Genomic DNA, 54,465 nt, shown 5'->3' on the forward strand with positions numbered 1-54,465 from the left:
GATCCTCGCCGCCTCGGACGAGGAAAAGCTGCGCGGGCTGGCCGACTACTTCACCCCCAGCTTGTCCGACAGCGGCGGACGGGGGGAGGGACTGCTGGACGGGATCGTTCTGGGCCCCGATGGCGTGATGAGCGGCACGGACGGTCCCAAATCCGACGTGCAATTGCCCAGTTTCGGCCAGGAGAACCCCTTGTCCGTGTTCGACAGCCGTTTGCGCGACGAGAAACCTCAGGTCGTCGTGGAATACGAGACCCGGCCGGAGGGCACGAAATCCGACACCACCGCCGGGGCGGGGGAGGCGGCTGAGCCCTCTGACGTGACCACGCCGGACCCGGAGGCGCGCGACCCGCTGCAAACCGCCCGCAACTCCGCCGAGGCCGCAGATGCGACCCGCCAGGCGGCCGAGCGGGAGGCGGAGATGACGCAGTTGGAAGCCTCCATCATCGACACGGTGGCGGGCCGTGACGACCTGGCGGATCTGGCGCAGAACCTGCGGTTCCAGCGCACGCCCGAGGGGCTGGATATCCAGATTGTCGACCGGGACGGCCGCTCCATGTTCGCCACCGGCAGCGCGCGGATCGAGGATCGGACCCGGCAATTGCTGCGGGTCATCGGGGAGGCGATCGTCGATTTGCCCAACACGCTGACCATCTCGGGCCATACCGATGCCGTGCCCTATACCCGCACCACCGGCTATTCCAATTGGGAGCTGTCGGCGGACCGCGCCAATGCCACCCGCCGCGTTCTGGTCGATACCGGCATCGCGCAAAGCCGCATCACCCGGATCTCCGGCGTGGCTGCCACCCGCCCGCTGACCCCGGACGACCCCACGGCGGCGGAGAATCGGCGGATCAGCGTCACCTTGAATTACCCCGCAGCCCTGCGCTGAAGGGGCAACGATTCGTCTTGAGCTGCCGCAAAATGTGGCGGGAACGGAACGTTTCTTCCGCTACATGTAGTCTTCTTACACCACCTGTGGCAGAGGTTTCCCTTACGGTAGATTGCTGTGGAAAACCGAGAAAAATCCTCTCTGACCATATGGTTAATCCTTGTCGGAAGCCGCAGCATTTAGACGCCGCCCGGAACTTACCCACAAGATTTGGCGATGGTGCCGGTGCGACTCTCTTTCCGGTGGGAAAAGGTTGCACTAAAGTAAACGTGACGCTGGCGGAGTGGGTGCTGCCGGTGCCACGTGAGGGACAGAATGATGAGTATCGCGGAACTTTTGCCGTTAATCTGGCAGGGCGGAGTCATGCCTTTGACCACCGAAACCCGGTTTTCCGCCGCGTTCGAAGCCCTGGTTCCGGCCAGCGCGACCTTTCTGTCCTGTCGTGGCGCGGATCTGCCGCGAGTGCTGACGGATGATACCGAACTGGCCCCGGCGCTGCCGCTGGGCGATGTTCTGGCCGAGGAACTTGCCCTCGACGTGCCCTATGATTGCCTGGTGGTGTTGGTGCCCGAGGGCGCCGATGACCGCTTCTCCCGCGCCCTGGGGCGTGCCGTTGGCGACTGCCTGCTGATCGCGCAGGATCGGGGCCATCTGCCGATGGAACGGGAAACCGACGCGCTGTTCATGCTGGCCCATTCGGCGGCCCGCCTGGCCTGCACCGCGCGGCTGCGGGATCTGGGCGTGGAGGCGCGGCCATTCTGTCTGGGCCTTGCCGACAGCCTGGACCGGTTCTGGTGCCGGGGCGCGGCCAAAGGTGGCTCAGGCGCATTGTTCGCCCGCTCCGATTTCCTGAGCCAACCGCAACTGACCGCCTATCTGCGCCGTCTCGACCCGTGCTTTACTGCCCCCGAGCCGCGTCGGATCCCGATCGACCTGCTGACCGTCTCGGGCAGCGGTCTGGGCGTCGGCGACTGGATCGCCTGCCTTCAGGCCGGGCTGCGGGAGGCGCTGGATCCTTCGGTCAGCCCCTATGCGCTGCCGGCCACGGTGCGGCGGCCGCAATGGCGTTTTAACCTTCATTAAATCAAACAAAACTTCCTGATTTCCGCGATTTGTGCTTACTTGTCCTTGCAGGCAAGGAAACGATTGGGCGTTTTTCATGATGTCCATGTCTTATCACGCTGCGATGCGCGAACCTCTTCTGGAAGTTGACCATGAAAAGGCCGCCATCCGCAGCTGGCAGGATCAGGGAGACCCGAAAGCATTGGAGGTTCTGGTACGCTCGCACGCGCGCCAGGCCTGGTCCCATGCGGCACGGTTCACCGACAACCCTGTACATCTCGAGGACCTGGCCGCCGAAGGGGTGATCGGCATCATCCGCGCCGCCAACAATTTCGACCGCGAACAGGAGGTCCGGTTTTCGACCTATGCCGCCTGGTGGATCATGAACGGCGTCTCCAACGCCCTGTCGCGGATCAAGGCGGTGATCGATATTCCGGCGCGCACCTACCTGGACGCCCAGTTGGGCCGACTGCCGGAAGAGGAGCGCCGCCTGGTGCGCATGGCGGCCCAGGGTCTCGTTGCCATCGACAGCGCGGCGCAGGACGACGATCCCACCGGGCGCAACATGTTGGTCAGTGGCGATATCGGTCCCGAGGAAGCGCTGGTTCTGGACAGTCACCAGCAGGCACTGGCGCGGCTGTTGCAGGATGCGCTGGCTGAAATGACGGCAGAGGAAGTTGCGGTGATCCATCGGCGGAAACTGCGATCGCCTCCCGATCCGCTGGCTGAAATCGCCACGGATCTTGGCACCAGCACAGACCGCCTGCGGCAGGTGGAAAAACGCGCCATCCTGCGTCTGCGGCGCAAGTTGATCGACAAGGGGTTTTCGCGGAACGTGCTGACATGATTGATCTTCAGGCCCTGCTGGCCCGGTTGTCCGGGGGGGCGGTGACGCCGGCTGACAGCGCTGGAACCACAGCTGCGCGCGGGCTGTTCCCCGCCGTGCTGTCGGCCTTGCGCGGCGGCGAGGTGGTGGCGCAGGGGGCCGGGCCCTCGGGCCACGTGGCGGCGGATCCGCTGGCGCGGGTCGATGCGATCCTGGCAGAGGCGGCGGCCTGGCTGGCCGATCCCGACCTTTCGGATATCGAGATCGCGGGACAGCTGGAAGCCGCGTTGACCCGACTGCGGCCGGTCCTGTCGCAGATCATGGCCGTGCAGACGGGGCCATCGGGGCAGGGCGCGACCGCGGTGCTGGCCGCCCTGTCGTCCGGCCCCGGCGGCGAAGCGGAGGCGGTGCCCCCCGCTCCGCGTGGCCTGGCCGCAGCATTGCCTGCCCTGGGGGAGGTGCTGCGCGGGATGGCAGAGGCCGGGCAGGTGGCCGACACCGGCGGGGCGGCCCCGCTCGATGCGACGGATCAAGGCGGTGGGGACACCGGCCTGGCTGTCGCCGCGCTTCCCCCTGCCGTGTTGCTGCTGTTGCGCGCCGCCATCCTGCCGGAGGCCCAGGCGCCCCGGTTTGCCGCTGCCGCGCAGTCGGGCGGTGGCATGGCCGATATTCCCGCCGGATGGGCGGGCAAGGCGGTGCCGCTCGGGATGCTGGGGCAGGGCGGGCGGATCACGGGCAGCACATCGGAAGCCGGGGCGCGCCCTGCGACGGTGGGCGGCCCGGTTGTGCCAATGACCACGCCGCCACGATCCCATGCGCAACCGCCCGGCGCGGGTCTGCCCGTGGTGGCGCCCGTCACGCCGGACGCCACGCCGCCCGCGCTGACGCAGATCGCCGCGACAGAAGTGACCGGGCGCTTGCCCGTTGCGGCGGGTCCGGCATCTGTGGCGCAGACTGGTGTGGACCCCGCGCCACCCCGCGCCACGGTACAAAACTGGTCGCCGGTACCGTCAGGACTTCGGCCTCTACCACAGGCGGACCGTCCCGTGCATGCGCCCGCCGCGCCGGAGATGACGGCGCCCTTGGCCACCCCGGTCCCCGAACCGGACGAACCAGCCCGGTCCTTGCCGGATATGTCCGTAACGGCGCCCTCTCTCCAGCCCGCTGCGACGGGCGCACGGACGACAACCGCGCCCGTGACGCCCGTCGCGGCGCAGGAGGTCACGCCCAGCGGCAGCCCGGAGCCGCCCCAGGCCGCGCCGCAGCCGGTGGCGCAGGCGCCGCAAACCCTGCCATCTGCCGCGCCGCAAACCCCGGCACAACAGGCGACCCCGCAGGCGGCAGAGCTGTTCGGTCAGATCCGCGCGCAGGTCACCACCGGATCGGAGATGCGCATCAGCCTGACGCCGGACAATCTGGGCGGGGTGGAGATTGACGTGCTCACCGACGAGACCGGGCAGTTGCGTATAGCTGTCCGGGCCGAGCATCCCGCCGTCCTGTCCCTGATGCGGGCGGATCGCGACGGGCTGCTGGCCCTGCTGCGCGAGGTGGGTCATGCGATTGACGACAAGGGGCTGTCCCTGTCGGATTTCGGCACGGGTGGCGAGCCGCGCGGCGACCGTCAGACCCCGCAGCGCCCCGCCGGTGCCCTGCTTTCCGTCGCCCCCCTGACGGAAGGAGAGACCCCCGCCGAGACATCCCCAAAGCAGCCCGCCACCGCCCCATCCGGCGGTGTCGATCTGCGGATCTGAGAGGAAAATACCATGGCCATCGACCCACTTGTCGGTACCGGCATCGCCAGCGGCAGCCAGATCAGTGCCGCGCAAGGTTCGTTGAGTGAACTGGGGGCGGATTACCAACGCTTCCTGACACTGCTGACAGCTCAGATATCGAACCAGGATCCGCTGGAGCCGATGGACAGCACCACCTTTGTCTCCCAGCTTGCCCAGCTGAGCCAGGTGGAGCAATCGGTGGTCACCAACAGCAACCTTGAAGGGTTGTCGGCGCAGCTGACCAGCGTTGCGGCGCTGGCCGGTGTCGGGATGATCGGGCGCACGGTCACCGCCCCCTCCGACCAGCTGGTGCTGAGCGATGGCGCGGCAGAGTTCCAGTACCGGCTGGGCGGCGCGGCAGAGCAGGTCAGCGCTCTGATCCGCACCTCCGACGGGGTGCTGCTGCGGGAGATTGCCAGCCTGCCGACAGAGGCCGAGAGCTTGCATTCCGTGGATTGGAACGGGCTGGATGTTGACGGGCTGCCCGTGCCTGACGGGACGTTTTTCGTGGAGATCCGGGCGCTTGATGCCCAGGGCGCAGCGGTGAACACGGCCAGCTACGCGCGGGCGCAGGTCACGGGAATGAATTTCGACGGCGGCACCACGAACCTGGCGCTGGCCAATGGTGAGCTGATCCAGCTGGGGCTGGTGGAAACCATCGAATAGGGCGGCCAGGGTTGCTGCGGGTCGGGGCGGGCTGTCACGATGGGCGGGTGTGGGGTCAGCTGCGCGGCACGTCGGCCTTGAACAGGGTCAGGAACAGAACGTCCTCGACGCTGCTGCCAAACCCGGCTTGAAGTTCGGCGGAGACATCGCGCGACAGCATGTCGGTGTCGATACTGGCCCCGCGCAGCGCCGGCGTTTCGGCCAGCCGGTACATGGAGGTCAGGATCGCGTCCCGCAGCCGCGAGGCGTTTTGCGCGACGTAGAAATATTCCGCCGCCTCCATGTCACGGACAGAGACCCCGACATCCGATACGACATAGGTGATGCTGTTGGCATTCTGCACCGGCACGGTCACGCGGCCGACCTTGATCACCTTGCTGTCGCGGACGATGGCGCGCAGGTTTTCGTCGGGGTCCTTCAGCGCCACGGGACGGGGCGGCGCGCGGTAGGTGCCGGGCGAGATATGCGCGCGGTCGGCCTCTTCCCTGGCGGTGGGCGCGGGTTTGCGCGGCAGGGTCAGGGCGGCGGGCGTGACCTGGGCCTCATGCTCCACCGGGGTGGACGCGGGAGCGTGGGCCGGGGCGTTGTCCTCGGCCAGCCCGTTCAGCAGGTCGCGGGGGCCGCTGTGTTCGGCGCGGTGCGGCGGTGCGGCGCCATCGTCCTTCGTCAGCAACACGCCGGCCCCGTACCCGGCAACGCCGAAGACGATTGGCAGAACGGCGAGGGCGATTCGAGAAGTCTTCATCCGGGCATCCGATTCACTGGGTCAGCGGTTCTTATGCCCGGTGAATCCGGCGATACTTCCGTGAAACCATGGCGAAAGGACGGATCAATATGGCAGGATTATGTCCATCAAGTCTTCGCCGTAGCCGCGTTGCTGCTGCCGGGAGATGCCGCCGCGTCCGCCATAGGTGATCCGTGCCTCGGCGATCTTGTCATAGGGAATGGTGTTGTTCATCTGGATATCCTGCGGCCGGATGATCCCCGCGACGCGCAGTTCGCGCAGCTCTTCGTTGACCTTCACTTCCTGGCGGCCCGCGACGACCATGTTGCCGTTGGGCAATTCCTGCACCACCAGCGCCGCGACTTTCAGGGAGATGGATTCGTTGCGCCGGATCTGCCCGGACCCGCCGCTGCCGGTGGTGGAGGAGATGTCGACGATATTGTCCGAAGGCAGATCCTCCGGCCCGACACCGGGCAGGATCTTGTCGATCTGTGAGCCGTAGCCGAACAGTTTCGGGAAGGCGACAGAGCTGCCGCCCGTGCGGCTGCGGTCGCTGGCGTTGGACAGCTGCGCCTCGTCGTCGATCTCGATCAGGATGGTCAGGATGTCACCGACATCCGTGGCCCGCTGGTCGCCAAAGAACCCGCTGGAGCCGCGTTCCCAGAGCGAGGCACGCTCTGCCCGATAGGGCACGCGGGCCGGTTCGGGCGGCGGCATCGGGACCTGCACCGTCTGCGCCTCCCGCAGGGTGGCATCGTCCAGCCCGACACGGCTGACCTGCGGATCGCGGTCGAAGGCGGGGGTTCCGCAGGCGCTCAGAAGGCCGGGAACAATCAACAGGCACAAGGCAGGGGCGCGGCGGGTCATCGGACGATCTCCACAAGGCCGGGCTCTGTCGCCATGCCGACGAGAGAGCGGTTGCTGACAAGGTTCACGATCCGCAGTTCCTGACCGCGATGGGCATCCTCCAGCGACCGGCCGGGGGCAGAGACGCGGACCTGGCCGTCGTCAAACACGATCTCGATCCGGTCGCCGCGCGTGATCACCAGCGGCTTGATCACCGATTGCTGCATCACCGGGCGGCCCTGCGGCAACATGCGCCGCACCTGCATCCCGACCAGGGCGGTGCGGTCGACCACCGTATAGGCGCCGACGCGGTTCAGCGGCAGGTCCAGATCGTCCAGATCGGCATCGCGCAGGATCTCTCCGGGCATCAGGCGGCGGGTGGTGACGGGCACTGCGATGCTGGCCCAGACCAACCCGCCGATGCGCTGCACCTGACCGTTTTCCAGCACCGCGTTGGCCAGGAACTGCCCGGTCTTCCGGTCCATCCAGTAATCCGAGAACATCACCGCATCCTCCGGGCGCCGACCGTTGACGCGCACCCGGATTTCCGCCCCCTCGGGCAGCTGCGCGCCCCATTCGGCACGGGCGCGTTCCTCCACCAGGGTTTCGGGGGTTGCGGCGGTGGCGGGTCCGGCAATGGCGAGGACCAGCATCAGGGCCGGGATCAGGAACCTGCGCATCGGATCACTTGATCTGGTTGGCGGCGGACATCATCTGATCCGCCGTCTCGATCGCCTTGGAGTTCATCTCGTAGGCGCGCTGCGCGACGATCAGGTCGGTGATCTGGCTGATGATGTTGACGTTCGAGCTTTCCAGATAGCCCTGGCGCAGGATGCCCACCCCCGGTTCTCCCGGTACGGCGGCGATGGGATCGCCCGAGGCCACGGTGGACTGGAGCAGGTTGTTGCCGATAGGCCGCATCCCGGCATCGTTGACAAAGGTCGACAGGGTCAGTTGCCCGACCTCCACCGGGATCGGCTCGTCCTCCACGTAGGCAGAGACGATGCCGGTCTCGCTGACTTCTACCCGTGTGGTATTGTCGGGCAGGACGATGCCGGGGTCGATCTCGTAGCCCTGTTCGTTGACGATCTGCCCCTCCGGCGACAGGCGCAGCGACCCGTCGCGGGTGTAGGCCTGGCCACCCTCCGGCAGGTTGACGGCAAAGTAGCCACGCCCGTCGACCGCCAGGTCCAGCTGGTTTTCCGTCTGCACCAGCCCGCCCTGGGTGTTCAGCCGCACGGTGCCCGCCGTGCGCACGCCCATGCCGACATCGATGCCGGTGGGGCGGGTGGTGCCCTCCTGCGCGGTCAGGGCGCCCTCCCGCGCCATATTCTCGTAGATCAGGTCGGTAAAGGATGCGCGGCTGGATTTGAACCCGGTGGTGTTGGCATTCGCGATGTTGTTGGAAATCACGTCCACATTCGTTTGCTGCGCCATCATGCCGGTGGCGGCGATGCCCAATGCCTTCATGTCCTGTCCCCTTGCCCCTGGCTGCTGTGTCAGAAGCTGGGCCGTCCGATACGGCTCAGCATGTCTTTTCTCAGGTCGTCTTCGGACGACATCAGGTTCACCGCCCGTTGATACGCCTGCTGCGTCGCGACAAGGCGCGTCACCTCGGTGATCGCCTCGACATTGCTGGATTCGATGCTGCCTTGGATGAACTGGGTCTCGGCGTCGGGCAGGGCCGCGGCGTCCTGATCCGCCGGCGGCACCAGCAGGCCGCCGCCGATCCGCTCAAAGCTCTGGATCTGCGGCAGGTCAAAGGCACCCAGCTGCGCCAGCACCCCCGCGCCCGGGCTGGAGATGGTGCCATCCGCCGAAATGGTCAGTGTGCCGCCAATATCGGGGGGCAGGGCGATGGGACCCCCGGCCGCGTCCAGCACCTGCGCGCCGCTTTGCGTGACCAGCCGCCCCTGCGCGTCCAGCACAAAGCCGCCGTCGCGGCCATAGGCGGTCTGCCCCTCGGCGGTGCGATAGCCGAACCAGCCGGTGCCGTTCAGCGCCACGTCCAACGGGTTGTCGGTGCGCACCAGCGCCCCCTGCCGGCGATCGACATAAGAGCCGCGATCCAGCACGTAATTGGTGCCGCCATCCTCGGCCGTGCCGGATTCGGGTTGCAGGTAGCTTTCGAACAGTACCCGCTCGGCCTTGAAACCGCTGGAATTGACATTGGCCAGGTTGTTGGCCGTGACATCCAGCTGCCGTTCCAGCGCCGTGAGCAATGACAGAGAGACGTAGGCGGAATTATCCATGCGACCCTACGGGAAACAACCCGTTTTTGTGGTGAGTTCTTGTGTATTATGAGAAATGGGGTAAGAATTAGCAAGTATAAACATGAATTCAGGTTTAGCATGGCGCGTTATCCTTCATGGCGGCTTCGGGCCGGGGCGGGAACCTTGCTGCTGCTGCTTGTGGTAGCCGGCCCGTCACAGGCAGAGCATCCGCCACACATGACCCCTGCCGTCGATCTGCGCCCTCAGGGGCCCGAGCGGATCCGACCCGGCGTCTTCAGCCCCGACCCGCCTGAACTGTATCTGTTCCAATCCGTCCGTCCGCCTTTTCTGGAAGAGCGGCGCAAGCTGATCGCCCGGCTGCGCGTGCCGGGGCAGGGGGTCGCGGCGCAGGCCCGCGCCGTCACCGATCTGGCGGAGCTGCACCTGGCCCATGCCATGGCGCCGGAGGGGCTGTCGTTGCTGGCCTCCTTGCAGGGGGCCGACCTGCCGCCGGCGCATCGCCTGCGCGCCGCCGCGCTGGAACTGGCTCTGGGGCTGGTGGATCGTCGAGACCGACCGCTGACCGACCGCGCCGCCGCGCTGCTGGGTCCGGCCCATGTGGGTTGGGCGGATCAGCCGCTGTTTCTGGCGCTGTGGCACCTGCGGCATGGGGAGATCGACCAGGCCGCGCCGATCCTGCCCGACGCGGTCCAGCGGTTGGCGCGGTTCCCGCGCGCGGTGCAGGCGCGGTTCCTGCCGGAGCTGCTGGAATGCGCTGTGACCAGCCGGCAATGGCGGCTGGCCCGCGACTTGGCCGCGGCCTTTGACAGCTATCCGGCCCTGCGTGACGGCACCGCCTATCACCTGCTGCTGGGTCGCGTGGCAGAGCAGAACGGCGATCTGCTGGGCGCTTTCGACAGCTATGCCCGCGCGATGGACGGGCGCGACCTGTGGGCGCATCGGGCGCGGCGCGCGATGGTGGACCTTGGCCTGCGCAGCGAAACCCTGCCGGTGGCAGAGGCGATCACACTCTATACGCAGGAATCGCGGATGTGGCGCGGCGACGGGCAGGAGCGGCAGGTGCTGGATGCCCTTGCCACGCTGCAAATGATCGACGGGCGTACGGTGGAGGCGCTGGAAACCTACGGTCGGCTGATCGCCACCCATCCCGGCACCGCGCAGAGCCGCGCCGCCACGCAAAAAGCGCATCGTTTGATGGAGGTTCTCTATGCCGACGGCGCGGCCGGGCGGATGCCGCTGGGGGCGTTCATGGCCGCGCATCGCCGGGCGGAACGGATCTTTCGCTTTGATCCTGTCTTTTCCCGCATGGGAGAGGTTTTTGCCGATACGTTTCTTGCCGCCGGGGCGACGGGGGTCGCGGCGCGGGAATATTCGGTGCTGACCGATTACCTGATCGTGACGCAGGACCTGGGGCTGGACCCCTCACCGCCCGAGCGGATGGCGGGGCTGAAGCTGAAGGAGGCGCAGGCCTTGCTGAACGGCGGGCGCTTTGCCGAATTGGGGCAGCTGCTGGCCAGCGGGATCACCACCGACAGTCCCGGCCTGCATCGCCAACACCAGACCCTGGCCGCGCGCTATTTCGAGGAAACGGGCCAGCGCCCCGATATCCTGACCGACGTCGCCGACGCGCCCCTGCCGGTGCAGCGGGTCCGCGCGCGGTCGCTGTTCGAACAGGCGGATTGGGCGGCGGCGCGCGACGCCTATGTCGTGCTGTGGGATCAGCAGGGCGTCGCGATGGCCCCGCAGGACGCGATCAAGCTGTTGCTGGCCGCCTATCGCAGCGGCGACCTGGCGCTGACCGCGCGCACCGCCACGGCCTTTCCCGACGTGACGGACCTGCCCGGCTGGGCGGAGATCGCGCAGGGGCTGACCACGCAGGCGCCCGACCTCTGGCCGCTAAGCGAGGACCTCGCCCGGGCCCGGATGGACAACGCCCGCCAGGCCCTGGATCGCCTGCCTGATGCCGCCGCTCGGCCCTGAATCGGGCCGGGGCGCGCTGACCGGCGCGGATCGCAAGTGCCGGGGGGTCGAAAATCTTGCATGTTCTTGGCCGGTTCATGGCTGCCACAAAATTGCCAATTTTAAACATGGTTTAATCTACACGCACTACTTGCAGCCTGAGCACGACTCGAACAACAACGTGACAGCGAGGCAGAGATGAGCATTTCCAACGCGATGGCATCGGGCGTCAGCGGCCTGCTGGCGAATTCCACGGCGGTTGAACGGATTTCCTACAATATCGCCAACGCGGATACCGCGGGCTATCGCCGCAGCTTTGCGCAGATGGTGACGTCGGGCGCGGTGGCGGCGGGGGCGTCCTCTACCGGGGTGACGACGAACATCGCCCATGCCAACAGCGACGACGGCAGTTTCCAGTCCACGTCGACGGTCTCGAACCTGTCCATCGGCGGCAACGGGTTCTTTGTCGTGAACCGCAACATCAGCGAGAATTCGACCTCTCCCAACCTGATGACGCGGGTCGGCAGCTTCGAGCCTGACGACAACGGCTTCCTGCGCAACGCGGCCGGATATTACCTGCTGGGCTTTGAATACGACAGCAACGGATCGCTGGGCGCGGTGGACCGGTCCAGCTTCGAGGATCTGGTGCCGATCAACGTGTCCAACCGCACGATCAGCGGCAGCGCCACATCCGAGGTGACGATGACGGGCAATCTGCCCTCGCAGGAGACGGGGTTGGCGACGCCGGGCGATCCGTTCGTCTCCTCGCTGGAATATTATTCGCCTCTGGGAGAGGCGAACCGCCTGTCCTTCTCCTGGCAACCGACCGCCAATGCCAATGAATGGGAGGTCACGGTCTCTGACGCGACCACCGATTACGGCACCATGACCATGTCCTTCCACGACAGCGGCGCGCTGGCCGGTGCGCCGGCGACCTATGGCGCGGGCACCAGCCTGGCCACCGCCCCCGCGGCCTTTGTCTTTGATCCGGCGACGGGCATGATGGAACTGACGATCGACAACGGCACCACGCCGCAGGTCGTGCAGATCGCCCTGGGGGAGCCGGACAGCTTTGACGGGCTGACCCAGTTCGCCGGCGATTTCACCCCGTTGAACGCCGATGTGGACGGCGCCCAGAGCGGCGCGCTGACCCGCGTGGAATTCGACGAGTTCGGCGATGTCTGGGGGATCTTCGACAACGGCACCCGTCAGACGCTGTATTCCATCCCGCTGGGCACGGTGTCGAACCCCAACGGCCTGGCCACCAGCGACAATTCCGTCTTTGGCCTGTCCGCCGATTCCGGCGATCTTTACCTTGCGCGGCCCGGCACGGGCGATGCGGGGGTGATCAATTCCGGCGGCGTCGAAAGCTCCAACGTCGATATTGCCGAGGAGCTGACCAGCCTGATCCAGCGGCAGCGGGCCTATTCTTCCAACGCCAAGATCATCACCACCGCCGACGAGATGCTGGACGAGACGCTGCGCCTGAAGCGCTGATCCATGACCTGACCGGGAAGCCCGAGGATGAGCCTGACCTCTGCCATGAACGCCGCCCGCAGCGGGCTGGATTACACCAGCCGCTGGGCGCAGACCAGCGCGTCCAACATCGCCAATGCCAACAACGAGGGCTATGCCCGCCGGGGCATCAGCGTGGTGACCACGGAAATGGGAGAGCCGCGCGTCTCGGAGACGTGGCGCGCGGTCGATGCCTCCATGGATCGACTCTACCGGACAGAGGTGGCGCGGGCCGCGCGGCAGGACAGCGTTGCGTCGGGGTTGCAGATGTATGCCACCGTCCTGGGCGATCCCGGTGCCGAAGACAGCATCATGGGCCGGTTCACCGAACTGGGCACCGCTCTGTCGCTGCTGTCCGTCTCGCCGGGGGATGCGGCGTTGCAACAGGGTGTGGTGACCAATGCCGAATTGCTGGCCGGGTCGCTGAACCGGGCCAATTCCGCCCTGGGCGAAGCCCGGCACTCCGCGAACCTTGCCATCCAGACCGATCTGGACAGCGCCAATGCCACCCTGTCGCAGCTGGCCGAACTGAACCGCCGCATCGGCCTTGAACCGGAGCAGAGCGATTTCCGCCTCTCGCTCGAAGACCAGATGAGCCAGGCGTTGGACGCGCTGGCGCCGCTGATGGATTTCACCGTTCAGACCGATGGCAGTGGCCGGATGACCCTGTTTGCCAGCGGCGGAGCGCCGTTGCTGGAGGGGTCCGACCCGCAGCTGCTGCGGTTCGATGCCGGCAGCGGCACGCTGATGGCCGGCACGCGCGACATCACACCCGGCGCCGAGGGCGCGCGCGGGATTTCCGAAGGCTCTCTGACCGGCGGGATCGAATTGTTCAACACCGTGTTGCCGCAGATGCAGGACCAGCTGGACCAGATCGCCGCCGGGCTGATCACCGGGTTCGAGACGGCGGATGCCAGCCTGGCCGCGGGAGAGGCAGGGCTGTTCACCGATGCCGGGTCCGCCCTGGCCGTGCTCCATGGCACCGGCCTGGCGGGCCGCATCGCGGTCAATGCCGCGCTGGTGCCCGAGCAGGGTGGCGCGGTCTGGCGCATTCGCGACGGGCTGTCCGCCACCACCGCCGGCGCGTCGGGCGACAGTACGCAGGTTCTGGCCTTCGCGCAGATGCTGGATGGCGACATGTCCTTTGATCCGTCCGCCGGGCTGACCGATACCGCCGCGCTTGGCGATTACATCGCCCTGATGACCGCCAGCCAGCAGGACACCCGCGCCCGCGCCGAAACCGCGCGCGACAGTTTCGCCGCAGGGGCCGATACGATCCAGGCCACGCGGATGGGGTTCATGGGTGTGAACATCGACGACGAGTTGCAGCAGCTTCTGGCGATCGAACAGGCCTATGGCGCCAATTCGCGGGTGTTGTCCGTCGCCTCCGAGATGATCGACACCCTTTTGGCCGCGTTCTGAGGAGACCGCAGTGATTTCCCTGACCCGCAGCTATTCGTCGCTATTCAGTTCGTACCAGCGCCGGCAGACGATTTCCGACCTGACGCAGCAGATGAACGCGGCGCAGCACGAAGTCTCCACCGGGATGAAATCCGATGTCTACAAGTCGCTGGGGATGGGCGCGGCCGAAACACTGAGCCTGCGCGCCAGCATGGCCCGCGAAGCGGCGCAGATCGACGCGAACGCGCTGCTGAACAATCGGCTGGAGACGACGGCCGGCGCGCTTGGTTCCATCCGCGACAGCGTGGCGGAGGTGCTGGAGCTGGGGCTGGCCAACCGCTCCGCGCCCCTGGGCACCGCCGCCGGATTGCAGGAGGCCGCGCGGGCCGCATTGGAATCGGTGATCGCCCAGGCCAACGGATCCCATGCCGGCATGCCCCTGTTCGCCGGGGCCGAAGGGACATCCCGGGCGCTACAGCCGTGGAACACCGCCAATCCCGACACCGGGCTGGCGCCGGCTGACGTGCTGGCGGGGATCCTGTCCGGCGGGCTGGCCAGCGGCGCGGATGCCAGCGCGCGCGTGGCGGAAATCGCGGCGGTCTTCGACGGTACCGCGACCGATCCCGCCACCGATTTCGAGGCGACGTTCTACAATGGCAGCACCGGCGCGACGCCACGCCTGCAGGCGCTGGTGGGCGATGATACGGTGCTGAGCTACGGGGTTCAGGCCAATGACGATGCGTTCCGCGACGTGATCCGGGGTCTGTCGATGCTGGCTTCGACCGATGCGGCCACGATTTCCGACCCGACCGCCTATGACACCTGGGTCGGTGCCGCCGTCGATGCGCTGAGCGCCGGGACACAGGGCCTGTTGTCCGCCGAGACGGCCCTGGGCAGCCAGATGGCCCTGATCGAGGATGCGAACCAGCGCTTTGCCGACCGGATCGATCTGTACAACCTGCGGATCCTGGATCTGGAGGGGGTGGACGAATACGAAGCGGCGACCCGGCTGTCCAACCTGGGTACCCAGTTGCAGGCCAGCTATGCCGTCTCAGCCCAGCTGTCGCAGCTGAGCTTCCTGAATTTCATGCCGTGAGGCACTGACCGCGCGCAGATGCGAGGGGGCGGAGGTCTCCGCGACCTCGGGGGTCAGCCGGTAGCCACGGCCGCGGATCGTCTGGATATGCGGATCTCCGGTATGGGTCATTTCCTCGATCTTCTTGCGGATGCGGCAGATGTAGACGTCGATCACCTTGTCGAAAGGCTGCGTCTCCACCATGCCGTAGACCGCATCGTAGATCGACGCCTTTGACACGATCTGCGGCGCGGCCAGGGCGATCTGCTGGAAAATCGCCAGCTCGCGCTGCGACAGCTTCAGTTGCTGACCGGCGACATCCGGGTCGCGCCCGTCGAAATAGGCGGTAACCTCGCCAATCCGGACGGAACCGGAGGCATGGCCGTGGAACCGCCGGGTGATGGCGTTGACGCGGGCGCGCAGCTCCACCCCCGTCAGCGGGCCGACCAGGTCGTCATCCGCGCCCGCATCCAGCACGGCGGCAGAGGCTTCGGGATCGCGGGCGCGGCGCAGCACCAGGATCGGATTGGTGCAGCCGGTCTGGCGCAGCCGCAGGATCCGGGACACCAGGTCGGGGGCCTGCGGCAACAGGATCGGACGGTCTGTCCCGCCGCCGTCGATCAGATCCAGCTGCCGGTCGAAGAAATCATCCCCGACCCGGACAACCTGCCATTGCGCGGCGTCGAGATCCGCAAGCAGACCTTGCAAAGATGCCGATCGTGTCTCGTACAGGTAGATGTACAACTCCGGTCCCCTTGTCGGATTGTCCGGTGCATATCCACCGCAACGATGTCCATGATCCGTGCAAAGACAAGTATAGTCAAGCATTGAGCAAGAATTACATGGTTAAACGAATTTTAATCATTGCGCGATTTCCGACCGCGCTGGTAGAATGCCAAGAACAATACCCAAGGAGAGTCCTTACATGTTGCGCGCCTGCATCCTTGCGCTGACCCTGTGCGCCACCCTGACGGGCCTGGCGGCACGGGCGGATGTGCGGATCAAGGACATCGCAACCTTCGAGGGGGTGCGGGAAAACCAGTTGGTGGGCTACGGGCTGGTGGTCGGGCTGAACGGCACCGGCGACACGCTGCGCAACAGTCCCTTCACGGAGCAGAGTATCGCCGGCATGCTGGAACGTCTGGGCGTCGGCAACCTGACCGAAGACCAGATGAAAACGCGCAACACCGCCGCCGTGATGGTGACGGCCATGCTGCCGCCCTTTGCCCGGCTGGGTGCGCCGATCGACGTTGTGGTCTCCTCCCTCGGCGATGCGACGTCATTGCGGGGCGGCACGCTGATCGTGACCCCCCTGACCGGCGCGGACGGAGAGGTCTACGCCGTGGCGCAGGGGCCGATTGCCGTGGCAGGGTTTGCGGCGCAGGGCAGCAATGCCTCCATCGTCGAGGGGGTGCCGACCGTCGCCCGGATCGAGAACGGTGCCACGGTGGAAAACGAGATCGACTTTTCCTTTTCCTCCATGGACAGCATCCGGCTGAGCCTGCGCAATCCCGATTTCACCACCGCCGTCCGCATGGCCGAGGCGATCAACAACCGGTTCGGCGGCAATACCGCGCGCGCGCTGGACCCCTCCACCATCGAGGTGCGACCACTGGGCAAGGCCGACATGCCCAGCCTTCTGGCCGATCTGGAGAACATTCGCGTGCAGCCCGACGCGGTGGCCAAGGTGGTGATCGACGCGCGTTCCGGCACCATCGTGATCGGTGCCAACGTGCGCATCGACAAGGTCGCTGTCAGCCAGGGCGGGTTGACCGTGATGGTGCGCGAAGACCCGGAAGTCAGCCAGCCCAATCCGATCACCATCGGCGGCACCACCGTGGTGGTGCCCCGCACCAGCGTCGCGGTGGAGGAAACGGAATCCTACTTCACCATCCTCGAAGGCGATGTCAGCCTGCAACGGCTGGTGGACGGGCTGAACGCCATCGGCCTGGGCGCGACGGAAACCATTTCGATCCTTCAGGCGATCAAGGCCGCCGGCGCATTGCACGCGGATCTGGAAATCATCTGAGAAGGGACGCGGGGCATGGACATCAAGACGGCGATGGCGGCCTTGCAGGTCACGCAGGCGCAACAGGCCCAACCCGGCGCCGCCGCGCCCGATGCACCGTCCAGCGCGGCGCGCGAATTCGAGAAGATGTACCTGACCCAGATGTTCGACGAGATGCTGAAGGAGGTCGATATCGGCAGCCTGGGCGCCGGCACGGCCGAAGAGCATTGGCGCTATTTCCTGGCAGAGGCCACGGCCGAACAGCTGGCAGCGCAGGGTGGCATCGGGCTGGCGCAGCAGGTCGGGCGGGCGCTGGACGCCTATGACACGACCCGCAAGCTGGGAGAGAGCTGATGACCGCACCGCAGCTCACCACCACAAGCCAAGCCGCCGCCGAGGCTCTGATCGACCGGCTGGCCCGTGTCCTGCGCGACGAGATCGCGGCCATCGGCCAGGGCAATCTGGCCGAGATCGAAGTGCAGTTCCCCCGCAAGCAGCAACTGCTGGCAGAGGTGGAGGCGGCATTCGCCGATCCCGCGCCGCTGTTGGAAGGCGACAGCCCGCGCGCCGAACGCCTGCGCGCCAAGCTGTCGGAGCTGCGAGACCTGCTGCACCAGGACATGGACATCCTGCGCCGAATGACGGAGGCCACGGCCTCTGTCGCGCGGGAGATCGAACGAATACGCGACCGGCACAGCCTGCGCGGGCTTTATGACCGGGACGGCTCTGCCGGGACGGGGCCTGTTGCGCCGACGCAACGTTTCGATCAATCGGTCTGAGATTAACCTTCGTTTAACCTTGTCCTTCAATCTGCCTTTTCACGGGCAGTTCCCGTTTTCGTCAGAAAGACGAAGACCAACAAAAAAAGAACATTGAGGACAAGAAATGTCATCTATTCTTACCAATGCCAGCGCCATGTCGGCGCTGTCCACCCTGCGTGACATCAACAGCAACCTGAACACCACTCAGGATCGCATCAGCACCGGCCTGAACATCAGCTCGGGCAAGGACAATGCCGCCTATTTCTCGATCTCCGAGACGATGAGCGGCGACTCGCGGATCTACAAGGCGATCGATGAAAGCCTGACCCTGACGCAGAACTCCATCTCCTCGGCCCGTCTTGGCGCCGAAACGGTGGTGGACCTGGCCGAAGAGTTCGTGGAACGCGTGGCCTTTGCCCAGGGCGGGACCGCTGAAACGCGCAAGAACGTCCAGCTGGAGCTGGACGAGCTGTCGGCACGCATCCAGACGACCATCAACCAGGCGACCTTCAACGGGTCCGACCTGGTGAATGGCACATCCGCCGTGACCGTCGTCACCGGCATCAGCCGGACGGCGGCGGGGTCGGTCGACACGACCACCGTCACGTTCAACCAGCAGGATCTGGGCGCCATCCAGTCGGCCCTTGCGGCCATCAACCTGAATACCAGCTCGACCACCGCACTCCAGAAAGGGGACCTGCAGGCAGCGGAATCCACCCTGGCCAGCGCCATCGCATCCGCCACCTCCTTCGGCATTGCCGAAAAATCGGTGGAAATGCAGAAGGAGTTCCTGGGTGAACTGACCGACCGCATCGACAGCGGGATCGGCAGCATGATCGACGCCGATATGGAGGAGGAGGCCGCGCGCCTTCAATCCCTCCAGGTGCAGCAACAGCTGGCGACGCAATCGCTCTCGATTGCCAACCAGGCGCCGCAGAACATCCTGTCTCTCTTCAGGTAAGTTGGCGGTGACGGCTTCAGGGCCGTCAGTTGACAGGACGAGGGGGCGCCCCCGTGGCGCCCCTTTACCCCGATCCGAGGCGGGACCAACCCGGCCCGGGCACCACCATGGCACACGCCACACGACAGGCGAGACGAGGCAGACAAGATGAGCATTGCTGCGTACAAGCGCACCATCCGGGAGAGTGAATCCCCCCGGCAGATCGAAACCCGCGTATTCTCCCGGATCACTGGCCGACTGGCTGAATTCCGTCCCGATTTCAACGCCGCCACCACCCGCGAGGCCCGCGCCGCACTGCTGGCCGGTGGCCTGCGCGCCGCGTTGGCCGACAACCGCAAGCTGTGGGCGACGCTGCGCGACGACCTGGCGCATGAGAACAACAGCCTGCCGCCCAACCTGCGGGCGCAACTGCTGTCCATCGCGCTGTGGGTGGACCGGCAGACGCTGACCCTGATGGGCGGCGGCCCAGGACTGTCGGGGCTGATCGACGTCAACACCAATATCCTTGCGGGGCTGTCGCGCGCGCCCTCTTCTCAACAGGTGGGAACCGATGAGCCTCAAACTCACCTTGAAACCCTTTGAGAAGGTCGTGATCAACGGCTGCATGATGCGCAACGGCGGTCGAAAGACGACCATGTCGGTGGAAAGCCGGGCCGACATCATCCGCGAAACCGACCTGCTGAAACCCGCCGCCGTGGCCACCCCGGTGACCACCGCCTATTTCCTGGTGCAGAACGCGCTGACGGATCCCGAACGGCGCGACGATTTCGCCTCGGCGGCGCAGAAACAACTGGCTGCGCTGGCCACCGTCTTTGTTCCGCCACATCAGATCCACGCCTTCGAGGCGGCGAATTGCGTCAGCACCGGCGATTTCTTCCGGGCGTTGCGCCACCTGCGCCCGCTGCTGGAGCGCGAAGCTGAGATCCTGGGCGATGGGATTGTCCCGGCAGAGGCGGCAGGCGACAGCCCGCCGCGCCCGCGCGTCACCCTGGTCAAGGCGGCGCGCACGGCATGATCTCGCTCTCCGGGTTTTCCACGCTGACCGCGCTTCACCTGGTCGATGCGACCGAGGAGACCCAGCTGTCGATGATCCGCAACGACGCGCGCCACAGCCGCGCGATCGACCATTTCCGCGAGAACATCGACCAGGTGGAAACCGTCGACGATCTGCTGGAGGATCCCGAACTTTACGGGTTCGTCATGCGGGCTTTCGACCTGGAGGATCAGATCTTCGGCAAGGCAATGGTCAAGGCGATCCTCAAAAGCAATGTCGAGGACAGCGACGCGCTGATCAACCGGATGACCGACAGCCGGTTCCAGGATCTGTACGACGAGATGGGGTTCGGCACCGACGGAGAGGGGAACATCAACACCGCCCTGACCCGCTGGCAGGACCGGATGGTGGATCGCTATGTCGAACGGCATTTCCTGAACGACACCGCCGATCAGAACGCCACCCTGGGCACGGCGCTGGAATTCCGGCGCCAGGCGGCCGAGATCGAGAGCCCGTTCGATATCCTCAAGGATGCGGAACTGACGGAATTCTTCCAGACCGCCTTTGGCCTGCCCTCGGCGATGTCGGGTCTGGATATCGACCGGCAGGCGGAGATCATCAGCGCGCGCATCGACCTGACGACCCTGAAAGACCCCGACGTGGTCGAAGGGCTGATCCGACGCTACGTGGCGATCAGCGATGCCACCAGCGGCGTTGCCTCCGCTTCCAGCGGGGCGGTGCAATTGATGGCGGGCGCGGTCAGCGCAGCTTCCGGCTCCGGTGCCTTCGTGCCGATCACCATCGATATCGAGGCGGTCAGCGCGGCGGGGTTCAGCGGCTACAAACTGCGCTGATCCGGCCCTTCGGCGCGCCCGACGCTGCGGGGTTCAGAACAATTCGTCCTGGTCTTCGTCGTTGACGGGCAGGCGGACCACCTCGTCTTCCGCCAAAGTCTTGGCCAGGTCCAGCATCGCCGATTGCGCCTCCCGGACCTCGCGGCGGCGGACGGGGGCCATGGCGTTGATCTCCTCCATCAGCATGTCGCGGGACCGGCCCGGCAGCGCCCTGAAGAACAGCTCGCGGGTCTCCTTGTTGGCGCCGCGCAGGGCGGTGGGCAAGGTGTTTCCAGCCACGCCGCGCATCACCTTGGCCAGGTCCAGCGGATCCATCTTGGCCAGGTCTTCGAAGGTGAACATCTTCTGCTTGATGGAGGCAAAGGCGTCGGGGATGTTTTCCTCCAGCCCCGCCGAGACGGCATCCAGCGCCGGGCGGTCCAGCTTGTTGAACAGATCGGCCATGCGTTGGTACAGCTCTGCCGTGGTCGGCTGATCGGAGGAATTGATGATGTCGCTCTGAATCGTTTCCTCGATCTGCTTCATCATGTGATGGGGTACGGATTCCATGCGCACCATCCGTTCGATCACGTCCTGCATCTTCTCCGCACCCAGCAACGGGAGCACCTTGGCGGCAACGTCGGTCTTCACGTTGGACAGGATGGCGGCGATGGTCTGGGGGTGCTCCTTCTTCAGGTAATTGGCGATCACGTTCTCGTTCAGCGCGGAGAAGCGCGCCCAGAGATCGCGTTCCTTCAGCGGGCCGCGAATGTCCTTCAGGATCGTTTCCACCTGGTCCTCGGGCAACAGCGACCGCAAGAGGTTCTCCGCCACGGTAAAGGATCCGACGACGCCGCTGCCATTGGCGACCTCTTCGGTAAAATCGCTCATCACCTTTTCCACGATCTCGGCGGAGATCACGCCCAGGCTGGACATGGCGCGGGTGATCTTCTGGATCTCCTCCGTGTCCAGTTGCTGCATCAGGCGCGAGCCGCGGCTTTCTCCCAGGCACAGGAACAGGATCGCGGCCTTTTGCGGGCCGCTCAGCCGGCGTTCGACCGGGGTGGCCTTGGTCTTGCGTGCCCCGGTGCGCTGAAGGTTGGCGACGTTCATGGCTGGCGTCCTTTCATTCTATCCGCCCCCGGCCAGGGGGATGTACCCTTCGAGCAGACTGCCGGCCAACATGTACCACCCGTCGATCAGAACGAAGAAGATCACCTTGAACGGCAGCGAAATCAGCACCGGCGGCAACATCATCATCCCCGCGCTCATCAGGATCGAGGCGACGATCAGGTCAATGGCCAGAAACGGCAGGTAGATCAGGAAGCCGATGGAAAAGGCACGCCTGAGCTCGGAAATCATGAATGCGGGGATCAGCTCGCTCCAGGCGGCGTCCTGCGGGGTGGCGGGCAGGGGACGTGCCGCCGTCTCCTGCGAGGCGGCATCGCCCCGGCTGCGGGCGGCGATGTCGCGAAACAGCTGCATGTCCTTCTCGCGGGTGTTGATGAACATGAACTGCCGGAACGGATCGCCGATGCGCGTGATCGCCTGTTCCTCGGTGATGGCATTGTTCATCAGCGGTTGCACGCCGGCCTCCCAAGCGTCTTCGAACACCGGCTGCATGACGAAAAAGGTCATGAACAGCGCCATGGAGGTCAGCACCATGTTGGGCGGGGTCTGGTTCAGCCCCAGGGCCGAGCGCAGCATGGAGAAGACGATGACGAACCGGGTAAAGGAGGTCATGATCACCAGCAGCCCCGGCGCGATGGACAGGACCGTGATCGCCACCACCATTTGCAGGATCCGGCCGGTCAATGTCGCGCGTTCGTCCGATCCCGGCGGCGCGTCGGACAGGGCATCGCCCACGGCCTCCAGCAGGCCGGCGCCCAGGTCCTGCGCCTGTGCGCCCCCGGCCCCGGCGATCAGCAGCAGGGCCAGCGCGACAGCCGACAGGCCGCCCGCGACTATGGCCCGGCGGGGGGTCATCCTTCGCTCACGTAATCCTTGACGATCTCGATCAGCGAGACGCCGATACGGTCGTCGGGCAGCTTCACCAGATCCCCACGCGCGACGAGGCGGTCGTTGATCACCACATCCACCGGCTGGCCGATCGTCTCCCGCAGCTCCACGATGGAGCCGCGCGACAGTTTCAGCAATTCCGCGATTGGCATCCGGGTGCGTCCCAGCACGATCTGCACATCCAGCCCGACGTTCAGCATCGCGTCGATGTTGGACCCGTTGCGCGGCGGCGTCTGCGGCTGGGCGGCGGTCTCCCCGGTGCCGGGGGAGGCGGCACCGTCAAGGTGCGGTACGGCGGGGGCGTCCTGGTCGGTCTGCGCGCTGTCGTCGGTCATTCGCTCTCTCCGGTTCTGGCGGGGTCGTCTGCCTGTCGGGCCTGGTCCCTGGCCTGTGCGCTGCTGCGGGACAGGGCGTCGAGAACCCGCTGGCAGATCGCGTCAAAGCTGTAGTCCATCACCCCGTGATCCCAGCTGACGCGCACGTCCCCGGTCTGCAATTCGGGGTCGGGGGCGATGTCGATGCGCCCGCCGTATCCGTTCAGATGCGCCACCTTCAGCACCGCATCGCCTGTGGGCTTGACCGTTTCGGGCGGCAGGAAGACCCGCAATGTCGCAGAGCCAAGGGCCATTCGGATCGCCGCGCCTGCCTCGCGCTCGGCCTCGTCGGCGGCGAGGGACGCGCGGATCCGCGGAGCCAGCCGTTCAAAGACCGACAGGACGAAATGCAGCAGTTGCGACTCCAGCGCCGCATGGTGGCGGTCCGCATCGGCGAACAATGTTTCCAGCACGGCGGGCAGGGCCTCCAGCGTGGCCAGCTGCCGCTCCGCTTCGGAAAGGGAGGAGGCGGTATAGGCTTCCGCCCGCCCGGCGGTGCGACCATCGTCGTAGCCGATGCGACTGGCTTCCGCCACGGCGGCGTCGAATTCGGCGCGGGTATAGATCGCGTCGACACGGTGGCTGCCCGGCGTGTTGGCCGGCTGCACATCCGTATCGAAACTGCGCTCAAAGACGAATTGCATGACCTACCGCGCCTCTGCCAGCCAGCTTTTGACGACTTTCAGCGAATCCTCGGAATCGTGTTCGATCAATTCGCCCACCGCCTTGATCCAGCCGCGCTGCACGCCGCCCTGCACGGTGGCCAGGGTCACCAGCTCCTCCGCGCCCTGGGGCAGGGGGTCCAGGATGTCGCCGGAATGGCTGCGCGGGGCCGGCTGGCCGGCAGGCGCGGGGCGAATGGTGGCGGCGCCGGTCTGGGCCGGGCCAGCGGCGGGATCGGTGCCGGGCAGGGCCACGGCGGCCGCCGTCTCTGCGCCGGGCAGGGCCGGGGCGTCGTCCTTGTCTGCGGGGGCGGGCAGCAGGCGGGCCAACGCCGGGCGTACCCCCAGCAGCAACACCGCGCCAAGCAAGGCCAGGGCGAACAGCCCCCGCAGGATCAGCGACAGGTTGTCGGCCAGAAGGGCGGACCAGCTGCGCGCCACCGGGTCGCCCACATCCATCGAGTAATCCATGAACCGCAGGCTGACCACCGACACGCTGTCGCCGCGCGCCGCGTCGAATCCGATGGCCGATTGCACCAGCTGTTCCAGCCGGGCCAGTTCCTCGGCGCTGCGTTCGGCGTAATCGACCGTGCCGTCGGGCTGCACGTTGTAGATCCCGTTGATCAGCACGGCGACCGACAGTTTCTCGATCTCGCCGGGTTCGCGCACTGTTTCGCTTTGGGTGCCGCCGATCTCGTAATTGACGATCTCGTCGGTCCGGGTAGAGCTGTTGCTGGACCCGCCGCCCGCACCGCCCGCCAACGCGGCGGGGATGTTGTCGGCCACGCCGACCTCGCCCTGGGCGGTGTCCTGATCCTCGCGGGTTTCCTCCCGCGTCTCGGTAGAGCGTACGACCCGCTGACCGGGGTCATAGGATTGCTGGCGCACGACCTGGCGTTCGGTGGTCAGGTCGACGCTGACCTGCACCCGCGCATTGCCCGCCCCGACCCGCGCGCTGAGGATCTCAGACAGGCGGCGGCTCATTCGGTCCTCGACCCCGTTGCGCACCGACAGCGATGTCGCCTCGGCGGAGGCGGCGCCATCATCGGAGAGGATCGTTTCCCCCGTAGCGGACAGGACGGTCACGCCCTGCGGCGACAGGTCCGGCACGGCGGCGGCAACCAGGGCGCGGATGGCCTGGGCCTGGCGCATCCCCAGCTGCCGACTGGCGCTGCCCCGCACGATCACGGAGGCAGAAGGCCGGGGCCGGTCACGGCTGAACGGCTCCCGCTCCGGCAGGACCAGGTGAACGCGGGCGGCGGCGACGCCCTGGATCGTCTGGATGGAGCGGGCCAGCTCGCCCTCCATCGCGCGCATCCGGTTCACCCGCTGCATGAAGGTATTCATGCCCAGGCCGCTGGTCTCGTCGAAGATTTCCCAGCCCGGCGTGCCGTCCCCCGGCAGCCCGGCGCCGGCCAGATCCATGCGTGCACGGGCCAGATCCTCCTGCGGGACGCTGACGACGCTGCCGGCGGCATCGGTGCGCACGCGGATGCCCGATTGCTCCAGCGCGCCGACAACGCGTGAGGCCTCCGCCGGAGACAGGTCGCGGTACAGCGTCACGTAATCCGGCGCCACGGCCACCGAGACGGAGACCAGCAGCGCCACGACCAACGCGATACCGGTGCCGCCCAGCACCGCCAGGCGGGTCCAGCCCAAGGCTCGCAGATTATCCAGAATTCCCTGCACGTCAGATGCGTCTTTCCCATGAAAGGCCCTTCCAAGATCAATCACAACTATTCATGGCGATCAAGAACAACTTGGATTTTATACTTGTTTAAACCTGCGAAAATCGGCATATTCGTGGTGTAATCAGCAGGATGTTCAAGAAAAATGGCAAGCACTGCAACATCGGCCCCCGACAGCGCGCGCCCCTCCCCGATGGGGCGGATCCTGCGCGGGCTGGGGTTGCTGGTCCTGTGCGCCGCCGCGCTGGCCGGGGGGCTGGTCGCCGCAACCGGCCCGGAGGAGGCATTGCAGATCCTGCGCACCGGCATGTCCCCCGAGGCCAGGGAACCGGCCCCCGAAACCGCGCCCAACGCCCCCGGCGCCCGGACCGGTCTGGCGGTGACACCGTTCAAGGAGATCATCGTCAACATCACCGCCACCACCATGAGCGGCCGCCAGACCTCCCGGTTCCTGAAGCTGAACATCGCACTGGTCTATGATGCCGCCCTCCCCGGCGCCGACCTGATCGAGGACCGGAAATTGTTCATCCGCGACAGCTATCAGGATTACCTGCGCCTGCTCAGCGACACGGATCTGCACGGCTCCATCGGGTTGGCCAACCTGAAGGCGGAGCTGCTGCGCCGCACCCGCGCCATCACCGACAGCGAGGCGCCGCAGGAACTGCTGATCGCCGACCTGGTGATCCAATGACGGGGCTGCGTCTGTCCGAGGAAACCCGCGCGGTCGAGGAATTGATCATCGAGCGGGCGAAATCCTCCTATGCCCGGCTGCCGGTAATGGAGGTCGTGCTGGACCGCTTTGCCCTGGGCCTGGGTCCGGCGCTGAAGGCCTACCTTGGCGCCCTGGCGGAGGTGTCGCTGAAGCGGTTGGATTACATGTCCTGCCACGCGGCGATCCAGGATCTGCCCAATCCGGGCCTTTTCGCCGTGGCGGAGGCGCCGGAATGGGCCGGGCCGATCAGCCTGGCGGTCAAGGCCGATCTGCTGTTCGCCGTCCTGGATCTGACCTTTGGCGGTCGCGCCGTTTCGGCGACGCCCCAGGTGAACCGCACCCTGACCGGGATCGAGAAACGTGTCGGCCAGGCCGTCGCGGGGCTGGCGCTGGACGAATTGTCCAACGCGTTCCGCCGCGTCTCCCCCGTGGAATTCGAGATCAACCTGATGGAAACCGCGCCCCGGTCGTTGTTGCTGGCCCCGCCCAACAGCCCCTGCGTGCGCGCGGTGGTGGAGGTGGAGGCCGAGGGTCGCACCGGAGAGCTGGAGCTGATCCTGCCCAACATCTCCTTCGAGCCGGCCCATGACATCCTGTCGCAGAACTTCACCGGCGGACAGTTGGGCGGGGACACCGGCTGGCGCAAGAAGATGTCCGGGATGCTGGGCGATACCAGCGTTTCGGTTCTGGCGGTGATGAAGCACCTGGAAATCCCGTTGCGGCACGTTCTGGAATGGACGCCTGGCACCGTGCTGCCGCTGAACATGGACGAGAACGATCCCGTTACCCTGTCCTGCACCGGCGAACATGTCGCCATGGCAGAGGTGGGCAGCCGCAAGAACGGACGGATCGCGTTGAAACTGACCCAAGTCCTTAGTGACGAAGAGGAGACCGCCGATGTCCCTGCTACTTGACCTCGCCATCATCGTGCTGCTGATCGGCACATTGATCTACGCGCTGATCGTCGAACGCAAGGTACGGACCCTGATGCGGACCCTGCGGGAGCTGGAACCGATGATCGGGGACTTCTCCGCCGCGGTGGACCGGTCCGAAAGCTCCGTTTCGATGTTGAAATCGCTGGGCCAATCGTTGCCGGGCGGGCTGGGAGGGCGCGGGCGTACCGCCCCGGCAGAGGGCACCGCCGCCGGCGCGGCGGAGGGCCGGGACAGCGGCCAGTTCCGCAGCATGCGTGACACGTCCGGTCGGGCGGCCAAGGTGAACACCGTGCCGATGAAATCCGAACTGGTGCGCGGCTTCTTTGAAACCGTCCGCAGTCGGGAGGCGTGATGCGTCCGGCGGGGTTCATCTTCGGGGCGCTGCTGATCGCGGTCTCGGCCAAGATCGGGCTTTCGCTGGGCGGCGCCACCGGGGGCGGCCTGCCCTCCCTTGCCTCCTCGGCCGAGGCGGCGGGCCCCACAGCCGCGCCCATCCCCGAACCGGCCGTGCAGGCAGAGCCCGCGCAATGCGAGGCGACGCCGGAGGAGATGCTGACCACCATTCGCGAAGAGCGTGACCTGCTGTCCACCCGCCGCGACACGCTGGACCAGCGCGCGGCAGAGCTGGAGCTGGCGCAGGAGACACTGAAGCTGGAACAGGACCGTCTGGGCGAGTTGCAGATGGCGCTGGAAGGTTTGCTGGACAAGGTGGAATCCGCCCATACCCGCGATGTCGACCGGCTGGTCGCGCTGTATCAGAACATGAAGCCCAAAGACGCCGCCGTGATCATGAACGATCTGGATATCGAGGTCACGGTGATGGTTCTGGGCACCATGGATGAACGCGCCGCCGCGCCGATCATGGCCGCGCTGGATCCGATCCGGGCGCGCGCGATCTCCCAGATCATTCTGGAACGGTCGAAACTGCCCGGCGACCAGCGGCTGGAAGATATCCGGCTGTAACCACGCAGTTCCCCGCAGGGGCAGTGCCCATCACGGCGCCGCCCCCGATCCCGGCCTACATCGTCATCAACCCCTCCCCCCGTGGCCGCGTTGCGGCGGGGGTCTGGGAATCCGGCGGGGTTTCTGCCTCTGCGGTGATTTCGGGCGGGGGCAGGTCCACGGGGATCCCGGCGTCTCCCAGCTGGGTATAAAGATGGGCAAAGGTCTGGTCCGCCTCCATGCTTTGCCCCTTGCGCTGACCCAGGAAGGTGTCGACCGGGCCGAAGAACCGGATCGCGGCGTCGACCTCCGCGTCGGAGCCTTCGCGGTAGGCGCCGATGCGCACCAGCTCCTCCATGTCGGCATGACGGGCCAGGGCGGTGCGCGCGGCCTTGTAGACGGCGTATTCGGCGGGTGTGTGACAGCCCGGCAGCAGGCGGGAAACCGACCGCAGCAGGTTCACCGCCGGGAAGCGCCCGCCCTCCGCGATGCGACGATCCAGCACGATATGGCCGTCGACAATGCCGCGCACCGCGTCGGCGATCGGATCGTCCATGTCGTCGCCTTCAACCAGCACGGTGTAGATCGCGGTGATATCGCCGCCTGTCCCGGCACCGGGCCCGGCACGTTCCATCATGTGGGGCAGTTCGGCAAAGATCGTGGGGGGATAGCCCTTGGTGGTGGGAGGTTCCCCACCGGCCAATCCGATCTCCCGCTGGGCCATGGCAAAGCGGGTCACGCTGTCCAGCAACAGCAACACCTGCTTGCCCGCGTCGCGGAAATGTTCGGCGATGGCGGTGGCGGTCCAGGCGGATTGCCGGCGCATCAGCGGCGGCTCGTCCCCGGTGGCCACCACGACCACGGCGCGGGCCAGCCCCTCGGGGCCCAGATCCTCTTGCAGGAAATCCTGTACCTCGCGGCCGCGTTCACCGACCAGCCCGACCACGATCACGTCGGCCTCCGAATTGCGCGCCAGCATGGCCATCAGCGTCGATTTCCCCACCCCCGAACCGGAGAACACACCCATCCGCTGGCCCTGGCACAACGGGGTGAATACATCCATCACCTTGACCCCCGTTTCGATCCGCGCCCCGACCCGGCGGCGTTGAAACGCGGGCAGAGGCTTGCCCAGCAGGGGGCGGTCGTCCTGCCCTTCGGGAAGGTGCCCCTGTCCGTCCAGCGGCCGGCCCAGGGCATCGACCACCCGACCGATCCAACTGTCATCGGGGCGAATCACATCGCCGTCTTCGCGCAGCGTGACCTTGTCCCCCGTCATCACGCCGTCCCAGCTGCCGAACGGCAACAGGCGGGTGCCGCTGGTGTCGATGCCGACCACTTCGCCCAGCACCTCCCCCTTGCGGCCAGCCACGACGCAGCGCGACCCGATGCCCACCGCGCGTTCCAGCCCGGTAACGGTCAGCACCAGCCCCAGCACCGCTGCCACCTCTCCGGTGATGCGGGATCTCTCTATGCCACGGGTAGTACTGGCAAGCTCAGAAAAGGCTGTATGCATGGATTCTATCCATTGCGAGGTGGATTTTATTCATGCTATCCTTGAATAAACCGAAAGGGAACACTTGATGAAGCTTTCCGGCATGTCCTTTTTCCAGATGGCCTCCCAGCGGATGCGCTGGCTGGGGGCGCGGCAGGACGTCGTGGCCCAGAACATCGCGAATGCGGACACGCCGGGATACAAGGCGCGCGATGTCGGCGCGTTTTCCCAGATGGTGAACGACACCCGCAGTCCCGCCGGTCTGGCCGTCACCAACGCCGGACATATTCAGGGCAGCAGCAAATCCACCGCACCCGTCCGGGTGGAGGAAGACGCCACCGCATGGGAGGCCGGGCTGGACGGCAACAATGTCACGCTGGAACAGCAGACGATCAAATCCGCCGAGGTCAGCGAAAATTACCGCCTGGCCGCCGATCTCTACCGCAAGGGCCATGATCTGGTGACGCTGGCCGTCACCGGCATCAGGTAGGCCGCCATGGATAGTCTGAAATCCATTCTCTCCGTCGCCGCCAGCGGCATGCGCGCCCAGGGAGAGCGGCTGAAGGTCGTATCGGAGAACGTCGCCAACGCCGCGTCTTCGGGCAGCACGCCGGGGGCGGACCCTTACCAGCGCAAGGTCATCTCCTTCGCCGAGATGGTGGACCGCGACAGTGGTGCCTCCATGGTGGAGGTCGCAGACATCACCCGCGACACCACGGAGTTCGAACTGCGCTATGACCCCTCCCACCCGGCGGCGGATCCCGACGGCTTCGTCAAGGTCTCCAACGTGCAGACGGTGATGGAGATGAGCAACATGCGTGAAGCCTCCCGCAGCTACGAAGCCAATCTGAACATGTTCGAGACGGCGCGGCGCATGCGCTCCTCCCTTCTTGATCTGCTGAAATAGGGGCGCCGCATGGCCGATTTCACCTCACTTCTGTCCAACACGGCGGTCAACGGCGCCTATCGCGCCTCGCAGGAGATCAAGGGCGATGCCGTTGCGCCGCAGGCAGAGGAGACCGGCGTCAGCTTTGCCGATCTTGTGGCGGAGGCAGGGACCGATACCCTGCATACCATGCGCAGCGCCGAGGCGACGGCGCAGGCCGGGCTAACCGGGCAGATCGACACGCAACAGGTGGTCGAGGCCACGCTGGAGCTGGAATCCACCGTGCGCGTTGCGGTGACGGTCCGGGACAAGCTGGTCGAAGCCTATCAGGAAATCATGCGGATGCCGGTCTGACCGGCCGATGGGGGCAACGTGACGGAGGCTGACACCCACACGATCCTGTCGGACGCGTTCCTGACCGTGCTTTATGCTGCGGCGCCGATCATGGCGATCGCGCTGGCGGTGGGTCTGTGCATCGCCTTCTTCCAGGCGCTGACGCAGATTCAGGAAATGACCCTGACTTTCGTGCCCAAGATCGCCGCCATTTTCCTGGGGCTGCTGGTGTTCACGCCGTTCATGTATGCCACCGTCAAGGCGCTGTCGGACCGGGTGTTCGACCTGATCGTCAGCGGGGGCGTGTGATGCGCCGGGCCCTTCCGATGATCGCGCTGGCGCTGCTGATCGGGCAGGGCGCGGTGGCGCAGGCGGATTGGCGCGGGTTCTACCGGCCTACGGCTGCCGCAACGCCCCGGGTCCAGCCCGCCCCGGCTGACGGCGCCCCCCCCTCCAGAGCTGCCGCGCAGGGGGTTTGCGTGCGGGAAATCCTGCTGGCGCAGCTCCGTCACGCCATCCCTGACAACCTGCTGTTGGGCATCGGCCTGCAAGAGGCCGGGATGACCCACGAGGGGCAGCACACGATCTGGCCCTGGACCGCCAATTCCGATGGCGACGGCCGCTTTTTCGCCAGCCGCGCCGCCGCCCGTGACTGGGTGCAATCCGAGCTGGACCGTGGCGTCCGGTCGGTTGATATCGGCTGCATGCAGATCAACCTGCGCTGGCATCCCGAGGCATTCGCAACCGTCGATGACGGGCTGGATCCGGCGGCCAACGTGGATTACGCGGCCCGCCTGCTGCTGCGGCACCATCGCAACCGGGGCAGTTGGGCAGAGGCAGCGGCGGCCTATCATTCGGGCACCCCGGACGTGGGCGCCGGCTACCTGGCGCGGTTGGACCGCAACGTCGCGACGGCCAACAGCCGTATCGCCGCGTTTCGCGACCTGGCCGCGCGCGCCGTCACCCTGGCCAACGCCCCGGCCCCCCGCACCGGTCCCCTCCGCAGTCCACGCCCGGCGCGCGGCGGCCCGGCCTGGACCTCGTGGCTGACCACCGCAGAGGCGGGCGCCCATAGCCTGACCGCCAGCGCGGCCCTGCAACCGCTGTTCGGTGCAACCTTCGCCGGGGGGCGGCCATGACCACGCAGGCCCGCCGCAGCGCCGGTCCTGGCGCCACGTTCGACCTGAAAGGCAAGGGCCTGGCAAATCGCGATGTCGGCTTCGCCCTGGGGGTGACGGCGGTGCTGGCGGTGCTGTTCGTGCCGCTGCCCGCAGCGATCCTGGACGTCGGGCTGGCGATTTCGCTGGCGCTGTCGGTGTTGGTGCTGATGGTCGCGCTGTGGATACCCAAGCCGCTGGAATTCAACTCCTTTCCCACGCTTCTTCTGGTGGTGACGATGCTGCGCCTGTCGCTCAACGTCGCCTCCACCCGGTTGATCCTGTCGGAGGGGCACAGCGGCACCCATGCCGCCGGCGGCGTGATCGAAGGGTTCTCGCAATTCATGGTCTCGGGCAATTTCATCATCGGGATCGTCGTCTTCGCGATCCTGGTGGTGATCAACTTCGTGGTGATCACCAAGGGCTCCACCCGGATTGCCGAGGTCACGGCGCGGTTCTCCCTCGATTCCATGCCGGGCAAGCAGATGGCCATCGACGCCGACATGGGCGCCGGCCTGATCGACGAGGACGAAGCCCGCCGCCGCCGCAAGGAGCTGGAGGACGAAAGCGGGTTCTTCGGCGCCATGGACGGGGCGTCGAAATTCGTGCGCGGCGATGCGGTGGCGGGGATCATCATCACCCTGATCAACGTGATCGGCGGCATCCTGATCGGCATCCTGCAACACGGGCTGTCGCTGACCGAGGCGGCGAACAACTACACCGTGCTGACCATCGGCGACGGGCTGGTCACGCAGATCCCCGCGCTGATCGTGTCGCTGGCCGCCGGGCTGATCGTGACCAAGGGCGGCACCGAAGGCGCGGCCAACGAGGCGGTGCTGGGCCAGCTGTCGCGCTTTCCCAAGGCGCTGTTCATGTCGGCGGGGCTACTGGGAGTGATCGGATTGCTGCCGGGGTTCCCGACGTTGATCTTTGTCCTGCTGGCCGCCGCGATGGTCGGGCTGGGCGTCGCCATGCAGCGCCGCGCCGCCGCCCTGACCCGCGCTCAGGAGGCCACCGCCGCCGCAGAACGCCGCGCCCAGGCCGCCCCGGCCGAGGAAAGCGTCAGCGAGACCCTGAAACTGGACGCCCTGCGGCTGGAGCTGGGGGAGGCGCTGGTGCCGCTGATCTCGAATTCCGACGCGGCCTTGGCCGGCAAGATCAAGAGCCTGCGCAACCTCTTTGCCCGTGAATTCGGCTTTGTCCTGCCCTCGGTGCGGATCAAGGACGAACCGATGTTGCCCGCGCTGACCTATGCCATCCTTGTGCAGGGCGTCGAGATGGCGCGCGGCGAGGTGCGGCCGATGGGCATGATGGTGGTCAATCCCGGCGACCTGGCCGTGCCGGGCGAACGCGCCAAGGATCCGACCTTTGGTCTCGAAGCGCTGTGGATCGACCCGCAATACGCCCCCCAGGCCGAGGCCCGCGGGCTGACCGTGGTCGATCCCGAAAGCGTCATCACCACCCATCTGACAGAGGTGGTGAAGGAAAATATGGCCGATCTGGTCACCTATGGCGCCACCCGCGACCTGATCGACGGGCTGGACCGCGACTACCAGAAGCTGGCCAATGAAATTCCCGGAAATGCGCCCGTGGTGCTGGTGCAGCACGTCTTGCAGGCGCTGCTGGCGGAACGGGTCTCCATCCGCAACCTGCCCCTGATCGTCGAGGCCATCGCCGAGGCCAAGCGGACGACCTCCAACGTGGTGAGCATCACCGAACAGGTGCGCCGCCGCCTGGCCAGCCAGATCTGCAACGCGCTGGCCGACGAATCGCGGTTCATTTCGGTGATCGGCATGTCGCCCGCCTGGGAGAAGGAATTCATCGAGGCGCTGCGCATCAATGGCGAGGACCGGAACTTCGTGATGTCGCCGCAACGGGTGCAGGAATTCGTCATCGACGCCCGCAAGGAGATCCAGAAATTCGCCGAACAGGACCAATGGCCCGCGTTGCTCGTCAGCCCGGAAATCCGGTCCTTTGTCCGGCTGATGCTGGAACGGGTCAGCCCGATGACCGCCGTGCTGTCGCATAACGAGGTGCATCGCAAGGTGTCGCTGCGCACCGTGGCCACGGTCGGCAAGTAGGGATGGACCTGACGGCCCTTCTGACCGCCGAATTCATGACTGCCGCGCTGGTCTTTGCCCGGATCGGCGCGCTGGTCATGTTCATGCCCGGTTTCGGAGAGACGTTCATCCCGGTCCGTCACCGGCTGGCCATGGCGCTGGTTCTGTCGCTGGCGCTGCGCCCGGCGGTTGCGCCCGCCCCGCTGGTGCTGGATGATTTCCCCGCCCTTGTCGCCAGTTTCGCCATCGAGATCACGATCGGCCTGTGGATCGGGATAACCGCGCGGATCCTGCTCACGGCACTGCAATTCGCCGGCTACCAGGTCGGGCTGATCGCCGGGCTGTCCAACGCCTTCGCCCCCGAAATGGGATCGTTCCAGGGCTCTACCCTGATTTCCACCGGGCTGATGCTGGCCGGCGTGGCGCTGATCTTTGCCATGGATCTGCACCATGTCATCATCGGCGCCATGGCCCTGTCCTACGACGTGTTCCCGCGCGGCCAGCTGATGTCGCAGGACCTGTCCCACCAGATCCTGCGCGCCGTCGGGCAAAGTTTCTACATGGGCATGTCCATCGCGGCACCGTTCTACGTGATGGGGCTGCTGCTGAACCTTGGGCTGGGGCTGGCAAACCGGATGATGCCGAACCTGCCGGTCTTCTTCGTGGCGGCGCCTGTCCTGATCTTCTCCGGCTTGCTGGTGCTGGTCGTCTCGGCGCCGATGATGCTGCGCCAGTTCACCGAAGGGTTCAGCGACTGGCTGGGCCTCCTGGTCTTCTAGGGGCGCGCGATGGCCGAAGACGAAGACAAGTCGAACAAGACCGAGGAGCCGACAGAGCGCCGCCTTCAGAAGGCGCGGGAAAAGGGCGATGTCGCCTCCTCCAAGGAGACGGGAAACCTGACCTCCGTCCTGTCGCTGACGCTGATCGCGGGCTTTGTCATGCCGCTGGTCATCGCCCGGCTGGCCGGCACCCTGCGCAGCATCTTCGAAACCGCCGGACAGGTCACGGTGGGCGAGGGGCGGCAGGGCATCGCGGATATCGGCGGCGTCACCTGGGGTCTGTCTCTGGGCGTGGGTCGGGCGATGGCGCCAGTGCTGGGGCTTATGATCCTGGGTGCGCTGGCCGGGGTGGCGATCCAGGGCCAGACCGTGGTCGCGGTGGAGCGGATCGTGCCGAAACTGTCCAAGATCTCGCCCCTGGCGGGCCTGAAACGGATGTTCTCCGCCACCACGCTGGTGGATTTCCTCAAGAACATCGCCAAGGTGCTGGTGGTTGGCGCAATCGGCCTATGGGTAACCTATGACGCCGTTTCGGCCATCTGGCAGGTGCAGGGCGTCCTGCCCGAGACAATCCTGAGCCAGACCCGGCAGCAGGCGATGGTGATGCTGGGCCTGACGCTGGTGCTGGTGGCGGCTGTCGCGGTGGCCGATATCCTCTGGCGGCGTTTCGACTGGCGGCGCAAACAGCGCATGTCCCTTCAGGAGATCAAGGACGAGCACAAGGAAACCGAGGGGGACCCCCAGATTCGCGCCCGCCGCGCCCGCCTGCGCCGCGACAGGTCGCGCCAGCGTATCGCCACCGCCGTGCCCCGCGCCACCGTCGTCCTGACCAACCCGACCCATTTCGCCGTCGCGCTGAAATACGAATCCGGCCACGATCTAGCGCCCAGTTGCCTGGCCAAGGGGACCGATCTGATGGCCGCCCGGATCCGGCAGCTGGCGCGGGACAACGACATACCGGTGATCGAGAACCGACCCCTTGCCCGGGCGCTGTATGACGTCGCCGAAATCGACCAGGAGATCCCGACGGAACATTGGGAGGCCGTCGCCGCCATCATCGGCTATATCCTGGATCTGAAGCGCAACATCCGCCGCGCCCCTCCCGAAGGTTCCACCCTGCGGGAGGACGATTGACGCGTCCCGCGGGGATCGGCCCGCCCCGGAGGCGCGCCGACCCCGGACCGGAATCAATCCGAATGCGCCGCGGCGCTGCTCTGGGGCTTTGACATCAGCAGCAGGGAGCCGGAGACCGCCGCCATCAGAGAGGCCAGCAGGATCGCCAGCTTCACCCCGCCAAGCGCCGGTTCGGTAAAGGCGGCGGAGGCGATGAAGATCGACATGGTGAACCCGACCCCGCAAAGAGAGGCGGCGCCGAACAGCTGCCGCCAGCTGATTTCCGACGACAACCGCGCCCAGCCGGTGCGCACCCCCAGCCAGACGAACAGCATGATCCCCAGCGGCTTGCCCAGGTAAAGGCCCAGGATCACACCCAGAACCTCGGGCGCGACCAGGTTCAGCCCCCCGGCCAGCGCGATCCCGGTGTTGAAGAAGGCGAACAGCGGCAGGATCATGAAGTTCGACCAGCTTTCCAGCCGATGTTGCAGGTGGAAGCCCGGTTCGCGCAGGCGATCGACGGCGGCGCTCAGCCGGGCCATCGCCAGGGGGCTGACCTCGTCCTTGCCGACTTCGCCCTCGATCACTTCTCGCGCATGGATGGCCACGCCCTCGACATTGGCAGCCGGGCGCGAGGGGATCAGCGCGGCGGTCAGCACCCCGGCCAGCGTGGCGTGCAGCCCGCTTTGCAGGACGAAATACCACAGGACCACGCCCAGGATGACATAAGGCGTGCGCGCATAGATCCGCGACATGTTCATGCCTGCCATCGCCGCGATCACCACCAGCGCCCAGATCAGCGCATCCAGGTGGAAACCGTGGCCGTAGAACAGCGCGATCACCACAATGGCACCCAGATCGTCGGCGATGGCCAGCGCGGAGACAAAGACCTTGAGAGAAGTGGGAACCCGGCTGCCCAGCAGCGCCAGGATCCCGAGGGTAAAGGCGATATCTGTGGCCATGGGTATGCCCCAGCCATGCACCGTGTCCGTACCGAAATTCACGCCGTAATAAATCAGCGCCGGCACCGCCATCCCGCCCAATGCACCAAGGACCGGCAGGATCGCCTTGTCCATGGTGCTCAGCTCTCCATTGATGATCTCGCGCTTGATCTCGATCCCGACAAGCAGGAAGAACAGCGCCATCAGCCCGTCATTGACCCAATGCGCCAGGCTGAGGTTCAGCGCCCAGTCGCCAAAGGACAGGCCGACCGCCATGTGGCTGACATGGTCGTATATCTCTGCCGCGCCCAGGTTCACCACCAGCAGCGCCGCGATCGTCGCCAGCACCAGCACCAGCCCGGCAGAGGCCGCCCAATGGAAGAAATCCTGGCTGGCCAGGTGCAGGCGCAGGCCCAGCGGTTTCGACACCGCCTCCATCACGCTGGTCTCGTCCCAGGTGCCGTCATAGCTGCGGCCGTCGATGAACATCGCCGGGCTTTGCATCGCGCCGGAGGCCTCGTAGGACTGGAAATGCCGGCGCAGCACGGCGTCGGTCCGGTCGGACCTCAGGTCGGCCATCAGCGCGACGCTGTCCAGGTCCAGATCGCGGGCGATGCCCCGGATCGTATCTTCGTCCAGGTCGGCGGGAACGCAGAACAAAGCCTCGTGCATCTGCGCCAGCGCCCCTTGCCAATGGGCGGCAATGGCGGCGCGCGCGGCCAGGTCGGTGCTGTCACCGGACTCGGCCGGCGGGACAAAGCGTACCGCCACCCGCGCCCCCTGCGCCCCCGGCCGGGCCGCCGCCCGCGACAGGATATCGCGCACCCGTCGTTGCCGGCGGTCGGCGTAGTCGATGAACAGCACGATCTGAACGCGACCGCCCGGATTGGCGAGGATCAGATCCTCCTGCGGATCCAGGGGGAGGTGGAGTTTGCCGGACATGCGCATGACCTTTTTTGCTGCTGTTTCGTGGTTGCGCGGGGCGCAGGCAACCGGAAAAGGGCGCAGTCCCCGGGGTGAACATTTAAGGGGTGTCGCCGGTCAATCCAGTAGGACGTTGGTCCGAATGCACGAAAAGCCGTTGTCCCTGCCGGGGAACAGGCCTGCGCCCGCGATTGTGGCGCGCCCTTTGAACTCAGCACGGCTAATCATGATTATGTTAATCATTTTCTGCCGTATCCGCGCGCAGGTCGCGGCCCTCCACCGCAGCGCCTTACGGGCAGGCGGGCCTGTGGGGCGGGCCCGGTGTTTCGAGGCGCGGCACGCGAATCGAACACAAAACCTCTTCCTCGAACAATACGAACAAAAATCTCGTCGAATAGACGAGTCAGATTCATCTTTTGCACATTTTCGCGCCATTGATTGTATGCACAGAGGAAATATTCCCCACATCCGATGATCCCGGCATTTCTTTCCCGGCCGAACCTCGCCACTGCAATCCGCCAGACGTCAGGTAAGGGGGAGACCAGGCGGCGCCCTTCCTCCCCGCGTCACAAGAGAGTCTCCAACCGATCCAACAGGAGCCTGAAATGACCATTTCTGCCACGATCAAGGCGCTGAGCCTCAGCGCGCTGATCGCCTCCTCGGCGGCCTTCCCCGCCATGGCGCAATCGCGCCAGGACGTGATCATCGCCGTGGGCGAACAGGGGCCGAACTCCCTCGATACCCAGACCCCCACATCCAACGATTACACCCGCCTCGTCGCGCTGCATGTCTATGACCGGCTGGTCAAGCACGGCGTCAAGACGCTGGAAGACGGCACCCAGGTCTACGACAAGACCCAGGTCCTGCCCGAACTGGCGACCGAATGGGAGGTCAGCGAAGACGGCAAGGTGCTGACCTTCAAACTGCGCGAGGACGCGACCTTTCACGACGGCTCCCCGGTGGAGGCGAAGGACGTGAAATGGTCCTTTGACCGCGCGGTGGCCGCAGGTGGCTTCCCGCTGATCCAGATGGGCGCCGGGTCGCTGACCGAACCCGACCAGTTCGAAGCGGTGGATGAACACACCTTTCGCATCACGGTCCCCGACGGCAACAAGCTGGCGCTGCCGGACCTGACCACGCCGATCCCGATCGTGCTGAACTCCGATCTGGCGCTGGAACATGCCACCGAAGACGACCCCTGGGCCACCGAATGGCTGGCCAACAACACCGCCGGCGGCGGCGCCTATGACGTGGTGCGCTGGACGCCCGGCAACGAGATCGTCTTTCAACGTTACGACGATTGGAAAAACGGCGACCTGCCCGCGATGAAGACCGTCGTCTACCGCCAGATCGCCGCCGCCGGCACCCGGCGCGCGCTGCTGGAAAACGGCGATGTCGATGTCTCGGTCGGGTTGCCGCCCAAGGACTTCGCCGAACTGGCAGAAGATCCGGGCCTGAAGGTCATCGGCGTACCCAAGCAATCGGCCATCGTGAACCTGGAAATGAACGTCACCATGCCGCCGTTCGACAATCCCAAGGTGCGGGAGGCCATGGCCTATGCGATCCCCTATGACGCGATCATGAGCGATGCGTTCTACGGCCGCGCCGCGCCGATGTACGGCGCCGAACCGGGCGCAGGTTATGCCGCCGACTGGCCGGTCAAAAGCCCCTATTCCACCGACCTTGAGAAGGCCAAGGCCCTGTTGGACGAAGCGGGCTATGCCGACGGGTTCGAAAGCACCATCTATCTGGACCTGTCCCGCGCCACGGTCCGGGAGCCGATCGCCCTGCTGATTCAGCAGAACCTGAAGAAGATCGGCGTCGACGTGGCGATCGAGAAGGTGCCCGGCTCCAACTGGTTTTCCAAGATGCTGGAAAAATCCATGCCGATGGCGGTGACCAGCTTCCACGCCTGGCTGGACTGGCCGGAATACCACTTCTACTGGACCTATTACGGCGCCAACAATTCGGTGTTCAACGTCGCCTCCCATGTCGACGAGACGCTGGATGCCGAAATCCAGAAAGCCCGGTTCGAAGAAGATCCCGCCGCCTATGAAGGGGAGATCACCAACATCATCGACATGGTGATGACCGAGCTGCCGAAAGTGCCGATCGCCCAGGATTTCATGGACGTCGCCATGCAGACCGACATCGAAGGCTATGTCTACTGGTTCCACACCTTCCTCGACTTCCGCACCGTTTCCCGCGCGGAATGACAGGACCGGGGGGCGGCCCCTTCCGCCCCCCGACCCTCCCCCGACCCACCTGCCTGCACAGCCATCCACCACCGCAAGGAGCAGCCGCATGACCATCCATGTGCCCGGCCTCTATCCCTGGCCATTCGACGGGGATCTTCGCCCCGAGAATACCGCACTTGTCATCATCGACATGCAGATCGATTTCTGCGGAACTGGCGGTTGGGTGCATTCACGCGGCGCCGATCTGAGCAACACCCGCCGCCCCATCGCGCCGCTGCAATCCCTGCTGGCCACGCTGCGCCCGGCCGGATTCACCATCATTCACACCCGCGAAGGCCACCGACCCGACCTCAGCGACCTGCCGCCGAACAAGCTGTGGCGCTCGCAACAGCTGAACGGCAACGGCATCGGCGCGCAGGGGCCTCTGGGCCGCTACCTGATCCGCGGGGAACCGAACTGGGACATCATTCCCGAGCTGACCCCCGCCCCCGGTGAAATCGTGATCGACAAGCCGGGCAAGGGCGCCTTCATGGGCACCGATCTGGAAACCGTGTTGCGCACCCGTGGCATCCGCAACCTGATGATCGCGGGGGTGACCACGGATTGCTGCGTACAATCCACCCTGCGCGACGCCAACGACCGGGGCTTTGAATGCCTGCTGCTTGAGGATTGCTGCGGCGCCGCCGAGGCCGCCAACCACGATGCGCAGGTTGAGATATTTCGCCTCTCCAACGGGTTGTGGGGGTCCATCGCGACCTCCGACGATGTCATCGCCACCCTGACCGGAGCAGCCGCATGACCGATTTTCCGCAAGTCCGATCCGCCCCCTATGCCTGGCCTTTCGATGGCCGGTTCTCCCCCGCCGACACGGCGCTGATCATCATCGACATGCAGCGCGATTTCTGTGATCCCGGCGGCTGGGTCTCCCAGCATGGCGCCGATCCCGCCCCGATGCGCGCCGTGGTCAACCCGATCCGCGCAGTACTGGACCGGATGCGCGATCTGGGGTTCCCGGTGATCCACACCCGCGAAGGCCACCGCCCGGACCTGGCCGATCTGAACGAGAACAAGCGCTGGCGGTCGGCCCGCGAGGGGGCCGAAATCGGCACAGCCGGACCCAAGGGGCGCATGTTGACACGGGGCGAACCCGGCTGGGAGATCGTTCCCGAGCTGACCCCCGCCCCCGGCGAGCCGATCATCGACAAGCCGGGCAAGGGCGCCTTCTACGCCACCGATCTGGAGCAGGTGCTGCACGCACGCGGCATTCGCAACCTGATCTTTACCGGCGTGACCACCGATTGCTGCGTGCACACCACCATGCGTGACGCCAATGATCGCGGCTTTGAATGCATGTTGCTGGACGATTGCTGTGCCGCCTCGCTGGCCCATAACCACGCCGCCATCCTGACGTTCACCACCATGGGCGACGGGCTGTTCGGCACCGTCGGAACCTCCGCCCAATTGTTCGAGGCGCTGGCATGATCCGCATGATCGGCAAACGTTTCCTCAGCGCGATCCCCAGCCTGATCGGGGTGATCATCATCACCTTCGTGATCAGCCACACGCTGCCCGGCGATCCGGCGGCCTATTTCGCAGGCCCCTCCGCCACGGCAGATTCCATCGCGGAGACGCGGGCCCGACTGGGGTTGGACCAGCCGCTGATCGTGCAGTTCGGCGCCTATGTGGGCGATCTGGTGCAAGGCGATCTGGGACGGTCCTTCAATTCCGGCCAGCCGGTGCTGACCGACCTGGTGCGGCGCCTGCCCGCCTCCTTCGAGCTGACGCTTTATGCGTTGGTGTTCGCCATCGTCGTGGCGGTGCCGCTGGGGCTATGGGCGGCGGTCAATCCCGGCTCCTGGATCGACCACCTGTGCCGGGGCACGGTAACGGCGGCGGCGGCCTTTCCGTCGTTCTTCACCGCGCTCGTCCTGATCTTTGTCTTTTACTACAAACTCGGCTGGTCGCCCTCGCCCATCGGACGGCTGGCGATCTATTTCCCGATCCCGCCCACCATAACCGGCTTCTTCACCATCGACGCGCTGATCGCGGGCGACATCGGCACCGCCCGCGCGGCGATGGGGCAGCTGATCCTGCCGGCGATCTCCCTTGGCCTCTTCGCGCTGGCGCCGCTGGCACGGATGACGCGGGCCTCGATGATCGGGGTGCTGGGCAGCGAATTCATCACCACCGCCCGCGCCGAGGGCCTGCCCCGCCGCAAGATCCTGTGGACCTACGGGTTCCGCAACGCACTGCTGCCGGTGGTGAACATCCTGGGCATGATCTTTTCCTTCCTGCTGGGGGCCAACGTGCTGATCGAACAAGTCTTTGGCTGGCCCGGCATCGGATCCTACGCGGTGGAGGCGGTGCTGACCTCGGATTACGCGGCGATCCAGGGCTTTGTCGTGATGATGGCCGTCCTCTACATCCTGCTGAACCTCGGGGTGGATATCCTGAACATGCTTGTCGATCCGAGGGTGCGTTACGATGACTGACCAGACCAATCCCGCCCCCGCCGCACGGGCGCCTTCGGCGCTGGCCAATGTCTGGTCCGGCTTTGCCCATGCGATGCGGTCCAACCCGCTGACGGCCTTTGCCATGGCGCTGTTCGTGATGTTCGTCCTGGCCGCCGTGCTGGGCGAGGTGATCGCCCCCTACGATCCGCTGGCGACGTCCTCGGACACATTGCAACCGCCCAGCTGGGCACATCCCTTCGGCACCGACCAGTTGGGCCGCGATATCCTGTCGCGCACCATCGTCGCCACGCGGGTGGATTTCGGCATCGCCATTGCGGCGGTCGGCATCTCCTTTGTGCTGGGGCTGGGGCTGGGGTCGGCGGCGGGCTATTTCGGCGGCTGGACAGACCGGCTGGTCGGGCGGGGCGTCGACACGATCATGGCGTTTCCGCTGTTCGTGCTGGCCATGGGTGTGGTCGCGGCCCTGGGCAACACGGTGTGGAACATCGTCTACGCCACCGCGATCATCAACCTGCCGTTCTACATCCGCTTTGCCCGCGCAGAGGTGAACAGCCGCCGCGATGCCGGCTTCGTGGAGGCGGCGCGCCTGAACGGCAACGGGTCGGCGCGCATCCTGGCGGTGCACCTGGTGCCCAACATCCTGCCGCCGATGATGGTGCAGGTCTCGCTGAACCTGGGCTGGGCGATCCTGAACGCGGCCGGGCTGTCCTTTATCGGGCTGGGCGTGCGCCCGCCGACGCCGGAATGGGGGATCATGGTGTCCGAGGGCGCCAATTACATCTTCTCCGGCGAATGGTGGATCTTCTTCTTTCCCGGTTTCGCGCTGGTTCTGGCCGTCTTCTGCTTCAACCTGCTGGGCGACGGGCTGCGCGACATCATTGACCCGAAAGGCCGCACATGACCCCGGTTCCCATTCTCGATATCCAGAACCTCAAGGTTGATTTCGGCACCCGCGACGGCACTGTCCATGCGCTTGAAAACGTGTCCTTCCAGCTTGCGCGGGGGGAGACGATGGGGCTGGTCGGCGAAAGCGGTTCGGGCAAATCCGTCTCCGCCTATGCGGTGATGCGGCTGCTGGGCGGGTCGGCGCGGGTGACGGCGGATCGGATGAACGCCGGCGGGGTCGACCTGCTGGCCGCCACGGATGCCGAGGTCGCAGCCCTGCGGGGCAAGCGGATGACGATGATCTTCCAGAACGCGCGGGCGGCGCTGAACCCCATCCGTTCCATCGGGGAGCAGATCGTCGACGTGCTGCGCGCCCACCGCGCCCTGCCCCGCAAGGACGCGGTCAAGGCCGCCATCGCCGCGCTGGCCGAGGTGCGCATCCCGGATCCCGAACGCCGCTACCACGCCTATCCGTTCGAATTGTCGGGCGGCATGTGCCAGCGGGTCATGATCGCCCTCGCCTTTGCCAGCGAACCCGAGCTGCTGATCGCGGATGAGCCGACCACCGGGCTGGACGTGACCACGCAGGCGGTGATCATGGACCTGATCCGGGAGAAATCCTCGCAACGGCGGATGTCCACCATCCTGATCACCCATGATCTGACGCTGGCGTCGGAATATTGCGACCGGTTCGCGGTGATGCATGCGGGCCATATCGTCGAACAGGGCACCACAGGCGATATCTTCGACCGGGCCGCGCATCCCTATACCAGCCTGCTGATGAAGGCGACGCCGCACGGCGCCTCCCGGCTGGAGGATCTGGCCGCGATCCCCGGTTCCCTCCCCGATCTGCGCCGCGACCTGCCGCCCTGCCGGTTCATCCATCGCTGCCCGCGCGGCACGGAGGCCTGCGCGGCGCCCCTGCCCTACCGCCCGCTGGACGCCACGCATGAAGTGGCCTGCCACATGCCATGGAAGGAAAGCGCATGACCGCCGCCCCGCTTCTGGAACTGGAAGACCTGGAAAAGATCTACCCGACGAAATCCGGCCAGCTGCACGCGGTGGACGGGGTGAACCTGACCATCGCGCGGGGCGAAAGCCTGGGGCTGGTAGGCGAATCCGGCTGTGGCAAATCCACGCTGGTGCGGGTGCTGTCGCGGCTGATCGACCCCACCGCCGGCGCGATCCGCATCGACGGGCAGAGCATCGGAGAGATCCCGGCCCGCCAGTTCGGCCGCCACGATCAGCGCAAGCGGATCCAGGTGGTGTTCCAGGATCCCACCGACAGCCTGAACCCGCAGTTCCGTATCTTCGACAGCATCGCCGATCCGCTGCGCCGTCTGGGGGGCCGCACCTCTCGCGCCGAGGTGACAGAGGCCGTGAACGAGGCCGCCCGCATCACCCGCCTGCCGGAAGAATTGCTCAGCCGGTATCCGCACCAGCTGTCGGGGGGGCAGAAGGCCCGCGTGGGCATCGCCCGCGCCATCATCCTGCGCCCCGACCTGCTGATCCTGGACGAGCCGACATCGGCGCTGGATGTTTCGGTCCAGGTGGTCATTCTGCAACTTTTGGGAGAGTTGCGCGAAACGCTGGGGATGAGCTACCTCTTCGTCAGCCATGATCTGAACGTGGTCAAGCTGGTCTGTGACCGCGTGGCGGTGATGTATCTGGGCAAGATCATCGAATGCGCCCCGGTGAAGCAGATCTTCGAGCGGCCCGCGCATCCCTATACCCATGCGCTGCTGTCGGCGATTCCGGGCAGTGACGCGCAGGGCCGCGTGCGCCTGAACGGCGAACCGCGCAGTCCCATCGACCCCGATCCGAATGTCTGCCGGTTTCACGGACGCTGTCCCATCGGGCAGGATCTTTGCGCGCGCGCGGCCCCGCCGCTGACGCAGCTGGGTGCCCATTCCGCCGCCTGTCACTTCCGTCTCGACCAACCGCAAGATCAACCACAAGAGGAGATCCCCGCATGAGCCTGGACCATGAAAGCTACGCCGCCCTGTCCGCCGGCGACATCGCCGAGGCCGTGCGCGACGGTCGTCTTTCCGCCGCCGAAGTGACAGAAGCCGCGATCGCGCGGATGGAGCTGACGGAACCGCATCTGCACGCCTTCTGCACCCCCGCGCCCGACCTGGCGCGGCGCAGTGCGGCGGCGGTGGACGCGGCCCGCGCGGCGGGCGAAACGCTGGGCCCGCTGGCCGGGGTGCCCGTGGGGATCAAGGACCTGGTGGCGACCAAGGATCTGGTGACGGCCATGGGGTCGACCCTTTACCGCGATTTCGTGCCGGAGGATGACGACATCGTCGTCGAACGGCTGAAGGATGCGGGCGCGGTGATCCTGGGCAAGACCAACGTGCCGGAATTCGGCTACAGCGGTGTCGGCCACAACCCGGTGTTCGAGACCACGCGCAACCCGTGGAACACCGACCTGACGCCGGGCGGATCCTCGGCGGGGTCCGGCGCTTCGGTCGCGGCGGGGGTCACGCCCTTTGCCATCGGGTCGGATGGCGGCGGATCGGTGCGTATCCCTTCGGCCCATTGCGGGCTGGTGGGGGTCAAGGCGTCGATGGGGCGTGTCCCGCTCTGGCCCGGCTGCCGCGACGAACGCTTCCCCGGCGTCTCCAGCTGGGAAAGCCTGGAACATATCGGCCCGATGGCCCGCAGCGTGGAAGACGCCGCGCTGATGCTGTCGGTGATTGCCGGCCCGGACATGCGCGACCGCCACACCATACCCAACGACATCGCCTGGCTGGACGAGGCCCGCGCCGGTCAGCTGCGCCCCCTGCGCATCGCCTTCAGCGAGGATTTCGGCTATCTCGCCGTGGATCCCGAAGTCCGCCGCGTCGTGCGCGAAGCCGCCACGGTGTTCGAGCGTGATCTGGGCTGCGAGGTTGTCCCGGCCGATCCGGGCTGGTCCAATCCGGGCAATGACTTCTGGGGCCTGGTGCTGGCGGACAGTGACCTGGCCGGGATGCGCGCCTGGCTGCCCGACCACGCCTCCGAGATGTCTCCCCACCTGGTCAAGATGCTGCAAACCCCGCATGACGACGAGGCGCTGACCAATGCCAACATGGCCCGCAAACGGCTGTGCAACATCGCCGCGCGGTTCTTTGGCCAATACGATCTGCTGATCTCGCCCACGTTGACGGTGCCGCCCTTCGCCTTGCATATGCAGGGTCCGGAGAAGACGGACGGGCGGATCGTCGATCCCTCCGACTGGCTGGGCTTCTGTTTTCCGTTCAACATGACGGGCCAGCCGGCCGCCTCCGTGCCTGCCGGGCTGACGGCGGAGGGCTTGCCGGTGGGTTTGCAGATCGTCGGGCGCCATCTGGACGATGCCACCGTGCTGCGCGCCGCCGCCGCCTATCAGGCCGCGCGCCCCTGGGCGCATCTGGTGCCGCCGCTCCTGTCCCGGCTGGAGGCCGCCTGACCATGACCGCCCAGATGACCGAGGATGACGTGCGCCGGGGCCTGGCTGCCCTGGGCATCACCCCCGCCGCCGATCGCCTGCCCGCCATTACCGCCGTGGTCGCCCAGAACATGGCATGGATCGACATCGTGATGGCCGCGCCGCTGCCCCCGCGCGCGGAGAACGCGCCGGTCTGGACCCTTCCGGAAAGGACGCCGGAATGACCCCCTTTACCCGGTTGAGCGCCACCGAAATCGCCGCCGACGTTCGGGGGCACCGCCGTTCTGCCCGCGCCATGGCAGAGGCCGCGCTGACCCGCATCCGCGAGGCCGATCCCGGCCTGACCGCCTTTACCACCGTCACCGCCGAACGGGCGCTGGCCACCGCTGACCGGCTGGACGCCCGGCTGGCGCGCGGAGAGCGGATCGGCCCGCTGGCCGGTGTCCCCTTCGCGGTGAAGGACCTGGTGGATATCGCCGGCGTGATCACCCGCGCCGGTTCCAGGATCAACATGGACACCCCCCCCGCCACCACCGACGCCACGGTCGTCACCCGGCTGGAAGACGCCGGCGCGATCCTGATGGGGGCGTTGAACATGGGCGAATATGCCTATGATTTCACCGGCGAGAACGCGCATGTCGGCGATACCCGCAACCCGCATGACCCGGATCACCGCGCCGGTGGCTCCTCCGGCGGATCGGGCGCGGCGGCAGCGGCGGGCATGGTGCCGCTGACCATCGGATCGGATACCAATGGCTCAATCCGGGTGCCGTCCTCCTGGTGCGGGCTGTTCGGGCTCAAGGCGACCTACGGCCGGGTGCCCCGCAGCGGTACCTTCCCCTTTGTCGACAGCCTGGACCATATCGGGCCGATGGCGCGGTCGGCACAGGACCTGGCGCTGGCGCTGAACGCGATGCAGGGCGCGGATGCGGGCGATCCCGCCGCGGTGGACCGCCCCGGCAGCGCGGCGCTGTCCCGGCTGAGCCACGGCACCGACGGGCTGCGCATCGCCCGCGGGGCGGGCTATTTCGACGCGCCCCCCGGCCCCGCCCGACAGGCGGTGGACCGCGTCTGCGCCGCGCTTGGTGTCAGCCGCACCGCCGACCTGCCAGGCGCGGAAGAAGCCCGCGCCGCCGCCGCCCTGATCACCGCCGTCGAGGGCGCCGCCACCCATGCCGACACGATCCGCGCCCGGCCGGAGGATTTCGGCCGCCCGATGCGCGACCGCCTGCTGGCCGGGGCGCTGGTGCCCGGCATCGCCTACGTGCGCGCGCAGCGCCTGCGCCGCCATCTGGCGGAGGAGGCGATGGAGGTCTTTGACCATGTCGATGCGCTGATCCTGCCCGCAACCCCGTTCGCCGCGCCGCGCCTCGACAGCGACGACCTGATGATCGACGGCACCCTGCAACCCTACCGCCCGCATATCGGGCGCTATACCCAGCCGATCAGCCTGATCGGACTTCCCGTGGTGACGGTGCCGGTGCAGAATGCCTGTGGCCCGCTGCCCATCGGCGTGCAGATCGTCGCCCCTCCCTGGCGGGAAGACATCGCCCTGCGCATCGCCGCCGCCCTGGAAACCGCGAGCGTCTGCACCGCACCCATCGCCCCCGCAACGGAGATCCCCGCATGACCCCGGACCAGATCAACCTTCCCGGCCCTCTGGCCGAGGTCACCGCCGCGTTCGAACGCTATGAAACCGCGCTGACCGCCAATGACGTCGCGGTGCTGGACCTTCTGTTTCACGACGACGCCCGCACCATCCGCTATGGCATCGGGGAGAATCTCTATGGCCATGCGGAGATCGCGGCCTACCGCGCCGGTCGCCCGGCCAAGGGGCTGGACCGCACCCTGGAACGGACGGAAATCACCACCTATGGCACCGATTTCGCAACGGCCATGACCCTGTTCCGCCGCACCCCCGGCAAGATCGGGCGCCAGTCCCAGACCTGGGCGCGGATCGACGGGGAATGGCGGATCGTGGCCGCCCATGTCAGCGTTATCGACGACCCGGAGGGCGCATGACCGACGCCCCGCCGCCGCCCTTGCGCCTCGCCCCGGGGGAGACCCGTTCGGCGGCGGTGGTCCGGGTGCTGGGCGCGCAGATCGTGTCCGGCCAGCTGCCTCCCGGACGCAAACTGGACGAGGCCCAGATCGGGGCGCATTTCGGCCTGTCCCGCACCCCGGTGCGAGAGGCCCTGCGGGAGCTGGCCGCCACCGGGCTGGTGGAGGTCCGGCCCCATCGTGGCGCCTTCGTCGCCGAGGTCTCGACCGACAAGATGCTGGAAAAGTTCGAATTCATGGCCGAGCTTGAAGGCCTCTGTGCAGGCTATGCCGCTCGCCGGATGCAGGGTACCGCCCGCGACCAGCTAAGCGAGATCCACGAGGCCGGCATGATGCTGGTCGAACGTCGCGACCGCGCCGGCTACCGGGATCACAACATCCGGCTGCACGAGGCGATCTATACCGGGGCCGGAAACGACAGCCTGCGGGAGGCGACGCAGTCGGTCCGCCGCTCGGTCGCGGCGTTTCGCGCGGCGCAGTTCGACCTGAAGGAACGGATCAGCAATTCCCAGGTCGAACACGGGCTGATCGTCACCGCCATCCTGCAAGGCGATGCCCCGGAAGCCACCCGCCTGATGCGTCGTCACATCCTGACCGTGATGGACGCCGCCGAAGCCTACCTGCGCGAAAAGCGCGTCATTCCCATCTGACGAAAGACCCCCGATGACCACGATTTCGATTGATGACCCGCAGGGAGATGACGCCCTGCTGGTGGCCGTCTGCGGCGCTCATATGCGCGGCATGCCGCTGGAACCGCAGATGCATGATTGCGGGGCCACGTTCGACAGCACCGCCCGGACCGATGACAGCTACCGGTTCCATGCCCTGACGGCCAAGGAGCCGATCCGGCCCGGTCTGGTGCGCGGCCTACCGGGCAGCGGCGCAGAGATCGCGCTGGAATTATGGCGGATCACCCCGGCCGGGCTGGGCCTGTTGCTGACCCGGATCGACAGCCCGCTGGGCATCGGCACGTTGCGCCTGACCGATGGCCGCCGGGTCAAGGGCTTTGTCTGCGAAGCGATCGCCACGGCCGAGGGCGCCCGCGACATCACCGACCTGCAATCCTGGCGCGTGTTTCTGGCGCAGCGCGACGCGGCGGACCCCACCAAATGAAAGGACAAACCATGACCTCCGATTGGGACCACGCCACCGGCGCGCTGGATATCGCCACGCTGCACGGGCTTTTTGCCGATAGCGCGCTGACCCCCGAGGCCGTGATCAACGCGGTCTATGACCGGATCGCCGCACGGGGCGACGACAATGTGTGGATCCACCTGATCGACCGCGAGGCCTCGATTGCCCGGGCGCGGGCCTTGATGGCCGATCCGACGGCTCGTGACCTGCCGCTTTATGGTATCCCGTTCGGGATCAAGGACAATGTCGACCTAGAGGGCGTGCCCAGCACCGCCGCCGTCCGCGCCTGGAGCCGGATGCCCGCGCGTACCAGCCCGTTGGTCCAGACCCTTCTGGACGCCGGCGCCATCCCGATCGGGAAGCAGAACCAGGATCAGCTGGGCATGGGCGTGGTCGGCGTGCGTACCGATTACGGCATCCCCTCCTGCGTTTTCGATGACCGCTACATCTCGGGCGGATCGACCTCGGGCGGGGGGGTCAGCGTGGGCGCGGGGCTGGTCAGCTTTGCCGTGGCCAATGACGCCGCCGGATCGGGACGGGTGCCCGCCGCGCTGAACAACATCGTCGGCTACAAGCCCACGCCGGGGCTGGTGCCACGCGCCGGGACATCCCAGGCGGGCATGGTCGGGACAGAGAATTTCCTGACCCTGACCATGGCCGACAGCGTGTTGCTGACCAACATGGTCTATCGCCACGACCCCAGCGACCCGTTTTCCAAGCCCGGAGCGGCCGGGTTCCGCGTCACCACCGATCCCGCGCCCGCCAGCTTCCGCTTTGCCATTCCCGATGCCGCGACGCTGGACACCGATGGCGATGCAGAGGCCGCACAGCTCTTCGCCGCCAATGTGGACCGGCTGCGCGCCCTTGGCGGCACGGCGGTGGAGATCGACATGACCCCCTACCTGACGGCGGCACGGATGCTCTATGACGGGCCGTTCATCGCGCAGCGCTATGCCAATTTCGGCGATCGCTTTGACGCGGACGAGACGGCGCTGTGCCCCGCAACCCGCGAAATCCTGTCCTGGGGGCGGAAATACACCGCCCGCGACGTGTTCAAGGCGCAATATGTCGTCGCCGGGTACAAACAGCAGATCCGGCAGCTGTTCCGGGACGTCGATCTGCTTGTCACCCCGACCTCGCCCACGACCTACACGATCGCGGCGCTGTTGGCGGACAACATCGCCCTCAACGCGAAGATGGGCACCTATACGAATTTCGTGAACCTGCTGGACCTGCCTGCCGCCTCGGTCCCGGCCGGGTTCCGCAGCGATGGCATTGCGTTGGGCACCATGCTGATCGGCCCCTCACTGGGCGATGACCTGGTCTGCCGGGTGGGTGCCGCGCTCCATGATGCCCTGGGGATTGCGCCGGGGCTGGCGGGGGCGCCGTTGCCGGACGGCACGGCCTGACGGGTCACCGGGGGGCTGGCGGCACAACCGCCGTCCTCTCTCTCAGCCGCCCCTGCCTTCAGCCGCCCCTGCCTTCAGCCGCCCCCACCCTCAGCCGCGCAGCAGGCCCGGTACCGCCCGCAGGCTGCTGATTGCGACGGCACCCGGCGGGCCGTCCCCCAGGTAGGCCACCGCCATCCCGGCGGCGCGGGCGGCGGTGGCGCCGGTAGGGCTGTCCTCCACCGCCAACACCTGCGCGGGCGGCAGGCTCAGCGCAAGCGCGCCGCGCAGGTAGGGTTCGGGATCGGGCTTGCCCCGTGTCACGTCATCCAGCGATATCGCCGCCACCAGCAGGTCGCGGATGCCCAGAGCTGCCAGGTTCGCCGCCACCACCGCGCGCCCGGAATTGGAAACGGCGACCTGCGGAATGCCCGCGTCATGCAGCGCGGCGATGACCTCGACCGCGTGGGGCAAGGCGGCGACCTGCGCGGCGCGCGCGCAATAGCTGTCGCTGATCGCCGCCATCCAATCCGCCCGTGCCACACCGGGCAGATCCGGTGCAAGGGCGGTCCAGACATCGTCCATGTGCACGCCCAGAAACCTGTCCACCGGGTCGGCGCGCAGGTCCAGACCATGGGCCAGGCAGACATCGATCAATACCCGGTGGTGCAGCGGTTCGCTGTCCACCAGCGTACCGTCAATGTCCCAGGCCACGCCGCGCGCGCCCATCAGCGCATCCCCTTCAGTCGGGAATAAAGGTCGTGATACCGCGCATACCCCGCATCGTAGGTGTCCCGATGGGCCGGGACGGGGCGGATCAGCTCGGCCTCCTGCACGAAGGCGCCGATGCCGTCCCATTCCGCCAGGCCAACCCCCACAGCCGCCACCCACGCCGCCCCCAGGCAGGAGCCGGGGTGACTGCCCAGCCGCTGCACCGGAGCGTCCAGGATATCGGCCACGATCTGCATCCAGACCGTGCTGACCGCGCCGCCGTCGGACACCAGATAGCGTTCCGGCGCATGGCCCATGTCGCGCAGCACGTCGATGTGATGGCGCAGGGCATAGCCGTAGCTTTCCAGCACCGCGCGCCACAGATGACCCAGCCCATGCGACAGGGTCAGCCCTTCGATCAGGCCACGGGCAGCGGGATCGTGGATCGGCGTCTTCTCTCCCAGGAAATAGGGCAGGACGGTCAGATCCTCCGACCCGGCGGGCACCTCGGCAGCCAATCGGTCCAGCGCGGCATGGGGCGCGGCGCCGAAATCGCGGCCTTCGCAGAAGGTTCGGACAAACCAGTTCAGCACCGATCCACCGGTGGACATGCAGCCATTGGGCATGAACAGGCCGGGGATCAGGTGGTAGTCCAGATACAGCCGCGCATCCGGTGCCGCCCGATCCGTGGCTGTCATCACGTCCACCGCGCCGCCGAATTTCAGCAGCACATCCCCCGCCCGCGTCACCCCGGCACCCAGGGCCGAGGCGATCATGTCCGCCGCGCCGCCCGTCACCGGCGTGCCGGGGGCCAGACCCGTCGCCGCCGCTGCCGCATCGGTCACATGGCCCTGGACCGCCACGCTTTCGACGCGGGGGGGCAGCGCATCCCAGGGCACGCCGGTCATCTCGGCCAGTTCACGCGAAAGGGTGCCGGTGGCGATGTCGGTCACGCCGGCCTCCAGCGCCCAGTTCTGTTCCACCCGACGCTCCCCCGTCAGGCGCCAGTTGATGAAATCGTAGGAGCCGAAGACGGTGGCGATGCGGGCATGCACCTCCGGTTCGTGCCGGGCCAGCCAGCGCAGCTTGGCGCCAACCAGTTGCTGGTTCACCCCGTTGCCCGCGCGGGCCAGAAACGCGTCTTCGTCGATCTCCGCCCGCATCTGCGCGACCTCCGCCCCGCAGCGCCCGTCGCTCTGCTGGATGGAGGGGCGCAGCACCGCGCCCGCCGCATCCAGCAGCACCACGGCGGGCAACATGCCCGAGGTTCCGATGGCCGCGATCTCCGTCGCGTCGCGGCCGGCGCGTGCCAGCAGCTCCGGCACGATGGCGCAGACATTGGCCCACCATTCCTCGGGGTCTTCCTCGGCCCAGCCGGGCCGGGGCGCGCGCAGCGTGACCGGGCGGGAGGCCACCGCCACGATCTTGTCCGGCAGTTCCATCAGCAGGCCGATGGTGGAGGTGGTGCCGATGTCCAGTCCCAGGATCAGGCTCATTGGGAAATCCCCCCGCTCAGCGCAGGGCGCCCACCTTGTCCATGAACCGTTTCACACGGTCGGAATCCACCGGGTTCCAGGTGTTGCCGTCGACCTTGAAATGGGTGCCGATCACGCAACCCTGCGCGACCGAGAAGACATCGGCGATATTGTCGATATTCACCCCGGTATTGGCAAAGACGGGCACGTCCTCCAGCGTTTCGCAGACCTTGCGCAGGTCCGAATGCTCCGCCGGCTGACCGGTGATCGGACCGGACACAAGAATGGCATCGGCGAGCGAGGAGAAGACCGCGCTTTTGGCGCGCAGTTCGATCGGGCGCTGGTCCAGCGAATGGGCGAATTCGGCGTTGATGTTGAACAGCATCTTCATGTCATCGCGTTTGAGATTCGTGCGCAGGCGCGAGGCCTCGGCGCAGTTCGGCTCCCAGATGCCCATGTCGGAGGCGAAGACCCCGGTAAAGATCTCCCGCACGAAGGAGGCGCCGGTGACCGCGCCGATCGCGATGGAGCTTTGCGGATCCCACAGGTAGTTCACGCCGAACGGTACCTTCAGCAGAGGCTTGACCGCCGTGACGACAGCGGTCATCGCCGCGATGCTTTCGGGAGAGCCCTTGAACACGTAGGGGCGGTCGTTCTCGTTGCCGAACATGATCGCATCGACGCCGCCGTCCTGCAATTTTTCCACGTCGGCGATCACCCCTTCGATCAACCCGTCCATGCCGCGATCGGCATCGTAGAGGGGGGAACCGGGAAGGGCGCCGATATGGGCCATGGAAATGACGGCCTTGTTCTTTCCGTCGAAGAAGTCGAAGGGCATGCAGGGTCTCCTTGGGAGGTCAGGTTTCTTCGGCCACACGGATCTCCACCCCCGCGCCCGCAAGGGCGGAGGCAAGATCGGATGGCGGCGGCGCGTCGGTGATCAGGACCGACGCTTCGGACAGGGCGGCGACGCGGATGGTCGAAAGCCGCCGAAATTTTGTTGAATCGCACAAAAACACGCGATGCGCCGAACGTTCCAGGTAGATTTTCTTCAGCTCGCTGTCTTCGATGGAATAATCGTAGAACCCCTCGTCCGAGAGACCGGAAATGCCGATCACGGCGACCTCGAAATGCAGCTTGGAAAAGCTCTCGATCGCGCTTGGCCCGGTGATCGACAATTCGTT

General features: G+C 66.5%; 59 protein-coding genes (2 of these 59 only partly in view). 42 read left to right on the forward strand and 17 right to left on the reverse strand.

Annotated features, from left to right (window positions below; genetic code table 11):
* The 5 genes from G5A46_RS19875 to G5A46_RS17190 all read left to right on the forward strand — a co-directional run.
* A protein-coding gene (locus tag G5A46_RS19875) for a flagellar motor protein MotB (protein ID WP_163851510.1) crosses the window boundary here: on the forward strand, positions 1 to 889 show its 3' portion. The gene continues 137 nt to the left of window position 1, outside the view; only the last 889 of its 1,026 coding nucleotides appear in the window; the start codon falls outside the window, past its left edge; its stop codon occupies positions 887 to 889.
* A gap of 363 nt (positions 890 to 1,252) precedes the next feature.
* Complete coding sequence (locus G5A46_RS17175) at positions 1,253 to 1,972, forward strand: hypothetical protein (RefSeq protein ID WP_163851513.1); 720 nt, start codon at positions 1,253 to 1,255, stop codon at positions 1,970 to 1,972.
* Between the two features lie 76 nt (positions 1,973 to 2,048).
* A complete protein-coding gene (locus G5A46_RS17180) occupies positions 2,049 to 2,798 on the forward strand; it encodes a sigma-70 family RNA polymerase sigma factor (RefSeq protein ID WP_163851515.1) in 750 nt (249 codons plus the stop codon).
* Positions 2,795 to 4,528, forward strand: coding sequence for a flagellar hook-length control protein FliK (locus tag G5A46_RS17185; protein WP_163851517.1), 1,734 nt, complete (start codon positions 2,795 to 2,797; stop codon positions 4,526 to 4,528). Before G5A46_RS17180 ends, G5A46_RS17185 begins: the two co-directional genes overlap by 4 nt.
* A gap of 12 nt (positions 4,529 to 4,540) precedes the next feature.
* Positions 4,541 to 5,215: a flagellar hook assembly protein FlgD gene (locus G5A46_RS17190; protein ID WP_163851519.1), complete on the forward strand. Its 675-nt coding sequence runs from the start codon at positions 4,541 to 4,543 to the stop codon at positions 5,213 to 5,215.
* Between the two features lie 55 nt (positions 5,216 to 5,270).
* On the opposite strand, the gene G5A46_RS17195 is transcribed toward G5A46_RS17190, so the two are convergent.
* The 5 genes from G5A46_RS17195 to G5A46_RS17215 form a co-directional block, all read right to left on the reverse strand.
* A complete protein-coding gene (locus tag G5A46_RS17195) occupies positions 5,271 to 5,960 on the reverse strand; it encodes a hypothetical protein (protein ID WP_163851521.1) in 690 nt (229 codons plus the stop codon).
* A gap of 84 nt (positions 5,961 to 6,044) precedes the next feature.
* Positions 6,045 to 6,806, reverse strand: a complete 762-nt coding sequence (gene flgH, locus G5A46_RS17200) for a flagellar basal body L-ring protein FlgH (RefSeq protein WP_163851523.1) — start codon at positions 6,804 to 6,806, stop codon at positions 6,045 to 6,047.
* Positions 6,803 to 7,465, reverse strand: a complete 663-nt coding sequence (gene flgA, locus G5A46_RS17205; RefSeq protein ID WP_163851525.1) for a flagellar basal body P-ring formation chaperone FlgA — start codon at positions 7,463 to 7,465, stop codon at positions 6,803 to 6,805. The genes flgH and flgA overlap by 4 nt, the downstream gene beginning before the upstream one ends.
* A gap of 4 nt (positions 7,466 to 7,469) precedes the next feature.
* Positions 7,470 to 8,255 carry a flagellar basal-body rod protein FlgG gene (flgG, locus tag G5A46_RS17210; protein WP_163851527.1) on the reverse strand — a complete coding sequence of 262 codons (786 nt, stop codon included), beginning with the start codon at positions 8,253 to 8,255 and terminating at the stop codon, positions 7,470 to 7,472.
* A 29-nt stretch (positions 8,256 to 8,284) separates the two neighbouring features.
* Positions 8,285 to 9,037 (reverse strand): flagellar hook basal-body protein, encoded by a 753-nt coding sequence (locus tag G5A46_RS17215; RefSeq protein WP_163851529.1) that lies wholly within the window; start codon positions 9,035 to 9,037, stop codon positions 8,285 to 8,287.
* Positions 9,038 to 9,235: 198 nt separating this feature from the next.
* On the opposite strand from G5A46_RS17215, the gene G5A46_RS17220 reads away from it, so the two are divergent.
* The 4 genes from G5A46_RS17220 (at position 9,236) to G5A46_RS17235 (ending at position 14,990) form a co-directional block, all read left to right on the forward strand.
* Positions 9,236 to 10,999 (forward strand): tetratricopeptide repeat protein, encoded by a 1,764-nt coding sequence (locus G5A46_RS17220; RefSeq protein ID WP_163851531.1) that lies wholly within the window; start codon positions 9,236 to 9,238, stop codon positions 10,997 to 10,999.
* Positions 11,000 to 11,176: 177 nt separating this feature from the next.
* Complete coding sequence (locus G5A46_RS17225; protein WP_163851533.1) at positions 11,177 to 12,475, forward strand: flagellar hook protein FlgE; 1,299 nt, start codon at positions 11,177 to 11,179, stop codon at positions 12,473 to 12,475.
* A gap of 27 nt (positions 12,476 to 12,502) precedes the next feature.
* On the forward strand, positions 12,503 to 13,915 hold the full coding sequence (gene flgK / locus G5A46_RS17230) for a flagellar hook-associated protein FlgK (RefSeq protein ID WP_163851535.1): 1,413 nt from the start codon (positions 12,503 to 12,505) through the stop codon (positions 13,913 to 13,915).
* A gap of 10 nt (positions 13,916 to 13,925) precedes the next feature.
* Complete coding sequence (locus G5A46_RS17235; protein ID WP_163851537.1) at positions 13,926 to 14,990, forward strand: flagellin; 1,065 nt, start codon at positions 13,926 to 13,928, stop codon at positions 14,988 to 14,990.
* Here G5A46_RS17235 and G5A46_RS17240 read toward each other — a convergent pair.
* Positions 14,946 to 15,713 carry a winged helix-turn-helix domain-containing protein gene (locus G5A46_RS17240; protein WP_239521065.1) on the reverse strand — a complete coding sequence of 256 codons (768 nt, stop codon included), beginning with the start codon at positions 15,711 to 15,713 and terminating at the stop codon, positions 14,946 to 14,948. The genes G5A46_RS17235 and G5A46_RS17240 overlap by 45 nt on opposite strands.
* 181 nt (positions 15,714 to 15,894) lie before the next feature.
* Here G5A46_RS17240 and G5A46_RS17245 point away from each other — a divergent pair, with 181 nt between their 5' ends.
* From G5A46_RS17245 to G5A46_RS17275, 7 genes are all read left to right on the forward strand, one after another.
* Entirely contained in the window at positions 15,895 to 16,998 is a 1,104-nt protein-coding gene (locus G5A46_RS17245; RefSeq protein ID WP_163851540.1) for a flagellar basal body P-ring protein FlgI, read from the forward strand.
* A gap of 15 nt (positions 16,999 to 17,013) precedes the next feature.
* Positions 17,014 to 17,331, forward strand: a complete 318-nt coding sequence (locus tag G5A46_RS17250; protein WP_163851542.1) for a rod-binding protein — start codon at positions 17,014 to 17,016, stop codon at positions 17,329 to 17,331.
* The gene (locus G5A46_RS17255; protein WP_163851545.1) at positions 17,331 to 17,756 is read left to right on the forward strand and encodes a hypothetical protein; all 426 of its coding nucleotides are present in this window, start codon (positions 17,331 to 17,333) and stop codon (positions 17,754 to 17,756) included. The genes G5A46_RS17250 and G5A46_RS17255 overlap by 1 nt, the downstream gene beginning before the upstream one ends.
* Positions 17,757 to 17,862: 106 nt before the next feature.
* Positions 17,863 to 18,699 carry a flagellin N-terminal helical domain-containing protein gene (locus tag G5A46_RS17260; RefSeq protein WP_163851547.1) on the forward strand — a complete coding sequence of 279 codons (837 nt, stop codon included), beginning with the start codon at positions 17,863 to 17,865 and terminating at the stop codon, positions 18,697 to 18,699.
* A 147-nt stretch (positions 18,700 to 18,846) separates the two neighbouring features.
* Entirely contained in the window at positions 18,847 to 19,281 is a 435-nt protein-coding gene (locus G5A46_RS17265; protein ID WP_163851548.1) for a flagellar biosynthesis regulator FlaF, read from the forward strand.
* A complete protein-coding gene (locus G5A46_RS17270) occupies positions 19,250 to 19,714 on the forward strand; it encodes a flagellar biosynthesis repressor FlbT (RefSeq protein ID WP_163851550.1) in 465 nt (154 codons plus the stop codon). The genes G5A46_RS17265 and G5A46_RS17270 overlap by 32 nt, the downstream gene beginning before the upstream one ends.
* Positions 19,711 to 20,547: a DUF1217 domain-containing protein gene (locus G5A46_RS17275; RefSeq protein WP_163851552.1), complete on the forward strand. Its 837-nt coding sequence runs from the start codon at positions 19,711 to 19,713 to the stop codon at positions 20,545 to 20,547. Before G5A46_RS17270 ends, G5A46_RS17275 begins: the two co-directional genes overlap by 4 nt.
* Before the next feature lie 33 nt (positions 20,548 to 20,580).
* Here the strand turns inward: G5A46_RS17275 and G5A46_RS17280 are convergent, their stop codons facing one another.
* Genes G5A46_RS17280 through fliF form a run of 5 tightly spaced genes read right to left on the reverse strand, consistent with a single transcriptional unit; the run spans position 20,581 to position 25,270 of the window.
* Positions 20,581 to 21,639: a flagellar motor switch protein FliG gene (locus G5A46_RS17280; RefSeq protein ID WP_163851554.1), complete on the reverse strand. Its 1,059-nt coding sequence runs from the start codon at positions 21,637 to 21,639 to the stop codon at positions 20,581 to 20,583.
* A gap of 18 nt (positions 21,640 to 21,657) precedes the next feature.
* A complete protein-coding gene (gene fliP, locus G5A46_RS17285; protein WP_163851555.1) occupies positions 21,658 to 22,512 on the reverse strand; it encodes a flagellar type III secretion system pore protein FliP in 855 nt (284 codons plus the stop codon).
* Entirely contained in the window at positions 22,509 to 22,880 is a 372-nt protein-coding gene (locus G5A46_RS17290) for a FliM/FliN family flagellar motor switch protein (RefSeq protein WP_163851557.1), read from the reverse strand. Before G5A46_RS17290 ends, fliP begins: the two co-directional genes overlap by 4 nt.
* On the reverse strand, positions 22,877 to 23,563 hold the full coding sequence (locus G5A46_RS17295; RefSeq protein WP_163851559.1) for a FliH/SctL family protein: 687 nt from the start codon (positions 23,561 to 23,563) through the stop codon (positions 22,877 to 22,879). The genes G5A46_RS17290 and G5A46_RS17295 overlap by 4 nt, the downstream gene beginning before the upstream one ends.
* A 3-nt stretch (positions 23,564 to 23,566) precedes the next feature.
* The gene (gene fliF, locus G5A46_RS17300) at positions 23,567 to 25,270 is read right to left on the reverse strand and encodes a flagellar basal-body MS-ring/collar protein FliF (RefSeq protein ID WP_163851561.1); all 1,704 of its coding nucleotides are present in this window, start codon (positions 25,268 to 25,270) and stop codon (positions 23,567 to 23,569) included.
* A 144-nt stretch (positions 25,271 to 25,414) separates the two neighbouring features.
* Here fliF and G5A46_RS17305 point away from each other — a divergent pair, with 144 nt between their 5' ends.
* Genes G5A46_RS17305 through G5A46_RS17320 form a run of 4 tightly spaced genes read left to right on the forward strand, consistent with a single transcriptional unit; the run spans position 25,415 to position 27,879 of the window.
* Complete coding sequence (locus G5A46_RS17305) at positions 25,415 to 25,960, forward strand: flagellar basal body-associated FliL family protein (RefSeq protein WP_163851563.1); 546 nt, start codon at positions 25,415 to 25,417, stop codon at positions 25,958 to 25,960.
* Positions 25,957 to 26,895 carry a flagellar motor switch protein FliM gene (locus tag G5A46_RS17310; RefSeq protein WP_163851566.1) on the forward strand — a complete coding sequence of 313 codons (939 nt, stop codon included), beginning with the start codon at positions 25,957 to 25,959 and terminating at the stop codon, positions 26,893 to 26,895. The genes G5A46_RS17305 and G5A46_RS17310 overlap by 4 nt, the downstream gene beginning before the upstream one ends.
* Positions 26,879 to 27,268: a flagellar motor switch protein gene (locus G5A46_RS17315; protein ID WP_163851568.1), complete on the forward strand. Its 390-nt coding sequence runs from the start codon at positions 26,879 to 26,881 to the stop codon at positions 27,266 to 27,268. The genes G5A46_RS17310 and G5A46_RS17315 overlap by 17 nt, the downstream gene beginning before the upstream one ends.
* Positions 27,268 to 27,879, forward strand: coding sequence for a MotE family protein (locus tag G5A46_RS17320; RefSeq protein ID WP_163851571.1), 612 nt, complete (start codon positions 27,268 to 27,270; stop codon positions 27,877 to 27,879). The genes G5A46_RS17315 and G5A46_RS17320 overlap by 1 nt, the downstream gene beginning before the upstream one ends.
* 55 nt (positions 27,880 to 27,934) lie before the next feature.
* On the opposite strand, the gene G5A46_RS17325 is transcribed toward G5A46_RS17320, so the two are convergent.
* Positions 27,935 to 29,371 carry a FliI/YscN family ATPase gene (locus tag G5A46_RS17325; protein WP_163851572.1) on the reverse strand — a complete coding sequence of 479 codons (1,437 nt, stop codon included), beginning with the start codon at positions 29,369 to 29,371 and terminating at the stop codon, positions 27,935 to 27,937.
* A 67-nt stretch (positions 29,372 to 29,438) separates the two neighbouring features.
* Here G5A46_RS17325 and flgB point away from each other — a divergent pair, with 67 nt between their 5' ends.
* The 8 genes from flgB to flhB are packed head-to-tail and all read left to right on the forward strand — an operon-like array spanning position 29,439 to position 35,699.
* Complete coding sequence (gene flgB / locus G5A46_RS17330) at positions 29,439 to 29,840, forward strand: flagellar basal body rod protein FlgB (protein ID WP_163851574.1); 402 nt, start codon at positions 29,439 to 29,441, stop codon at positions 29,838 to 29,840.
* A gap of 6 nt (positions 29,841 to 29,846) precedes the next feature.
* Positions 29,847 to 30,257 (forward strand): flagellar basal body rod protein FlgC, encoded by a 411-nt coding sequence (gene flgC, locus G5A46_RS17335; protein ID WP_163851577.1) that lies wholly within the window; start codon positions 29,847 to 29,849, stop codon positions 30,255 to 30,257.
* Positions 30,258 to 30,266: 9 nt separating this feature from the next.
* Positions 30,267 to 30,590 (forward strand): flagellar hook-basal body complex protein FliE, encoded by a 324-nt coding sequence (gene fliE / locus G5A46_RS17340; protein WP_163851579.1) that lies wholly within the window; start codon positions 30,267 to 30,269, stop codon positions 30,588 to 30,590.
* Positions 30,591 to 30,608: 18 nt separating this feature from the next.
* Positions 30,609 to 30,878, forward strand: coding sequence for a flagellar biosynthetic protein FliQ (locus G5A46_RS17345; protein WP_163851581.1), 270 nt, complete (start codon positions 30,609 to 30,611; stop codon positions 30,876 to 30,878).
* Positions 30,878 to 31,708 (forward strand): transglycosylase SLT domain-containing protein, encoded by an 831-nt coding sequence (locus G5A46_RS17350; RefSeq protein ID WP_239521066.1) that lies wholly within the window; start codon positions 30,878 to 30,880, stop codon positions 31,706 to 31,708. Before G5A46_RS17345 ends, G5A46_RS17350 begins: the two co-directional genes overlap by 1 nt.
* Entirely contained in the window at positions 31,705 to 33,807 is a 2,103-nt protein-coding gene (gene flhA, locus G5A46_RS17355; protein ID WP_163851585.1) for a flagellar biosynthesis protein FlhA, read from the forward strand. Before G5A46_RS17350 ends, flhA begins: the two co-directional genes overlap by 4 nt.
* Positions 33,808 to 33,809: 2 nt before the next feature.
* Positions 33,810 to 34,565, forward strand: coding sequence for a flagellar biosynthetic protein FliR (locus G5A46_RS17360; protein ID WP_163851587.1), 756 nt, complete (start codon positions 33,810 to 33,812; stop codon positions 34,563 to 34,565).
* Positions 34,566 to 34,574: 9 nt separating this feature from the next.
* A complete protein-coding gene (gene flhB / locus G5A46_RS17365; protein ID WP_163851589.1) occupies positions 34,575 to 35,699 on the forward strand; it encodes a flagellar type III secretion system protein FlhB in 1,125 nt (374 codons plus the stop codon).
* A gap of 53 nt (positions 35,700 to 35,752) precedes the next feature.
* Here flhB and nhaA read toward each other — a convergent pair whose 3' ends face one another.
* Entirely contained in the window at positions 35,753 to 37,561 is a 1,809-nt protein-coding gene (gene nhaA / locus G5A46_RS17370) for a Na+/H+ antiporter NhaA (RefSeq protein WP_163851591.1), read from the reverse strand.
* Positions 37,562 to 38,148: 587 nt separating this feature from the next.
* On the opposite strand from nhaA, the gene G5A46_RS17375 reads away from it, so the two are divergent.
* The 14 genes from G5A46_RS17375 to G5A46_RS17440 all read left to right on the forward strand — a co-directional run bounded on the left by G5A46_RS17375 (position 38,149) and on the right by G5A46_RS17440 (position 51,116).
* Positions 38,149 to 39,759, forward strand: a complete 1,611-nt coding sequence (locus G5A46_RS17375) for an ABC transporter substrate-binding protein (RefSeq protein WP_163851594.1) — start codon at positions 38,149 to 38,151, stop codon at positions 39,757 to 39,759.
* An 88-nt stretch (positions 39,760 to 39,847) separates the two neighbouring features.
* A complete protein-coding gene (locus G5A46_RS17380; RefSeq protein ID WP_163851596.1) occupies positions 39,848 to 40,540 on the forward strand; it encodes a cysteine hydrolase family protein in 693 nt (230 codons plus the stop codon).
* Positions 40,537 to 41,223: a cysteine hydrolase family protein gene (locus tag G5A46_RS17385; RefSeq protein ID WP_163851598.1), complete on the forward strand. Its 687-nt coding sequence runs from the start codon at positions 40,537 to 40,539 to the stop codon at positions 41,221 to 41,223. Before G5A46_RS17380 ends, G5A46_RS17385 begins: the two co-directional genes overlap by 4 nt.
* Positions 41,220 to 42,233 carry an ABC transporter permease gene (locus G5A46_RS17390; RefSeq protein WP_163851600.1) on the forward strand — a complete coding sequence of 338 codons (1,014 nt, stop codon included), beginning with the start codon at positions 41,220 to 41,222 and terminating at the stop codon, positions 42,231 to 42,233. Before G5A46_RS17385 ends, G5A46_RS17390 begins: the two co-directional genes overlap by 4 nt.
* The gene (locus G5A46_RS17395) at positions 42,226 to 43,116 is read left to right on the forward strand and encodes an ABC transporter permease (protein ID WP_163851602.1); all 891 of its coding nucleotides are present in this window, start codon (positions 42,226 to 42,228) and stop codon (positions 43,114 to 43,116) included. The genes G5A46_RS17390 and G5A46_RS17395 overlap by 8 nt, the downstream gene beginning before the upstream one ends.
* On the forward strand, positions 43,113 to 44,090 hold the full coding sequence (locus G5A46_RS17400) for an ABC transporter ATP-binding protein (protein WP_163851604.1): 978 nt from the start codon (positions 43,113 to 43,115) through the stop codon (positions 44,088 to 44,090). Before G5A46_RS17395 ends, G5A46_RS17400 begins: the two co-directional genes overlap by 4 nt.
* Positions 44,087 to 45,076, forward strand: coding sequence for an oligopeptide/dipeptide ABC transporter ATP-binding protein (locus G5A46_RS17405; RefSeq protein WP_163851606.1), 990 nt, complete (start codon positions 44,087 to 44,089; stop codon positions 45,074 to 45,076). Before G5A46_RS17400 ends, G5A46_RS17405 begins: the two co-directional genes overlap by 4 nt.
* Positions 45,073 to 46,533: an amidase gene (locus G5A46_RS17410; RefSeq protein ID WP_163851609.1), complete on the forward strand. Its 1,461-nt coding sequence runs from the start codon at positions 45,073 to 45,075 to the stop codon at positions 46,531 to 46,533. The genes G5A46_RS17405 and G5A46_RS17410 overlap by 4 nt, the downstream gene beginning before the upstream one ends.
* A 2-nt stretch (positions 46,534 to 46,535) precedes the next feature.
* Entirely contained in the window at positions 46,536 to 46,736 is a 201-nt protein-coding gene (locus tag G5A46_RS17415) for a hypothetical protein (RefSeq protein WP_163851611.1), read from the forward strand.
* Positions 46,733 to 48,142, forward strand: coding sequence for an AtzE family amidohydrolase (locus G5A46_RS17420; RefSeq protein WP_163851613.1), 1,410 nt, complete (start codon positions 46,733 to 46,735; stop codon positions 48,140 to 48,142). Before G5A46_RS17415 ends, G5A46_RS17420 begins: the two co-directional genes overlap by 4 nt.
* Entirely contained in the window at positions 48,139 to 48,534 is a 396-nt protein-coding gene (gene hpxZ, locus G5A46_RS17425) for an oxalurate catabolism protein HpxZ (RefSeq protein ID WP_163851615.1), read from the forward strand. Before G5A46_RS17420 ends, hpxZ begins: the two co-directional genes overlap by 4 nt.
* Positions 48,531 to 49,223: a GntR family transcriptional regulator gene (locus G5A46_RS17430; protein ID WP_163851617.1), complete on the forward strand. Its 693-nt coding sequence runs from the start codon at positions 48,531 to 48,533 to the stop codon at positions 49,221 to 49,223. Before hpxZ ends, G5A46_RS17430 begins: the two co-directional genes overlap by 4 nt.
* Positions 49,224 to 49,236: 13 nt before the next feature.
* Positions 49,237 to 49,686: an allophanate hydrolase-related protein gene (locus G5A46_RS17435; RefSeq protein WP_163851619.1), complete on the forward strand. Its 450-nt coding sequence runs from the start codon at positions 49,237 to 49,239 to the stop codon at positions 49,684 to 49,686.
* Between the two features lie 11 nt (positions 49,687 to 49,697).
* The gene (locus G5A46_RS17440) at positions 49,698 to 51,116 is read left to right on the forward strand and encodes an amidase family protein (RefSeq protein WP_163851621.1); all 1,419 of its coding nucleotides are present in this window, start codon (positions 49,698 to 49,700) and stop codon (positions 51,114 to 51,116) included.
* 90 nt (positions 51,117 to 51,206) lie between these two features.
* Here G5A46_RS17440 and G5A46_RS17445 read toward each other — a convergent pair whose 3' ends face one another.
* The 4 genes in view from G5A46_RS17445 to G5A46_RS17460 are tightly spaced (at most 19 nt apart) and all read right to left on the reverse strand, a layout consistent with a single transcriptional unit that may run on beyond the window.
* Positions 51,207 to 51,824: an HAD family hydrolase gene (locus tag G5A46_RS17445; RefSeq protein ID WP_204318787.1), complete on the reverse strand. Its 618-nt coding sequence runs from the start codon at positions 51,822 to 51,824 to the stop codon at positions 51,207 to 51,209.
* Positions 51,824 to 53,302 (reverse strand): FGGY-family carbohydrate kinase, encoded by a 1,479-nt coding sequence (locus G5A46_RS17450; protein WP_163851623.1) that lies wholly within the window; start codon positions 53,300 to 53,302, stop codon positions 51,824 to 51,826. The genes G5A46_RS17445 and G5A46_RS17450 overlap by 1 nt, the downstream gene beginning before the upstream one ends.
* A 16-nt stretch (positions 53,303 to 53,318) precedes the next feature.
* Positions 53,319 to 54,119 carry a BtpA family protein gene (locus G5A46_RS17455; protein ID WP_163851625.1) on the reverse strand — a complete coding sequence of 267 codons (801 nt, stop codon included), beginning with the start codon at positions 54,117 to 54,119 and terminating at the stop codon, positions 53,319 to 53,321.
* 19 nt (positions 54,120 to 54,138) lie between these two features.
* On the reverse strand, positions 54,139 to 54,465 hold the 3' portion of the coding sequence (locus tag G5A46_RS17460; protein ID WP_239521067.1) for a DeoR/GlpR family DNA-binding transcription regulator. It continues 477 nt past the right edge of the window; the window shows 327 of its 804 coding nt (coding positions 478-804); the start codon falls outside the window, past its right edge; the stop codon is at positions 54,139 to 54,141.

The sequence above is a fragment of the Pseudooceanicola aestuarii genome, assembly GCF_010614805.1.
Taxonomy (GTDB): Bacteria; Pseudomonadota; Alphaproteobacteria; order Rhodobacterales; family Rhodobacteraceae; genus Pseudooceanicola; species Pseudooceanicola aestuarii.

What these genes read in the sequence shown, in the direction of transcription:
- G5A46_RS17250 (WP_163851542.1), top strand. Translation starts at nt 17,014, where the DNA reads ATGGACATCAAGACGGCGATGGCGGCCTTGCAGGTCACGCAGGCGCAA.
- G5A46_RS17280 (WP_163851554.1), bottom strand. Translation starts at nt 21,639, where the DNA reads ATGAACGTCGCCAACCTTCAGCGCACCGGGGCACGCAAGACCAAGGCC.
- G5A46_RS17455 (WP_163851625.1), bottom strand. Translation starts at nt 54,119, where the DNA reads ATGCCCTTCGACTTCTTCGACGGAAAGAACAAGGCCGTCATTTCCATG.
- G5A46_RS17415 (WP_163851611.1), top strand. Translation starts at nt 46,536, where the DNA reads ATGACCGCCCAGATGACCGAGGATGACGTGCGCCGGGGCCTGGCTGCC.
- G5A46_RS17290 (WP_163851557.1), bottom strand. Translation starts at nt 22,880, where the DNA reads ATGACCGACGACAGCGCGCAGACCGACCAGGACGCCCCCGCCGTACCG.
- G5A46_RS17310 (WP_163851566.1), top strand. Translation starts at nt 25,957, where the DNA reads ATGACGGGGCTGCGTCTGTCCGAGGAAACCCGCGCGGTCGAGGAATTG.
- G5A46_RS17440 (WP_163851621.1), top strand. Translation starts at nt 49,698, where the DNA reads ATGACCTCCGATTGGGACCACGCCACCGGCGCGCTGGATATCGCCACG.
- G5A46_RS17220 (WP_163851531.1), top strand. Translation starts at nt 9,236, where the DNA reads ATGACCCCTGCCGTCGATCTGCGCCCTCAGGGGCCCGAGCGGATCCGA.
- G5A46_RS17255 (WP_163851545.1), top strand. Translation starts at nt 17,331, where the DNA reads ATGACCGCACCGCAGCTCACCACCACAAGCCAAGCCGCCGCCGAGGCT.
- G5A46_RS17260 (WP_163851547.1), top strand. Translation starts at nt 17,863, where the DNA reads ATGTCATCTATTCTTACCAATGCCAGCGCCATGTCGGCGCTGTCCACC.
- G5A46_RS17175 (WP_163851513.1), top strand. Translation starts at nt 1,253, where the DNA reads ATGCCTTTGACCACCGAAACCCGGTTTTCCGCCGCGTTCGAAGCCCTG.
- G5A46_RS17445 (WP_204318787.1), bottom strand. Translation starts at nt 51,824, where the DNA reads ATGGGCGCGCGCGGCGTGGCCTGGGACATTGACGGTACGCTGGTGGAC.
- G5A46_RS17420 (WP_163851613.1), top strand. Translation starts at nt 46,733, where the DNA reads ATGACCCCCTTTACCCGGTTGAGCGCCACCGAAATCGCCGCCGACGTT.
- G5A46_RS17195 (WP_163851521.1), bottom strand. Translation starts at nt 5,960, where the DNA reads ATGAAGACTTCTCGAATCGCCCTCGCCGTTCTGCCAATCGTCTTCGGC.
- G5A46_RS17245 (WP_163851540.1), top strand. Translation starts at nt 15,895, where the DNA reads ATGTTGCGCGCCTGCATCCTTGCGCTGACCCTGTGCGCCACCCTGACG.
- flgA (WP_163851525.1), bottom strand. Translation starts at nt 7,465, where the DNA reads ATGCGCAGGTTCCTGATCCCGGCCCTGATGCTGGTCCTCGCCATTGCC.
- G5A46_RS17265 (WP_163851548.1), top strand. Translation starts at nt 18,847, where the DNA reads ATGAGCATTGCTGCGTACAAGCGCACCATCCGGGAGAGTGAATCCCCC.
- G5A46_RS17315 (WP_163851568.1), top strand. Translation starts at nt 26,879, where the DNA reads ATGTCCCTGCTACTTGACCTCGCCATCATCGTGCTGCTGATCGGCACA.
- nhaA (WP_163851591.1), bottom strand. Translation starts at nt 37,561, where the DNA reads ATGTCCGGCAAACTCCACCTCCCCCTGGATCCGCAGGAGGATCTGATC.
- G5A46_RS17360 (WP_163851587.1), top strand. Translation starts at nt 33,810, where the DNA reads ATGGACCTGACGGCCCTTCTGACCGCCGAATTCATGACTGCCGCGCTG.
- flgK (WP_163851535.1), top strand. Translation starts at nt 12,503, where the DNA reads ATGAGCCTGACCTCTGCCATGAACGCCGCCCGCAGCGGGCTGGATTAC.
- fliE (WP_163851579.1), top strand. Translation starts at nt 30,267, where the DNA reads ATGGCCGATTTCACCTCACTTCTGTCCAACACGGCGGTCAACGGCGCC.
- G5A46_RS17225 (WP_163851533.1), top strand. Translation starts at nt 11,177, where the DNA reads ATGAGCATTTCCAACGCGATGGCATCGGGCGTCAGCGGCCTGCTGGCG.
- G5A46_RS17375 (WP_163851594.1), top strand. Translation starts at nt 38,149, where the DNA reads ATGACCATTTCTGCCACGATCAAGGCGCTGAGCCTCAGCGCGCTGATC.
- G5A46_RS17270 (WP_163851550.1), top strand. Translation starts at nt 19,250, where the DNA reads ATGAGCCTCAAACTCACCTTGAAACCCTTTGAGAAGGTCGTGATCAAC.
- fliP (WP_163851555.1), bottom strand. Translation starts at nt 22,512, where the DNA reads ATGACCCCCCGCCGGGCCATAGTCGCGGGCGGCCTGTCGGCTGTCGCG.
- G5A46_RS17215 (WP_163851529.1), bottom strand. Translation starts at nt 9,037, where the DNA reads ATGGATAATTCCGCCTACGTCTCTCTGTCATTGCTCACGGCGCTGGAA.
- flhB (WP_163851589.1), top strand. Translation starts at nt 34,575, where the DNA reads ATGGCCGAAGACGAAGACAAGTCGAACAAGACCGAGGAGCCGACAGAG.
- flgG (WP_163851527.1), bottom strand. Translation starts at nt 8,255, where the DNA reads ATGAAGGCATTGGGCATCGCCGCCACCGGCATGATGGCGCAGCAAACG.
- G5A46_RS17320 (WP_163851571.1), top strand. Translation starts at nt 27,268, where the DNA reads ATGCGTCCGGCGGGGTTCATCTTCGGGGCGCTGCTGATCGCGGTCTCG.
- flgB (WP_163851574.1), top strand. Translation starts at nt 29,439, where the DNA reads ATGAAGCTTTCCGGCATGTCCTTTTTCCAGATGGCCTCCCAGCGGATG.
- G5A46_RS17435 (WP_163851619.1), top strand. Translation starts at nt 49,237, where the DNA reads ATGACCACGATTTCGATTGATGACCCGCAGGGAGATGACGCCCTGCTG.
- flhA (WP_163851585.1), top strand. Translation starts at nt 31,705, where the DNA reads ATGACCACGCAGGCCCGCCGCAGCGCCGGTCCTGGCGCCACGTTCGAC.
- flgC (WP_163851577.1), top strand. Translation starts at nt 29,847, where the DNA reads ATGGATAGTCTGAAATCCATTCTCTCCGTCGCCGCCAGCGGCATGCGC.
- G5A46_RS17275 (WP_163851552.1), top strand. Translation starts at nt 19,711, where the DNA reads ATGATCTCGCTCTCCGGGTTTTCCACGCTGACCGCGCTTCACCTGGTC.
- G5A46_RS17295 (WP_163851559.1), bottom strand. Translation starts at nt 23,563, where the DNA reads ATGCAATTCGTCTTTGAGCGCAGTTTCGATACGGATGTGCAGCCGGCC.
- G5A46_RS17405 (WP_163851606.1), top strand. Translation starts at nt 44,087, where the DNA reads ATGACCGCCGCCCCGCTTCTGGAACTGGAAGACCTGGAAAAGATCTAC.
- G5A46_RS17305 (WP_163851563.1), top strand. Translation starts at nt 25,415, where the DNA reads ATGGCAAGCACTGCAACATCGGCCCCCGACAGCGCGCGCCCCTCCCCG.
- G5A46_RS17190 (WP_163851519.1), top strand. Translation starts at nt 4,541, where the DNA reads ATGGCCATCGACCCACTTGTCGGTACCGGCATCGCCAGCGGCAGCCAG.
- G5A46_RS17410 (WP_163851609.1), top strand. Translation starts at nt 45,073, where the DNA reads ATGAGCCTGGACCATGAAAGCTACGCCGCCCTGTCCGCCGGCGACATC.
- G5A46_RS17385 (WP_163851598.1), top strand. Translation starts at nt 40,537, where the DNA reads ATGACCGATTTTCCGCAAGTCCGATCCGCCCCCTATGCCTGGCCTTTC.
- G5A46_RS17180 (WP_163851515.1), top strand. Translation starts at nt 2,049, where the DNA reads ATGATGTCCATGTCTTATCACGCTGCGATGCGCGAACCTCTTCTGGAA.
- G5A46_RS17380 (WP_163851596.1), top strand. Translation starts at nt 39,848, where the DNA reads ATGACCATCCATGTGCCCGGCCTCTATCCCTGGCCATTCGACGGGGAT.
- G5A46_RS17325 (WP_163851572.1), bottom strand. Translation starts at nt 29,371, where the DNA reads ATGCATACAGCCTTTTCTGAGCTTGCCAGTACTACCCGTGGCATAGAG.
- flgH (WP_163851523.1), bottom strand. Translation starts at nt 6,806, where the DNA reads ATGACCCGCCGCGCCCCTGCCTTGTGCCTGTTGATTGTTCCCGGCCTT.
- hpxZ (WP_163851615.1), top strand. Translation starts at nt 48,139, where the DNA reads ATGACCCCGGACCAGATCAACCTTCCCGGCCCTCTGGCCGAGGTCACC.
- G5A46_RS17350 (WP_239521066.1), top strand. Translation starts at nt 30,878, where the DNA reads ATGCGCCGGGCCCTTCCGATGATCGCGCTGGCGCTGCTGATCGGGCAG.
- G5A46_RS17450 (WP_163851623.1), bottom strand. Translation starts at nt 53,302, where the DNA reads ATGAGCCTGATCCTGGGACTGGACATCGGCACCACCTCCACCATCGGC.
- G5A46_RS17400 (WP_163851604.1), top strand. Translation starts at nt 43,113, where the DNA reads ATGACCCCGGTTCCCATTCTCGATATCCAGAACCTCAAGGTTGATTTC.
- G5A46_RS17395 (WP_163851602.1), top strand. Translation starts at nt 42,226, where the DNA reads ATGACTGACCAGACCAATCCCGCCCCCGCCGCACGGGCGCCTTCGGCG.
- G5A46_RS17430 (WP_163851617.1), top strand. Translation starts at nt 48,531, where the DNA reads ATGACCGACGCCCCGCCGCCGCCCTTGCGCCTCGCCCCGGGGGAGACC.
- G5A46_RS17185 (WP_163851517.1), top strand. Translation starts at nt 2,795, where the DNA reads ATGATTGATCTTCAGGCCCTGCTGGCCCGGTTGTCCGGGGGGGCGGTG.
- G5A46_RS17390 (WP_163851600.1), top strand. Translation starts at nt 41,220, where the DNA reads ATGATCCGCATGATCGGCAAACGTTTCCTCAGCGCGATCCCCAGCCTG.